Source organism: Helicobacter sp. 'house sparrow 1', assembly GCF_900199585.1.
In the GTDB taxonomy this organism is placed as follows: domain Bacteria; phylum Campylobacterota; class Campylobacteria; order Campylobacterales; family Helicobacteraceae; genus Helicobacter_H.
Window position 1 is genome coordinate 1 of record NZ_FZQY01000009.1, and the last position, 57,671, is coordinate 57,671.

The window sequence follows — 57,671 nt, forward strand, 5'->3', positions numbered from 1 at the left end:
CAATGAATTAAATAATATAAACATTTAAAATCATCAACAAATACAAGATTATAAACTTTCTTTTAATATAGAAGCTAATCCATTTAAATCAAGAAATTCCTTCCTAATTCAACTAAGTAAAAACCATCTTATTATTAAAAACTAGTTAGTTTTTAGATTAATCTGCACTAATTGGATTAAAAAAATCAATAAAATGATCTAAAAAAATAAACTTAAAGCAAATCATAAAAATAAAATAATTAGTGATTAAAAAAGATTGAATTTGAAGTCTTAAAGAAGTTTTCCCCAACCCTGCATCGACCTACATTCCCACACCTGAAAGGTGCAGTATTATCAGCGAAGAGGAGCTTAACTGCCAGGTTCGGAATGGAGCTGGGTGTTTCCTCCTCTCTATAGACACAAGGAAAAGGGAATTAAAAGTAAAATCTTTACTCTTAATTCCATCTTCCTAATGCTAGGAAAATCTCTCATTAAGCCTTTAGTAATAAAACTTCTTATACACTCAATAAGGCAGTGATAACAAATACTTAACTATTTAAAATAAGCCAAACGGTCTATTAGTATTGGTCAGCTAAATGCATTACTGCACTTACACATCCAACCTATCAAGCAAGTAGTCTTCTTGCGACCTTCAGGGATTGTTAATCTTGGAGTTGGCTTCCCGCTTAGATGCTTTCAGCGGTTATCACATCCATGCGTAGCTACCCAGCGGTGCTCTTGGCAGAACAACTGGTACACTAGTGGCATGTCCATCCCGGTCCTCTCGTACTAGGGACAGCTCTCCTCAACAATCCTACGCCCACGGCAGATAGGGACCGAACTGTCTCACGACGTTCTGAACCCAGCTCGCGTACCGCTTTAAATGGCGAACAGCCATACCCTTGGGACCTGCTCCAGCCCCAGGATGCGATGAGCCGACATCGAGGTGCCAAACCTCCCCGTCGATGTGAGCTCTTGGGGGAGATCAGCCTGTTATCCCCGGGGTACCTTTTATCCTTTGAGCGATGGCCCTTCCACACAGAACCACCGGATCACTATGACCGACTTTCGTCTCTGCTCGACTTGTTTGTCTTACAGTCAGGCTGGCTTATGCCATTACACTCAGCTTGCGATTTCCAACCGCAATGAGCCAACCTTTGCAAGCCTCCGTTACTTTTTAGGAGGCGACCGCCCCAGTCAAACTACCCACCAGGCATTGTCCTGCTAGAGGATAACTCTAGCCAGTTAGCAGACAGAAACATTAAGGGTGGTATCTCAAGGATGGCTCCATCTCCACCAGAGTGAAGACTTCAAAGCCTCCCACCTATCCTGCGCATAATGCTCCCATCGGCAGTGCCAAGCTGTAGTAAAGGTCCACGGGGTCTTTCCGTCTTGCCGCGGGTAGGAGGAATTTTCACCTCCACTACAATTTCACTGAATCCCTGGTTGAGACAGCTCCCATCTCGTTACGCCATTCATGCAGGTCGGTATTTAACCGACAAGGAATTTCGCTACCTTAGGACCGTTATAGTTACGGCCGCCGTTTACTCGGGCTTCAATTCAAAGCTTCACATTGCTGCTGACTAATCCTCTTAACCTTCGAGCACCGGGCAGGCGTCACACCTTATACTTCCTCTTACGAGTTTGCAAAGTGCTGTGTTTTTGGTAAACAGTCGGGAGGGACTCTTTGCTGAGACCTAATTGCTTAGGCACACCTTATCGCGAACTTACGGTGCTAGTTTGCAGAGTTCCTTAACCAGAGTTCTTTCACGCGCCTTAGAATACTCATCTCATCTACCTGTGTCGGTTTACGGTACGGGCAACCATTGCTAAACTTAGAGGCTTTTCTTGGCACGACGGTATCAACGATTCTCTCTTCCATCCGAAGACTTCAAAGAGCCTTTCATGTTTCAAATACAGAGGCGGATTTGCCACTCCTCCAATCTACGCACTTAGACCAACACTTCCATCAGTTGGCTCGTTTAACCCTATGCGTCCCCCCATCGCACACAATGGTTGGTATAGGAATATTAACCTATTTTCCATCGACTACCCCTTTCGGACTTGTCTTAGGACCCGACTAACCCTACGATGACGAGCATAGCGTAGGAAACCTTAGATTTACGGCGAATATGATTCTCACATATTTTATCGCTACTCATTCCTGCATGCTCACTTCGCATCGCTCCAGCACTCCTTACCGGTATACCTTCAACGCTGATACGAACGCTCTTCTACCACTGTGCAAGCACAATCTACAACTTCGGTGTCTATCTTAGCCCCGTTATATTTTCAGCGCGCAATCACTAGACCAGTGAGCTGTTACGCTTTCTTTAAAGGATGGCTGCTTCTAAGCCAACCTCCTGGTTGTCTAAGTAACTGTACATCTTTTTCCACTTAGAATAGAACTTTGGGACCTTAGTTGGTAGTCTGGGTTGTTCCCCTTTTGACGATTGATTTTATCACCCACCGCCTGACTCCCAAGATACGGTAATAGGTATTTGAAGTTTGACAGGGTTTGGTACCGCGGTGAGCAGCCCTAGCCCAATCAGAGCTCTACCCCCTATTACTATTACTTGAGGCTATACCTAAATATATTTCGAAGAGAACCAGCTATCACTGAGTTTGTTTGGCCTTTCACCCCTATCCACAGCTCATCCCAACCCGTTTCAATGGGTACGAGTTCAGTCCTCCATAAGCTATTACACTTACTTCAACTTGGCCATGGATAGATCACTCAGCTTCGGGTCTGCAGCATCTGACTAAGCGCCCTTTCAGACTCGCTTTCGCTACGGCTTCGCGTTTGCTTAACCTTGCCAGATACCACAACTCGCAGGATCATTATGCAAAAGGCAGTCCATCACCCTGATAAATCATAGGGCTCTGAATGATTGTAGGCAGATGGTTTCAGGTTCTGTTTCACTCTGCTCACTGCAGTTCTTTTCACCTTTCCCTCACGGTACTTGTTCGCTATCGGTAAGAGAGTAGTATTTAGGGTTGGAGAGTGGTCTCCCCTGCTTCAGTCTGGATTTCACGTGTCCTGACCTACTCTGGATCCTGCTACCTAGAAATAATCTTTCGCATACGGGACTATCACCCTCTATGATATATCTTTCCAGATATTTCTGCTAGATTATTTCAGTGGATGTTGCAGTCCACAACCCCGAGTGCAAGCACTCGGTTTGCCCTTTTCCCCTTTCGCTCGCCGCTACTAAGAGAATCTCTATTGATTTCTTTTCCTCCAGCTACTGAGATGTTTCACTTCGCTGGGTTCGCTCCATTTAAGGTAACTAGCTAGTGCTAGTTGGGTTGCCCCATTCGGAAATCTACGGATCAAAGCTTCTTGACAGCTCCCCGTAGCTTATCGCAGTCTAGTACGTCCTTCATCGCCTCTCTCTTCCAAGGCATCCACCAATCTGCCCTTAAAAGCTTATTTTGACATAAGATCTTACAAAAGTATCTTATTTCTTACTTTTAAAGTATAGATAAAATAGTTTAAGTATTCTAAAGTTATCACTGCCTTATTGAATGTATATTCACTAAAGCAGAATAATTGTAGTCTTATTACTATATTCATAGGCTTAACAATAATAAATTAAAAAACACTTAGGCTTAGCCTAATATAAAATCTAAAGTTTTAGATCTTATATTAAGCCAAAACTATGGTGGAGAATAGCGGGATCGAACCGCTGACCTCCTGCGTGCAAAGCAGGCGCTCTCCCAGCTGAGCTAATTCCCCTAATGGTGGGCTTAAGAGGACTTGAACCTCTGACCTCACCCTTATCAGGGGTGCGCTCTAACCACCTGAGCTATAAGCCCCTACAATGACTAACATTTTACATCTTGATGCTAATCTCTGAAAACTAAGCAAGAGTTAAAGTCTTTAATTTTTACTACTCTATCAAGATAAACAAATATCTTGATGTTTCTCTAGAAAGGAGGTGATCCAACCGCAGGTTCACCTACGGTTACCTTGTTACGACTTCACCCCAGTCGCTGCATCCGCCGTGGACGGTAGCCAGTTTAGCATCCCGGCTTAAGGCGAATACAACTCCCATGGTGTGACGGGCGGTGAGTACAAGACCCGGGAACGTATTCACCGTGACATGGCTGATTCACGATTACTAGCGATTCCAGCTTCATGTAGTCGAGTTGCAGACTACAATCCGAACTGAGAGATGTTTTTGAGATTTGCTCCACCTCGCGGTATTGCGTCTCTTTGTACACCCCATTGTAGCACGTGTGTAGCCCTAGGCGTAAGGGCCATGATGACTTGACGTCGTCCTCACCTTCCTCCTCCTTACGAAGGCAGTCTCCCTAGAGTGCTCAGCCGAACTGCTAGCAACTAAGGACGAGGGTTGCGCTCGTTGCGGGACTTAACCCAACATCTCACGACACGAGCTGACGACAGCCGTGCAGCACCTGTTTTCAAGGTCTAGTAAACTAGACACTCCCATATCTCTATAGGATTCTATCAATGTCAAGCCTAGGTAAGGTTCTTCGCGTATCTTCGAATTAAACCACATGCTCCACCGCTTGTGCGGGTCCCCGTCTATTCCTTTGAGTTTTAATCTTGCGACCGTACTCCCCAGGCGGAATGCTTAATGCGTTAGCTGCATTACTGGAGTGACAAGCACCCCAACAACTAGCATTCATCGTTTAGGGCGTGGACTACCAGGGTATCTAATCCTGTTTGCTCCCCACGCTTTCGCGCATCAGCGTCAGTAATGTTCCAGCAGGTCGCCTTCGCAATGAGTATTCCTCTTGATCTCTACGGATTTTACCCCTACACCAAGAATTCCACCTACCTCTCCCATACTCTAGAATAGCAGTTTCAAATGCAGTTCTGTAGTTAAGCTACAGGATTTCACATCTGACTTACTATCCCGCCTACGCGCTCTTTACGCCCAGTGATTCCGAGTAACGCTTGCACCCTCCGTATTACCGCGGCTGCTGGCACGGAGTTAGCCGGTGCTTATTCGTTAGATACCGTCATAATCTTCTCTAACAAAAGGAGTTTACAATCCTAAAACCTTCATCCTCCACGCGGCGTTGCTGCTTCAGGCTTTCGCCCATTGAGCAATATTCCCTACTGCTGCCTCCCGTAGGAGTCTGGACCGTGTCTCAGTTCCAGTGTGTCCGATCACCCTCTCAGGCCGGATACCCGTCATAGCCTTGGTGAGCCATTACCTCACCAACAAGCTGATAGGACATAGGCTGATCCCATAGCGAAAAACTTTCCCCCGTAGGGAGTATCTAGTATTAATCACCGTTTCCAGTGGCTATCCCAGACTATGGGGCACATAACCTATGCATTACTCACCCGTGCGCCACTAATCCACTTTTAGCAAGCTAAAAGCTTCATCGTTCGACTTGCATGTATTAGGCACGCCGCCAGCGTTCACTCTGAGCCAGGATCAAACTCTCCATAAAAAATTTATGAAAGCTTAATTCCTGAACTCTTAGCTCTCTTTATCACAAGTTTAAACTTAAAATTAAGTATAAACAGAGTTGTATAAATTAACACTAAGAGTTTAAGTCTTATCTTTTTATATATAATATAGGTTAATATTTTTAAAGTAAAAACCTAAAAAGACTTAAAACTCTTGCTTAGATTTCAAAGATCATTACCAAAATAAAATGCTAACTAATTCAATACTAAATAAATAGCTTTACTTTGAGTAAAAGAACAACCTAAAATGTTTCAAAGCAAGTTTCTAACGCCTGCCTCAATTTAGGAAGTAGAATGATACAAACTTTATACTTAAAGTAAGCTTAATAATCTAAAAAATTGCAAGAAAATTAAAAAAATAATTAGAAATGTCAAAATAGAAGAGAGCTAGGTGGTGTTTTATAAGAATATATAAGAATATATAAGAATATATAAGAATATATAAGAATATATAAGAATATATAAGAATATATAAGAATATATAAGAATATATAAGAATATATAAGAATATATAAGAATATATAAGAATATATAAGAATATATAAGAATATATAAGAATATATAAGAATATATAAGAATATATAAGAATATATAAGAATATATAAGAATATATAAGAATATATAAGAATTGGAGAAATTTAGATAATGAGTTGGGTTGGTAAGTTATGGGTGATAAAAAAAAAGGGGGGGGGGTTATTTTTTATTTAACAAGGGTTTTTTCACGATACTCTTAATGTTATCAATAAGATTATCCTGAAATATTTTACAATCTTTCTTATCCCAAGTGGATAGTTCAAAGTCAGCCTGAAGACTGCACAAAAAGCTTTTAATAAAATTATCACTTACTACAACTGGATCTTTACTATACCCTGTAAGAGTATAAAGGCCTACAAAATGATTCTTAGAATCAAAAAATGGCTTTCCAAGCTCTTTTTGAAGATCTAATTTCTGTTCTATAGTATAGGCATAAAAAATATCTTGCTTAAAATTTTCATCAAAATAAGTAACTTTCTTTGCCTTTGAGATTTTTCCTACACTAAAACTATATTGTTTTTTTATTGTTGGATAGAAAAAATCAACTGTATTAAAATACTGAATCTTCTCTACGACATAAGTGCCTACGCGATATAAAAAAGGGTTAATTGCATAAAGATCATAAATTCTCTTGTGATAAAAACTTTGTGGTCTCTCCTCACAGTAATCATCTGTATACCCTACTGTTTTTAATAAAGCTAAACCTTTTTGTTTATCAATAGCTCGAACCTGTAACTTAGCAATACAAATTAATGGCTTAGCACTATCATCCTGCATCTTTACATAAACACTCTTGGGATATTTTTCTTGATTATTGACAACTTGTGAAGCTGTAAGAAAATAACCATTTCTTAATAAGACAGCATAACCCTGTGTAATACTACCATCATCAAAATAAGATACAAGCATACCAACTGAATGTATCCAAGAGGTGCGTTTATGAGAATCTTCTAAAAAATTCTTCTTAACAAAGCCCTCTTGAGAATGTTCCACATCTTCTGAAGCTAATAAAACAACACTGCTAAAAATAATGTAGAACAAAAATTTCAAAATCTCTCTCGCTTAAAATACAAAATTAGACTAAACATCCAAATATTAGGTAGAATTCTATCATATTAACCTACCAAACAAAGGAACAAATATGTCTGAACTAAAAATTTATGATATAGATAATAAAGAACTAGAAAAGTTACAATATTCAAAAATTCATACAAATAGAGGTGTAATTACACTAAAACTATTCCCAAATGAAGCTCCTCAAACTGTTACTAACTTTGCTACTTTAGCAAATCAAGGATTTTATAACAATCTAAAATTTCATCGTGTGATTCCGGATTTTGTTGCACAGGGTGGATGCCCAAATGGTATTGGCACTGGTGGGCCTGGTTATCGCATAAAATGTGAGGTCGCAGGAAATCCACACAAACATATTAAAGGTGCATTATCCATGGCACATGCTGGTAGAGATACAGGCGGTAGTCAATTCTTTATTTGTTTTTCCAGTTTTCCACATTTAGACGGAGAACATACAGTCTTTGGTCAAATTGATTCCCAAGATCAAGAAAGTATGAATGTTTTAGATTCTATCAAGCAAAACGATGTGATAGAAAAAATTGAAATTTTTGAAAAACTCTAATGATGCAGGACTTCAAAAGCCTTATTGCTGAGATTATTGTCTTTGGAATTTTATTTCTTATACTTGTTATTTATCGCTCGAGGTTAAAAAAATGAACTATTTTTACACACTTGAGCAAATTCTCTTTGCAAATAATCCAAAAACAAAAGTCTCTAGATTTAAAAATTTTTATGATAATTTTTTATCCAGAAAAGTTATTTTTGAAGAAAATTTTGTAGCAAAAGTCCAAAATCAACCAAGCTATTATGATTTCTGTAAAATTGTTCATCCCACAAGAATCAGAAGACCAAAGCTATTAAATAGTGAAATTGCTCTTGCAAAAATAATTCATTCAATTGCCCATATTGAATACAGTGCGATAGATTTAGCACTTGATGCAAGCTATCGTTTTGCAAATCTACCATTACAATATTATAAGGATTGGTTAGAGGTTGCTAATGAGGAGATTGAGCATTTCTTATTAATGGAATCTGTACTAAATGAACTTGGATTTCAATACGGTGATTTTCCCGTGCATCAAAATTTATTTGATGCAATGCAAGCCACTAACCATTCTCTTTCACACAGAATGGGACTTGTTCATCGCGCGCTAGAGGCAAATGGTCTTGATGCCAATCCCTTTGTTTTACAAAAAATCCATCAATCTACACATTCTGCAAAAAATAAGATTATTGAAGCCTTAAATATTATCTTAAATGATGAAATTACTCATGTAGGCAAGGGAAATATATGGTGGAATTATAGCAAGCACAAGGATGAAGACTTCTTTAAGCTTCTTACTCATTATAAACATCTCCTTTCAACAAGTAAAGTCTTAAATACAGAAGCAAGAATAAAGGCAGGTTATACACTCCAAGAGCTAGAGTTTCTTAAACAAAATTATGCAAGTTGATACTTTATAATCTTATGTTTTAACACATCAATTTGCATTCCAAGCATCTGTGCGCTCTTTTCTACATCTCCATTGCAATCTCTTAGTACTTCAGCAATTAATTCGCTCTCAAGATTTGCAATTTTGTTTTCTTTCCTTTTTGCCTGCTTTGGTTCCAAAAATAAATCTTGGGCCTTTATTTCCTCACCCTCACTTAAGATTACAGCTCTTTCAACTACCGAAAGCAATTCTCTGATATTTCCATACCATTCATACGCTTCCATCGCCTTTTTTGCCTCACTAGAAAAAACTTTTTTATCAAAACCATATTGTGCTATAACCTCCTGAAGTTTCCACTCTGCTAGAGGCAAAATTTCTTCCTTTCTCTCTCTAAGTGGTGGAATTTGTATTGGAATGGTTTGGAGTCTAAAAAATAAATCTTCTCTAAACTCCTTGTCTTGTATTTTCTGATCTATATTTACATTGGTGGCAGAAATAAATCTCACATCAATTTTAATGCTTTTAGAACTTCCCAACCTTACAATTTCTTTTTCCTGTATGGCTCGTAATAATTTTGCTTGCAATCCTAATGGCATTTCTCCGATTTCATCTAAAAAAATACTCCCACCATTTGCCATTTCAAATAATCCAGCTTTTGGACTTGTAGCATCAGTAAAAGCACCCTTTTCATAGCCAAATAATTCAGATTCTAATAAATGCTCTGGAATTGCTGCCATATTGATTGCAATAAATGGTGCATGAGATCTTGGGGAATTTTTATGAATAAAATTTGCAAAGACCTCCTTCCCCACACCACTTTGTCCTAGCAATAAAACACTAGCATCTGTCTGTGCTGCTTTAAAGGCAATTTTTTTTGCGGTATCTAAGGCTTGTGAATTTGCAACAAAAAATTCTTTTTTTTCTTTAGTTTTTACATTTTTTTTAGGGCTAGTATTTGCCTCTTTTGTAGGCTGTGCTTTTTTAAACTCTAGGAGTTTTTGTGTCCTTAAAATAGCCTCCAATAAAAGCTCAGGCTCAAATGGTTTTTGAAAAAAGTCTTTTACCCCCAAGCGTATCGATTCTACTGCTTTATTTAATGTTGCATTGCCAGTAATAACAATAGCCTCATATTTTCCATCCAAGTGGCGTAAAAACTCCAAGCCATCCATTTGAGGCATATTAATATCTGTAATCACTAAATCAAAAGTATCATCAAGGACTTTAAGCGCATCCTTTGGATTTTTAAAAGTAACAATAGAAAATTCCTTTACATCGGCAAAAAATAGCTCAAGACTTTTACGCATATTAATATCATCTTCTACAATCGCTACCTTCATTTTTTCTCCTTAAAAACCTTAATAATTAAAAAACCATTCTGTAGAGAGACCCTAACCCATTTAGGTGGTAAAACTAGTAGTGTCTTACTCTGTGCCATATTTTGATTTGAAAAACCATCATCTCTTATTTTTACCCCACTTTTATAGAGGCAATCTAGCACTTCATCTTTATGGCTCCATAACAACTCTTTTAAAAGTATATCTAAAACATCAGGCACCTCAATATCATCGCTCAAGAAAATATCTACACTACATTGATAATCTAAAACCATATTTTTTTTCATGGTTCTTAGGGGTTCTGAAATATTATATTTTTCACCCTGTGGGATCTGATTATTTAAGAGAAATTTATAGGAAATAATAAAATCTTTTTCAAAAATAGGTTCGGGCTTTAAAACCAAATCAGGAACTTTAAGAGAGGTTGGATTAATTTGAGGAATCAAAGGTTCTTTTGGAGGCTCCAAAAGATATTTTTTTTGTAAGGGAGCTTCAAATAAAAACCTCGGTGGATCAAAAGGCTCAGTAGCCAATAACTCTTCTTTGCCTTGATTAATATTAAATAACAAAGAGTCGCTACTTTGAATCGTATCTAGATTCTGCGCCCCTGTGTCACTAGTAAAGAAATAAATTGTAAGAAAAAGGAAAAAAATCTTTTTCAAATTACATCAAATCCTCTTCCTCACCATTCTCTTCTTGATCTTTTGGGCAAGTACTTGCATATGCTACCTTTTCTCCTGCAACATTTACAATTTTTACTCCACTTGTATTGCGACCTGCCTCACGGATTGCTTCTGTATCAACTCGTATCATTTTACCGCTTGTTGTTAGCACCATTAAATCCATATCTTCATCTTTCACATTAATAACACTTACAAGTTTTCCTGTTTTAGCAGTAAGCTTCATTGCAATTACACCCTTACCTGCACGACTTTGTAATCGATATGCACCAACTGTTGTTTGCTTGCCTATACCCTGCTCACTCACTGTTAATAATTTATCACTTTCTGATTTTATGGTAGTTGCACCAATTACATAATCATTATTTTCTTTAAATCTAATCCCTGTTACTCCTCTTGCAACCCTTCCAATCTCTCTAACATCATTCACATCAAAGCGAATACACATTCCTTGATATGTTGCAATAAATAATTCTCTAACCTCTGATGTAATAATGCTTGCTGTTACCAATTCATCATCTTCATCAAGATTAATAGCCCTAACTCCAACACTTCTAATATTGCTATATTCTCTTAGATTTGTGCGCTTTACAATACCATTTTTTGTAAAGAATACTAAGGATTTATCCTCATTAAAGTCCCTAGTTGTAATTGTCGCCATAATCTTTTCATCACTAGATAGTTGAATGAGATTCACAACAGCTTTTCCAATAGCTGTTCTTCCAGCCTCTGGAATCTTATAAACTTTTAGCCAATAAAGCTGTCCTTTATTAGTAACAAACATAATCGTATCATGAGTATCTGCTACAAAGAATGATTGGATAAAATCATCATCATGTGTATTGCCACTTATTTTTCCCTTTCCTCCACGATTTTGCTTTTCATAGATCTTTAATGGAACACGCTTTACATAACCACGATGACTCATTGTAACCACAACTTGTTCATTTGGAATAAGATCCTCTGCTTCTATACTCTCATAATCTTCTTCAATCTCTGTTAGCCTTTGGGTAGAAAATTTCTCTTTAATTTCTAATAATTCTTCCTTAATAATTTCTTTTAATCTATCCTCACTACGCAAAATCTTATTTAATGCTTCAATTTGAGCTAAGAGCTCTAGATACTCCTGCTCTATTTTATCTCTCTCTAATCCTGTAAGACGTTGCAAGCGCATTTCTAAAATCGCTTTGCTCTGCAACTCGCTCAAAGAGAATCTTTCCATTAGTCCATTTTTTGCTTCTTCTGTATCCTTGCTTGCACGAATTAAAGCAATGACTTCATCAATATGATCTAATGCTATCTTTAATCCCTCTAATATATGTGCCCTTTCTTTGGCCTTTTCAAGCTCAAAAATAGTGCGACGAATCACTACTGTTTTTCTATGGGAGATAAAAATATTTAATAATTCTAGTAGGGTAAAAATTTTGGGTTCTTTGTTGTTAATTGCAAGCAAAATGATTCCAAAAGTTGTTTCCATTGCAGTAGATTTATATAAGTGATTTAACACAATTTCACTCATTGCCTCGCGCTTTAGTTCAATAACAACTCTAATTCCCTCTCTATCAGATTCATCCCTAACCTCTGAAATCCCCTCAATCACTTTTTCTTTTGCAAGTTCTGAGATTTGCTCAACCAATCTCGCCTTATTTACTTGATAAGGAACCTCATCTATCACAATCACATCACGCGTTTTTGTTTTTTCTATATGCACCTTTGCACGAACTTTAATTCTACCTCTACCTGTACTATAAGCATCCCTAATACCTTGTTTTCCAAAAATAATTCCACCTGTTGGAAAATCTGGTCCTTCAATAAATTGAAGCAACTCATCAACACTTGCTTCTTTATTATCAATTACATAGATTGTAGCATCAATAATTTCATCAATCCGATGAGGAGGAATTGAGGTTGCCATACCAACGGCAATACCATTTGAGCCATTAACTAAAAGATTTGGGATTCTGCTTGGTAGAACATCTGGTTCTTTTAGAGTATCATCATAATTTGGAACAAAATCAACAGTATCTTTGTCTAGATCTCTAAGAATTTCCTCACTTGCTCGAGTCATTCTTGCTTCTGTATAACGCATTGCAGCAGCATTATCCCCATCAATTGAACCAAAATTTCCTTGTCCATCTACTAGTTCTAGACGCATAGAAAAATCTTGAGCCATTCTAACAAGTGCATCATAAACTGCTGTATCACCATGTGGATGATACTTACCTATCACATCCCCCACAATTCTTGCACTCTTCTTATAAGCAACTCTAGAGGTTACTCCTAATTCATTCATTGCATACAAAATTCTACGATGCACAGGCTTTAGACCATCTTTTGCATCAGGCAATGCACGACCAATGATAACACTCATTGAATAATCAAGATAACTCTCCTTAATAGAATCATCAATATTTACATCAACCACACTAGTATTATCTAACAAATTGTCCATCTCTCTATTACTCTCCAAAAATTTAATTCTAGCTTAGAAAAAATCTAAAAATATAACTGCCCCATACAATTACAAAAAATATCAATAAAATAAATTGAATAGAACTCCCTAGATCTTTTGCCTTTTTTGCCAATGGGTGAATCTGTGTCCCTGTAAAATCCACAGCATTCTCAATAGCGGTATTAATAAGCTCACCAACAATACATAATACACTTGGCAATAACAAAAAAATCTTTTCCACCCAAGTTTGACCTAAAAAAGCACCAATGATACCAAAAATAATGCCTAAAACAAAAACCTGTCTAAAAGCTTCTTCATCCTTCCAAGCACTACAAATCCCATCTATAGAATATTTGCAAGCATTAATTAACCTTTTTAGACCTTTTTTGCCTTTTTTATGATTATATAAATCACTCATATTTCTAACTCTATTTATTGTGCAATTACATAGATATTATAACTTGCAAAAATCTGGGAGAGAATCATCTTTAACCCTTCAATATTTTTTAAATAACTTGAATTAAAATAATACTCCCCCTGCTCTCTTATTTTTAATCCAACTTCTACACTATCTTTTTGTCCTTTTAACAATTCTTTATACGCCTCAAGTGCTTTAAAAATTTCTTGTCTATCAGGTAAATTTAGTACTTCAGCATATAAGCCAACAAGCATTTGTATAGATGCAGATTCAAGGTCTATATGTTTTTGATATTCTTCTTCTTGCATATTATTTGCTTTTAGCAATGATTGATAAATATGATTTGATTTAACTTTAAAGCTCAAATTTTGAATATTTAATAAAGTATTGTCTAAGAAAGAGTTGATTGGCATCTGTAGGGCTATCTTTATCATATTCTTATTGGTAAATGCAGGATCTTTCCTATACATATCTAACTTTAAGGTAAAAAGTGCACTTTTTGTTTCTATCTCAAACCAACCATCATTTCTGACGACTCCCTCCCGCTTATCACGGACTTGATCTGTAATAAACAATTTAATTGCAATGGGTTTAAAGTCATCTGGCATATCATAATTGATTTTATCAATATCTGCTTTCACATACTCTTGCATCGAATATGTTTCAATATCTTTTAATCCAATTCTTAAATTTTTCATAGAAAGTAAAAGGGAGGCATCTGAAGCTTTTAAAATCTTAAAAGATTTACTACTACACTCATAACTCAAAAATCCTCTACACTTAAAAGGTTCATATACTAGTTCATAACCTTCTGTAGCTAGGGTTGCTAGGTTTTCATGTATCTTTTGTTCAAATTCTTTTTTAATTTTTGAACCAACATAAAGCAGTGATATACCCAATAAAACAATCAATCCAGCTCCAGCCAAAAGAGCTACTTTTGAAATTCTTCTTATTAACATAAAAACTCCAGCAGTAATTTGAAAAATAAAGAATTATACAAAAAGTCTCCCTTAAAAAAGGGAGAAGGAAGATTATTTTTTATCTACCACTTGATAGTTATAGGGGACAAGATTTTTATCAAGCTCTAGTAGATTCTTTGGTGTATTATCTTGCAATGGCTCTTCATAATAACGCTTACCATTAATTTCAACTGGTTGAGGAGCAATTTTTCTTAAATCCTCAAATCCCAAATCACTTGCTTTCATCTTAATGCCATATTTAGCGGCAATTTCTAAGACGACATTTTGTCCATCTTTTGCAAATTTCACACCTTGTTCAGCAATTCTATTTGCCTCTCTTGGATTGTGGAAACCTGAAGAGTTTTCTGCATTCATAAAATCAGCCCTAATTTGACTCTTTCTATGTAATTCTAATGCAGGTTTTACAACTGCTGTAATCATTTCCTCTTGTTTTGCCTTATCCTTAACTTTAGAAAACTCTGGCAATTTAGCAAGTTCAACCCTAAGAGTAGTGATATCTTTAATCAAGCTTGCAACTGCATATTCAGCCATTCTAATATTTGATGCTGTAGCTCTTTGTATATCGCGAACCTGACCCCTTAGATACTCTTCACTCTGACTATGGCAAGATTTACAAGAACTATTAACATCAAGTAAAGGAGAGGCTATAAAATGGTTTGTGACCTTTTTAGCACCCTTTCTTACATATGGCATATGGCAATCTGCACAACTTACTCCATTAGCAGCATGGACGCTTCCAGAGAATAACTCTGTTTCTGGGTGTTGAATCTTAATCACAGGTGTTTTTGTAGTTGCGTGAATAAAATCTTGAGGAAAAACATCCCTAATACTCTCATAATAATCATCAAACATTTCAATTCTAAAGGGTTGGCCTTTTTTCCACATCTTCCAAGGGAATGTAAGCTCAATACCATCTGCTGCTTTTTCTACAATCTTATTTCCATCTTTTAGCTCACCTACTTCTTGATAATTTGTCTCTGTCTTTACCATCACTTTATTGCCTGTTGGATGATTATAATATTCAACATGGCACTGAGCACATACAAGTGTTCTCATTTCTTGTCTTGTAGCTTTTACTCCTTGTTTTTCATCCCTTTCATATCCTCTAGAAACAAGAGCATTGATTGCAGCTGGTCTTGTAATTCGCAGACTCATATCACTTGGATGATGACAATCAGCACAGGTGCTTCCCATCTTCTTACCATGAACAGAATCTTCACCTTCCATCAACTTAATAATTGTCCAATACTTCATCGTGTTAAACTCAACCCAACCAAGCTGTCTTACTAAGTTTGGTACATTTCCAGAATGGCAGTTCATACACGCACCTGGTTGACCTCCAAATTTTGCCAGTCCATGTGAATTTAAAAAATCTTTATTGTTTCTTAAAGTTTCCATTTGATCAATTTGTGAGTAATAATGACTCCTATTTTGATTGTAATCATATTTAAATGCATATCCATCCCAAAACATTGTAAGTTGTGGGTATCGATTTAATTTACTATAAGGATAACTTCCTGCAAAATCTGTAGCTGTATGCGTAGAATCTTTCATTTGCAAATACATATCTAAATAATCAGGAAATTTTTGTCCCCAAACCGCAAAATCAACTTCATCATCATTTAACCCCATAGAAGGTGCCTTGGCTAAGCCAACTGCCTCCCCTTTCTTTGTCGCGATATCAGCATTAAGCCAAGCTATCCCAACCCCCAATATCACGCCAAACACAACAATAAAAACTAAAAACTTATTTTTCATCCATTCTCCTTTTTTGTTTTATTAAGTTAAAATCCTCTTTTGTGTCCTACATCTTGATGACAAGACACACACCTCAATGCATTATCTTGATGCAAAACCTTTAAAGTTGGATTGACTACATTTTTTACATAATCTTGATGACAAGACACACAATTTTCCTGAACCCATTTTTTTGTATTTTCATTGGCTTCAAGATGTGTAGGAATATTCTTATCAAAAGTGAAAGCAAATGAGTGGCCAAGACCACTTTGAGCTTTTGCAATCCATTTTCTTACGAAAGAATGAGGCAGATGGCAATCAGAACACTGTGCAACACTCTTATGTGAGCTTTTATTATAATCATCATAAACCTCATTCATAATATGACAATTATTACAAGCCACAGAATCATTGCTTAGATAAGACAACCCCTTAGCATCAAAAAATGTAAAACAACCAATACCAACGATAAGGCCTGCAACGAGAGTAGCAACCATTAAAAGTTTCTTTTTCTCTCCCATTTTTAGCCCTCACTATAGTATAATTTTGTCGCGTTACACTCTTTGATTCTATAATAAGGAATCTAAAAATAAACTTAATTGAACTGGGAAAAGTAAATAAATGGTAACAAATCAAAAAATATTTTTCTATTCTAGTTCTAATAGTCCTATTTTTAAACATTCTAAGATTGATTTCATAATTACTTCAAAAAATTATGGCTTTAGTACCCATGATTTTTCAAGCCTAAATTTGGGCTACCATACTGGTGATGCATATATCAATGTTTCAAAAAATCGGAACAAGATTTGCAAGCTTTTTTACCCAAAAAAGCCTCTTTTGTGGCTAAACCAAATTCATAGCGATCTTATCATCACCCATATAAAGCCTGGAACATCACTCTATCAAACAGGAGATAGCCTTATTTGCAAAAGTAAGAAAATCAAAGCAATGATAATGGTGGCAGACTGTGTTCCTGTTTGTATTTTTGACTCTAAAAATAATGTTTTTGCATTAATCCATGCCGGCAGATTGGGTCTTTTTCAAAAAATTATCTCAAAAACTATCATAGAAATGTCAAAAATTTTTTCTACCAAAAGCAAAGATTTACTTGCTTATATAGGGCCTTGTATTCATCCATGCTGCTATGAAGTGGATGCAAAAATTTTACTTCAAACAAAACAGTTATTTAAAAATGACTTTGAAAACTTTGTAATAGAGCATAATCAGAAGTTTTTTTTAAACTTACCTGCCATGGCAAAGTTTCAACTCACAGATTTTGGCATTTCTGGTTCTAATATTGAAATTTCTCCCACCTGCACATTTGAAGAGGAGAATCTTTTTTCTTACAGGAGAAATAATAAAACAGGCAGATTTGCATTAATAGCAAGTTTGAAGTGATATTTACTACCCTTATCTTATAATAGCCAAGATAAAAATTTAAAAGGTAGGTATAAGATGCGTTCTAAGATACTTGAAAACAACCCTAATCTCAGTGCAAAAAGCATCCAAATTGTAAAGAAGATTCTAAGCAAAAATGATCTTAAAGCAAATGAATTGCGCAAGAAATATCAAGATGATGGTCTTTATTGCATCAATTTTATGAGCTCTCCAGGTAGTGGTAAAACCACTTTATTAGAGAATCTAGCCGGTTTTGAAGATTTTAGGTTTGCTGTAATTGAAGGAGATTTACAGACTAATAGAGATGCAGATCGATTACAAAAAAAAGGAGTTTTTGCAGAACAAATTACAACAGGAGAAGCCTGTCATCTTGAGGCAAGTATGGTAGAAACTACTTATGATTTAATGAAGAGCAAAGGACAGCTCAAAGATATTGATTATTTAATTATTGAAAATGTTGGGAATCTTGTATGTCCCGCAAGTTATGATTTGGGTGCTGCCTTAAATATCGTATTACTTTCAGTTCCAGAGGGTGATGATAAAGTATTAAAATACCCAACAATGTTTTTGTGCGCTGATGCAGTCATTATTAGCAAAGCTGACATGATTGATTATTTTGGCTTTAGGACTTCTCAAGTTCAAGAGGATATGCAAAAGCTAAAGCCAGAAGTTCCTATATTTCTCACAAGCTCAAAAGATAAAGAAAGTTTGGAAAAACTAAAAGATTTTATAATTCAAAAGAATAAAGACAAATACTTTTCACAACATTCTTTTTAACAGTTTAAGAGCAAGGGAGATTTAATAATGTGTTTAGCAATTCCATCAAAAGTTATATCAATAAACAAAGATACCAATACTGCAATCATCGAAACACTAGGGGTTCAAAGAGAGGCTAGTTTAGATCTTATGCAAGAGGAAGTTTTTTTAAATGATTATGTACTTTTGCATATTGGTTATGTAATGAGCAAAATTGATGAAAAAGATGCATTAGAATCCATAAAACTTTATCGTGAAATGATTGAACAAATGGGGGAAGAATATATAGATGAAGAATATCAATGAAAATTTTTTAACAGATGCTTTTAGAGATAAGGATATTATTTTAGCTCTTGCAAAAAAGATACAGCAAGAAGCGCAAGATTTAAAAGAAAAGCTTTATGTAATGGAAGTTTGTGGGGGCCATACTCATACACTAATGAAGTATGGACTAACCAGCCTTTTACCTCCATCAATTCAATGTGTTCATGGTCCTGGTTGCCCTGTTTGTATAATGCCAAAGAACAGAATCAACCAAGCCTATGAAATTGCGATGCTACCTGATACAATCTTACTCACCTTAGGAGATATGTTAAAAGTTCCTGGAAGCAATGGTAGCCTTCAAAATGCAAGAAGCAAAGGTGCGCAAATTGGGTTCTTATATTCTCCCTTTCAAGCACTAGAAGTCGCAAAGAAAAATCCCTCCAAAAAAGTTGTATATTTTGCTATAGGATTTGAAACTACAACACCTATGACAGCAGCTCTACTCCAAAGAACGATTAATGAGGGTATCACTAATCTTTATTTTCATATTAATCATGTTCTTGTTCCACCTCCTCTTTATGCAATTTTAGATTCAAAAGACAATAAGATAAATGCTTTACTTGCGCCATCTCATGTTAGCGTGATTTCAGGTTCAAAAATCTATGAACCCATCTTTGAAAAATATCAAATCCCAATTGTAGTAAGTGGTTTTGAACCTGTGGATATGATGCAAAGCCTTTTAATGATTGTAAAACAAGCAAAAAATAAAACTCCTAAGCTTGAGGTGGAGTATTCTAGAGTTGTTACTAGAGATGGAAATAAAAAAGCACAAGAACTTACTAATACCTTTATGCAAACAAGGGAAAATTTTAGTTGGAGAGGACTGGGGAATATTCCCCATTCTGCACTTACCCTCAAAAAAGAATTTGAAAAATACGATGCAGAAATTATTTTTAATTCTTATTTAAGCAAGGAAGATATCAAAGATAATCGTGCCTGCAGATGTGGGGATATTCTCAAAGGAGTGGCTAAGCCTTATGATTGCAAGGTTTTTGGAAAATCTTGCACACCAAGCAATCCTCTTGGAAGCTGTATGGTAAGTAGTGAAGGTGCTTGTGCGGCTTATTATAAATATGGGGCATTAAGATAATATCTTAATGCTCTTACTTATTTCTATGGCTGATTTTGTTAAATTCTTAGAACTATTTCTAGGATCAAAAATATTAATTTGATTTTTTACTACACTCTCTTCAATTGTATCAGATCCCAATTCTTCATTTTGATTACTTATTTCTGCTTTAAAGGCATTTTCATAAAGCTCATACAATAAATCCACATCTTCCTTTTTAAGCTCAAGACCTGAAACAATACTCTTAATATATTCTCTTTCCTTATCTTCAAACTCACCATCTAAATATGCTATCATCAATAAGAAATCAACAAACCTTAATCTTTTCTTATACTCTGCATAGCTATATTGAAAAAATTCCGCTACCAATTCCTTGAGTTCTCTATTTGAAATCGTTTCATTAAAAAAATTTAAAGCCTCTTGCTTATCTTTTTCTAGGTTAGGATATACAAAAAAATACTGATTTATAAGATTCTTTATCACAATATCAAAAGCCACGCTAATCTTTTCTTTATTTGGCATTCTTTTTAAAATCTCTAGCATCACACCCAACTCTGTATTGCCAAAACCTTGTTTTACAACCTCTTTTGTTTCTTCACTCTTCACTTCAATATTTTCATAAGGATCTTGCTTGATCTCATCTTGAGGTATCTCATCTTTAATACTACCAGCTCTACCCTTTAAATACTCTTCTTGATTTAAAGGATTCTTTAAATAATCCTGTAACACATTATAAAGATAATAAACAACAATCCCTGCCAAAAGTAAAATCAAAAAATCCATAATCTCAACCCTCTAATCTCTACTTTTTGCCTCAAACTTCTCTCGATACTCTGCCAATCTTTGCTCTTCTTTTGCTTTATTAATCTTTTTCATCCTCAATAATTCCTCTTTTTGTTTTGCCTCAATCATCAATCGCCTCTCCCTCTTCTCTCGCATCTTTTGGATATACTCTTCCCTCTTTTCAGGAGATTGAAATTCTATAGGTTGCATTACTAAAACCAATAATACAAAAACAAAAAGTGTAATTGCTATTGCCATCGTGCTATCATCACCACCTACACGATACCACATTACACCAATTATAGAAGCAAAAACAAACTTTAAAAAAAGTTTCATTGGCACCTCAATAATCTATTTTGTCTCCCAATCTTATAAAAAACTAGGAATTATATATAAAAATTATGGAAAGTTGAAATACTAATTTACATACCTCTAACACTTTGCAGATTCTCCATAAAACAATAGTATAATGGTTGCCGCAATTTAAAACAACACAAAAGGAGAGTTTTATGCAAACCCAAACAAGTCGTCGTGATTTTATTAAAAGCGTGGCTGTAGTGTCTGCAGCATCAGCTGTAGGTGTTAGTGTCCCAAATCAACTTTTAGCTAAATCAAAAGAAACTCAAAAAGATTGGAAATGGGATAAAAGCGTCTGTAGATTCTGTGGAACTGGTTGTGGAATTATGGTAGCCACAAAAGATGGTTCTATAGTTGCAGTAAAAGGAGATCCTGAGGCACCTGTTAATAGAGGTATTAACTGCATTAAAGGGTATTTCTGTGCAAAAATTATGTATGGAGAGGATCGCTTAACCCAACCACTACTTAGGGTAAATTCTAAGGGAGAGTTTGATAAAAAAGGAAAGTTTGTTCCTGTAAGCTGGAAAAGAGCTTTTGATGAAATGGAAAAACAATTTAGAAAAACCTATGATGCGATGGGGCCTAGTGGAATTGCACTGATGTCAAGTGGTCAATACACAATTCCTGAGGGGTATGCAGCGGTTAAATTAATGAAAGCAGGCTTTAGATCCAATAACATTGATCCAAATGCGCGCCATTGTATGGCAAGTGCTGTTGTTGGTTTTATGCAAACTTTTGGAGTTGATGAGCCTGCAGGTTGTTATGATGATATTGAGCTTACAGAAACGGTTGTAACCTGGGGTGCCAATATGGCAGAAATGCATCCAATCCTTTGGAGTCGTGTCACAGATAGAAAACTTACAAATCCCCAAAGAGTAAAAATTATCAATCTTTCTACTTACACTAATAGAACATCTGATATTGCTGACATTGAAATTATTTTTAAACCTCATACAGATCTAGCAATCTGGAACTTTATTGCAAGAGAAATTGTTTATAACAGACCTGAAAGCATTGATCAAGACTTTGTTAAAAACTACTGTGTATTTAGTACGGGATTTGTCAATATTGGTTATGGTATGAGAAATGATCCAAACCATAAAGATTTTTCACCAAAAGAGAGAGATACTGTTGCAAAGCAAGTTAGTAAAAAGTTAAGCAATGAGGAAGGAGTAACTCTTCAATATCTTGGTTTAAAAGCTGGTGATGAACTTAAAATGGATAATGCAAATAAAGCTGATGTTCATTGGGAAATTGGCTTTGAAGATTTTAAGAAGGCTCTTGAACCCTACACTCTTGATTTTGTTGCTCAACTTGCCAAGGGTGATGAGACAGAAAGTTTAGAATCTTTTAAAGAAAAACTCCAACAACTTGCAAACTATTACATTGAAAAAGATAGAAAGGTGGTGAGCTTTTGGACGATGGGATTTAATCAACACCAAAGAGGAAGTTGGGTAAATGAACAAAGCTACATGGTGCATATGTTGCTTGGAAAACAAGCAAAACCCGGTAGTGGGGCCTTCTCTCTTACAGGACAACCAAGTGCTTGTGGAACTGCAAGAGAAGTAGGAACATTTGCACATAGACTCCCTGCTGATATGGTGGTAGCAAACCCTAAACATAGAGAGATTGCAGAAAAAATTTGGAAACTTCCAAATGGAACCCTAAATTCTAAAGTTGGTTATGCTTATCTAGACATAATGAGAGCACTTGAAGATGATAAAGTTAAGTGGCTTTGGGTTGCGGTAAATAATCCTTGGCAAAATACTGCAAATGCAAATCATTGGATCAAAGCTGCTAGAGAAAAAGATAATTTTATTGTTGTAAGTGATTGTTATCCTGGTATTACAGCAAAGATTGCAGATTTAATTCTCCCATCTTCAATGATCTATGAAAAATGGGGTGCATATGGTAATGCTGAAAGAAGAACTCAACATTGGAAGCAACAGGTAGTACCTCAAGGGGATTCAATGAGTGATTCGTGGCAGATTTTAGAGTTTTCTAAGCGTTTCACACTTAAAGATGTATGGGGTAAAAATTATCCTGATTTGGATCTAAAGAGTGTACTAGAAGAGGCTAAAAAAATGGGTTATCAAGAAAACTCAACTTTATTTGATGTTTTATTTGCAAATAAAGATGCTCAAAAATTCACTATAAAAGAGCCTTTATTAAAAGATGGTGCGCTAAACACTGAGGTATTTGGAGATTCAAGAAAGGTCAAGGGTAGTGATGATAAGGTATTTATGGGATATCAGTTCTTTATCCAAAAATATCTTTGGGAAGAATACCGCTTATTTGGTATGGGTCATGGGCATGATCTTGCAGAGTTTGATGTTTATCACAAAGTAAGAGGGCTAAGATGGCCAGTAGTTGATGGAAAAGAAACTCAATGGAGATTCAATGCAAAATATGATCCATATGCAAGAAAATATGGCAAAGGAAAAGATTTTGCATTTTATGGTCACAAAGATGCAAGCTTAATGCAAGGTGATTTATTAAAACCAAATGAGGATAAAAAGCCAATTACAAATAGAGCAAAAATATTTTTTAGACCCTATATGGACCCTTGTGAAATGCCTGACAAAGAATATCCAATGTGGCTTGCAACAGGTAGGGTTTTAGAACATTGGCATAGTGGAACAATGACAATGAGAGTGCCTGAACTTTATCGTGCGGTTCCTGAAGCACTTTGTTATATGAATGAAGATGATGCAAAGAGCAAAGATCTAAAGCAAGGTGAGACAGTCTGGATTGAATCAAGAAGAGGTAAGGTAAAAGCTCGTGTTGAAATTAATGGTAGAAATAGGCCTCCAAAAGGTCTGGTTTATGTGCCTTGGTTTGATGAAAATGTTTATATCAATAAAGTATGCCTAGATTCTACTTGTCCTTTATCTAAACAAACAGACTTTAAAAAGTGTGCGGTAAAGGTATATAAGGCTTAGATAGATGAATTTAGGGCGTAGAAAGGCTTTGCAATCCATTTTTCAAACAATGGGACTTGTAACAATAGGAGGGTTGGTTTGGAGCGCATATGTTTCTGAAGCTAAAAGCAATCCTCTTTCTCTCTATCCTCCTGGAGCTAGAGATAATTTTGCAAGTACTTGTATTAAATGTGGTCTTTGTGTTGAAGCCTGTCCTTATTACACCTTGAAATTATCTACAAAAGGCAATAAAGGATTGCCAATTTTTGAACCAAGAGATGTGCCTTGTTTTATGTGTGAGGATATACCTTGCGCAAATGCTTGCCCTACAGAAGCTTTGGACTTAAACCTCTTAACATCAGATGGGAGGCTTGATATTGCAAAATCAAGAATGGGAGTTGCTGTTGTAGATACTCATAATTGTATTGCTTACTTGGGAATTCAATGTGATGCCTGCTATAGAGCTTGTCCTCTGATAGATAAGGCTATTTATTTAGAATATAAATCCAATGAAAGAACAGGGAAGCATTCAATGATCTTACCAATGGTTGCAAATGATGTTTGTACTGGATGTGGAAAATGCGAGAAAGCCTGTGTAACAGAGGTTGCTTCTATTAAGGTTTTACCAAGAGAGTTAGTCTTAGGCAAAATGGGGACAAACTATATTAAAAACTGGGAAGAAGAAGATGAAAAAAGGCTAGAGTCTGCAATTATTAAACCAAAGATTGATTCTAAGAAACAGACTTTAGATTATTTAAATGGGGATTTTTAATGTGGTTGGCTAAAAATTATTATCTCATACTAAGAAGATTTACACAAATTTCCTTGTTATTGTTATTTGTGTTAGCTAATTGCTCATTAATTACGATCTCTAATCAACAACATTTAGTGATTCGTGGTGATATTTCTAAATTTGAAAATGGAGAAAGAAACCTTGCAATCGCAAATCCAAAAAAGGACTTGATGCCCTTTAGTATTCTTGAAGGAAATCTAAGTGGCTCAAAAGTTTTTGATCTAATTCCCCTAAGTGATCCTCTTGCCTTTATGCAAATATTTTTGGCAGGTGGAGCCATTAGCATAGATCTTTTAATCGGTTTTCTCATCATCTTACTTTTCTATGGATTTTTCTTAGGTCGTGGTTATTGTGCCTTTGTTTGTCCAATCAATCTGGTTACTGATTTTGCAAATTTTTTAAGAAGAAAGTTCCACATTGAAAATATTAGATTCTTGGCCATCTCTAGAAAAACAAAATTTGCAGTCTTATTCCTTGCACTACTCCTCTCTCTTTTATTTGGGGTTTTAGCTTGGGAGATGATTAGCCCTATCTCAATGCTACATCGAGGCATTATCTTTGGTATGGGAAGTGGTTTTTTTGGTATTTTAGTTGTATTTTTATTTGATTTATTTATGTTAAAGAATGGATTTTGTGGCCATATTTGCCCACTTGGTGCCACCTATAGTTTAATTGGTGCAAAGTCTTTTTTGAAAATTGAGCATAAAGTTGAAAACTGCACAAAGTGTATGCAATGTGTTAGAATCTGTCCTGAAAATCAAGTACTAAATATTGTTGGTAAAACAAGCGGCTTAATCACAGGGATTGCCTGTATTAAATGCGGTAGATGTATCGAAGTTTGTGATGATAATGCGCTAAGTTTTAATATCTTAAATTTTATACAAAAGGAGAAGAAATGAAAAACAAAATTTTATTAAGTTTATTAATGGCAACAGTTTTTGGAAGTAGTTTTGCGGTGTCTAATGGGGTAGAAGACACTCAAATTGGCTTAAGAAAAGCTCCATTAAATGATGAAAAAGATGTAAAGTTGCAAGACTTTAAATTTGGAACTGGAAGTGCAGGAGAAAGTCAAAAAATTGAAAGATCTTATGAAAATGCTCCTCCACTTATCCCCCATGACATAGATGGTATGTTACCCATCACCCAACAAGACAACTCCTGTATTGGTTGTCATGCTGTTGAAGTTGCAAATGATATAGGTGCTACTCCTATTCCAAAATCACACTACTATGATCTAAGAAATAAAAAGGCTCTAACTGATGGCATTTCTGATTCAAGATACAATTGTGTGCAATGCCATGTTCCTCAAGCACAAACAAAACCTCTTGTTAAAAACAACTTTAAACCTGATTTTAGAGATGAGAAAGAAAAACATCAATCTAATCTACTTGATGTTATCAATCAAGGTGTAAAGTAAATGTCTCAACAAAAAAAAGTCTCCTCAAAAGAGGAGACAAACCTCTCTCGTCGTAGGTTATTTGGACTAAAAACTCCTAAAGAAGAGGTAAGAATTATTGCAGATATCGACCCTATTTCCTGTTTAGCTTATCATAAGACTATTTGCTATTCTTGTAGAGATATTTGTAGAGAATATATTCATTTTAATGGTTTATTTTTTCCAGAGATCTCTCAAGATTGCATAGGCTGTGAAAAATGTCTTAGTGTATGTCCTAGCAATGCTATTTTCCTCAAAGAAATAAAATGTTAAGAATCTTAGTCTTTATTTTCAATCTCTTTATTTTTGGTAAAGCTCTAATACTAACTCCACAAAATATTATTGATAATCAAAGCGAAATTACTTCTATGCAAATCCATAATCATATACTTTATGTTTCATCCATCAATGGAAAACTAAATTTATATAATTTAAACTCCTTAAAATTTCAAAAAAGCATCATAATCCCTTCACACAAAGATATCTTAGATAAAATACAAGTTCCAAAAGTTACCAGTACCTCTACAAACAATTTAAATCAAACCCTTATTACTGCAACAAATCAATATGGCTCAAGCAATCTTTTTTTAAATGATAAAGATTTGTCTCTTATTTTAGAAAATTTAGAAATTATAAAAACAATTTGGATTAGTGATACCCAAGCAATTATTGCCCTTTTAAGCAACGAAATTTTGCTACTTGATATACCTACTAAAAAAATTATCTATAAGTCTCAAATCTCTCAATCAAGCCTTAGTGATATTGTATTTAGCCAAGATTTAAACCTTTTATTTAGCACAGGAGAATCTGGAATCATCTATGCAATCAATCCTCAAGATGGAACTATTTTGTATAAAATTAACAATATCCATAAAGATAAAATTTTTCAACTTGCACTTGCAAAACAAACCTTAATCAGCGGGGGAGAAGATAGAAAAGTTAGTATTTTTAATTTGCAAAATCCCACTATGCCTCATATTTTAAAATCTAGCTTTCTAGTCTATGCTGTAGGTATCAATTCAAATGCAACCCATATTGCTTACATGGAAGATGAGGTTGGTAATATCTCTTTGTTTTCACTTCAAAATCATAAAGTTATTGCCTCATTAAGAGGAATGAAAGGTATTATCAATACAATACTTTTTTATAAAGATTATATGATTGTAAGTTGTGATGAAAGTAAAATTTATTTTTTTAATCTTAAAGGAGTAATTTGATGAATATCTCAAGCATTATTATTAAAGCAACTCAAGAAAATTGGGAACAAAAAATCAGCCAAATTAATAAGATTCCATACACCCACATCGAACTAGATGATAAAGAAAAAGGTATCATGATTGGCGTGATTGAGGCACCTGATGCCCAAAAAGAGATAGAGATCCTTAAAACAATCAATTCTATGCAAGGAATTCTAGGTGCTGATATGCATCTTACTTATAATGAAAATGAATTAAAAGATTGCCAAATGAAAGCAGAAGATATTGCAGAGTTAATAGATTCAAAGCCTATTGAACAAATGAAATACAGCGGAGATGTAAATAACTACATTAAATAAGATTTTTAAAAAAGAAGAAAAAGGGGGAGGGGTCAAAGCCTCTTAATTAAGAGGCTAAAAATTATTGTACTACAGGAGTAGAACCATCCCTCAACTCAGCACCAACATCCTCTCTTTTTACGCTACCTACATCACTCCATACAATACAACCATCTGTAGGACAAGCACTTGCACAAGCTGGAGCATCATTATGTCCAACACACTCTACACATTTATCAGAGTAAACATAGTAAATCCCCTCTCCTGTTGGGTTATCACTATCATCAACAATTGCTTCAACAGGACACTCATCAATACAAGAACCACAAGCGATACAAATATCCGTAATTTTTACTGCCATTTTCTATTCCTTATGTTTTTAATTGGTTTTTGTTTCCAAAAACTGTCCATAAGTATAAACTAATTATCATAAAAATAACTTTAATGAGAATGTTTTATCCAAAAAAACTCTTGATTGCCTCAACCTTATCTATCTTCTCCCAGCCAAAATCTGGTAACTCTCTGCCAAAATGACCATAATTTGAAGTCTTTCTATAAATTGGTTTTAATAAATCCAAGCTTTCAATAATTCCTTTAGGTGTAAGTTTGAAAACTTCTCTCACACAATCTTGTATCCTCTTAGAATCAAACTTTGAAGTCCCGTGTGTATCCACAAGAATTGATACAGGCTCTACCACACCAATTGCATAAGCAATTTGCACAGTTGCTCTATCACAAATTCCACTTGCAACAAGATTTTTTGCAACATATCTTGCCATATATGCACCACTCCTATCAACCTTGCTTGGATCCTTTCCACTAAAAGCTCCTCCTCCATGTGGACAGCTTCCACCATAAGTATCTACAATAATTTTTCTTCCTGTAAGTCCTGCATCTCCTTGAGGTCCTCCAATCACAAACTTACCTGTCGGATTTATATGAAACTTGATATTATCATTCAAATATTCCTTAGGTAAAACCTTATATACGATTTCCTCAATCATTGCTTCTTTAATAGTGCTTTGCGCAACTTCTGGATGATGTTGTGTAGAAATTACAATCGTATCAATCCCAACAGGCTTACCATCCACATATCTAACTGTAACCTGAGCCTTTCCATCTGGACGCAAAAATGGTAAAACCTTATCTTTTCTCTTTTGTGCAAGACCTTGGGTAATTTGATGAGAAAGCCAAATAGGCAATGGCATCAGCACATCTGTTTCTCTACAAGCATAACCAAACATCAATCCCTGATCTCCTGCTCCTATTTCTCCATCCTCTCTATCAACTCCTTGATTAATATCAGGACTTTGCTCTCCTATTCCATTAAGCACTCCTGCACTTTTATAATCAAACCCATAGTCTGCATTATCATATCCAATATCTCTAACAACCTCTCTCACAACATCTTGAATAGGAACATAAGCTGTTGTCTTTAATTCTCCTGCTACCACACAAAACCCATTAGAAACTAATGTTTCACACGCTACCCTAGCCTTGGGATCTCTTTGAAGAATATAATCTAGCACAGCATCACTGATTTGATCTGCCATTTTATCTGGATGTCCTTCTGTTACAGATTCTGAAGTAAATAAAAAATCATTTTGCATAAACTCGCCTTGTATTTTTAAATTTCTGCAATTCTAGCACTTCTTATCAAATGTTTTTCCAAAAAACAACTAGCTTTTGTTAACTTAGTAATTAACTTTATGTAACTATAATTCCAAATGATAATTTTTATTATCTATGAACATATTTTATAGTAAGGAGAATTAAAATGTTAGTAACAAAAAAAGCACCTAACTTCGTTGCTCCAGCGGTGTTGGCAAATAATGAAATTGTAGAAAACTTTGAACTATCAAAAAATTTAGGAAAAAATGGTGCAGTATTATTTTTCTGGCCAAAGGACTTTACTTTTGTTTGCCCTTCTGAAATTTTGGCAATGGATCATAGAGTAAAAGACTTCCAAGAAAAAGGTTTTAATGTTATTGGAGTATCTATTGATTCTGAACAAGTTCATTTTGCTTGGAAAAATACACCTGTTGAAAAGGGTGGAATTGGCAATGTAAGTTTCCCAATGGTAGCAGACATTAAAAAACAAATTTCAAGAGATTATGATGTATTATTTGATGATGCTGTTGCTTTAAGAGGCTCTTTCTTAATTGATAAAAATCAAGTAGTTCGCCATGCAGTAATCAATGACTTACCATTAGGAAGAGAAATGGATGAAATGCTAAGAATGTGTGATGCTCTTCTTTTCTTTGAAGAAAATGGTGAAGTTTGTCCAGCAGGCTGGAGAAAAGGACAAAAAGGTATGAAAGCTACTGCTGAGGGCGTTGCTGAATATCTAAAAGAAAACGCTAGTAAGCTTTAATATAAAGAACTAAAAGAGGAAAATCCCTCTTTTAGTTTTAAACTTTCTTTAAAAAGCAGGTTTTTAGGACTACAACACCTTGTTTATCAACCCTTCCCTCAATCTCACCTTCCTTGTTACCAAGCTTGATATTTTTTACAATCACACCCCGCTTAATTACGCCAGAAGAACCCTTTAATTTTAAATCTTTAATAACCTGAACACTATCTCCAGCACTCAAATCCATACCATTACTATCTTTATACATTATCAACCTCTCCTATAATCTTATTTTTCCACCCTCCCATCAAGGAAGTATAGCAAAACACAAGTAGTCCTATCCCCAAGAAAAGAACTCTAAAATCTAATCAACCTTACGATAAAACTCTAATTTTTTTTTACCCAAAAAACTATTATCCGTGTATTTTGCCCAATAAATCTTAAGCGTATAAAACTCCCCATCTATAAATCTAGCAAAAGGATAGGATTGATAATAAATTTCTATTTGACTGTCCTTAGAATCCTCTATAATAGCCTTTGCCTGTATCCCCCTAATCAGAAACAACTTTTTTGTATCTACAGCAATTGTAATTGCAATTTTTGGATTTTTTTGTGCAAGTGAGATATGCTTACTCTTGGCACTACTTTTTATAATTAATGCCAACTCTTTATCATCAAAAGCATAAAAACAATTTGCAGCATAAGCTCCTTCATCATCGCAAACACAAAAATTTAAAATATGTTGTGAACATATAAAATCTCTCATTATAGAATCCATCACAACCACCCTAATTTTTATTTTTTACTTTCTAAATCAATCTAAACAAAAAATAACTACTTTTTATTAAAACTAATTTTCTTATAAAATCCAACCCTATTTTTTAAAAATAAAATACAAACTCTTATCAATTTTTATTGACTTTCTATTTGCCAAGAAGCTAGAACTAAAACTTCTACAAATCCCTTGCCAATTCCTCTTAAACAAAAAATAACCTTAAATAAATACTCTACGAAAAAATTATTTATTTAAGGTTGTTTTTGTAGTTTCAAAGCAGAATAAACTCGGCTTTGAAACATCTTTTATTAAAGCAAACCATTCCATCTGTCTGCTCAACTTCCCTAATTCCCTATTTAAAAATTTTTTTAGAATCTCTAAAAAATATACAACAATACAATCTTGTGCCTTCTAAAATCTTGGCACTCTTAATAATACTCTTTTTTATTGACAAAAATGGATAAAAATACATTTATATGTATTTTTTTTAATAAAAACATATAATTAATCAGTCTAATATACTAATTTGTCAAGATATACACATAAAATATAGAGATTTCTTGCAAAAAATCAAGCTTTTTAATTCCAATTATTTTTCACAAGAGCTTAGCTTCTCAATATAAAACCCAAAATAATATTAGGGATTTAAAAAAATATTTTTAAGGCAATAAAGATTTAAAAGCAACCTAATGGTCTTGCAAAAAAAATCCTATAGTATTTTTAAAAAATACTATCTCTAAAATCAACCTAAAAACTTGTGATACAAAATCATATAAAAGATTTTAAAAGAGATATCCAAAAACTCCAAAAATCTTATCAGTCACAGAATAAATTTTCCCATTTTGGAAAAATTTTAGCTTAAATCATTTTCTATGTAAAACTATCTTAGCCCTTTAGTAAAAAATCCAAAGAAGCATTAAGACACGGAATTATTAAAAAATAATAAATAAAAAGAATCTAAACTCAAGTATAAACCTCATGATGATTTAAATTTATTTTTGATCAGATGTTTAATTTTAGGCTAAAAAGGCTCTAAAATTATAGAATTGATATAAAAAAGGCGTTTAAGCATTGATAATCAATACTTTTAAAAAATTACAATAAACTTATCATTGTTTGAATGATTTTTTATCATCTTTTTTCACAAGAAAGATTCTTTATAAAAAGAATAAACACCAAAATTACTAAAAATAGTTTTGATAGATAAAAGTAAAATATTTTTAAAAACTTAGAGATGTTTAATAACAAGCTTTTGTTTTAGTAATATTAAAAGAGAAAAAATCTGATTAAAAATTAGTTCCAAAAAAAATATCAAGCAATGATTAAACTTAAAAAAATATCTAAAAGACAGGAGAGCCTCTAAGTCCAAAAGACACTTAGGGCTATTTAGTCATCTATTTTATGGCTTACAAACTTAGAGTAATTATCAATAATCAATCCGCCCTTTCTAAAGCCAAGACCACAAGATTCATAGGCAAAGAACACATTAGGCTGATAATAAAAACCTTGATGCGTATTTAGAGTGCAAAACTCTTGATAAATAGGTTTATGGTTTTGATAAATACCCCCATTCTTTTTTAAAATCTCCCCATTACTTTCAATAATTTCAACATTTGCACCCTCTCGACCAAATGCAGTTTTTTTTACTTGTTTTTTATTTTTTAATGGTTCAAAACTTGTTTCTAGCAACAATGGATGATTAGGAAATAAATCCCAGAGAATTTTAAGTATTCTTTTGCTTTGAAAAAGCAATGTATAAGCAGGATTTAGAAAAATCGCTTTCTTATTTTCCATAATCTCTTGCATTAATAACGCCAGCTCTGGTTCATCAATTGCAATATTCTCCCAAGGTATAAGCTTAAATAAAAATTCATAATTTTGATCTTTGTAAAAAACCCCCTCTGTAGAAGAAAAATTTACCTCATCAATAAAACCAAATTCTGTATTAAACCCAACAGATTGAGCAATCTCTTGTAAGAATCTTGTGGTTCTTTCTTCTTCTATATTGCCTCCAACACTTGAAAACAAAATCTTCCACCCTTGATATAGATTCTCAAAATTGCTTACATCTTCATTTAAAGTAATGAGTCTTTTAAAGTTTTCCCCAATACTCTCAAAAAGATTATTAAATTGTGCGGATTCATCTAAGTTATTATATTTAAGCAATGCCCACTGCACCACTGCTGTTTCATAAAGCATTGTAGGCGTATCTGCATTAAATTCTAAAAGCTTAATAGGTGCTCCATCAATGCCTCCTGCAAAATCAAAACGACCATACAGATGCCAATGCACATCTTCTTCAAAACTCTGTTTTATCATAGGGATAAGAGAATTAGGAATATCTAATTCAAAAAACAAATCATTTTTAATCACATAGTCTGCAGCCTCAATAAACATATCATAAAGTTCATTGCCCGCCTCATAAAACCTCTCTGCTTCTTCTTTAGTAATCACCACTAGTTCATCTTCAATGTAGGGGGTATTGTCTAAATCACTATGCCAATTTAAACCAATTTCTTCTAGAACTTCTTTGCTTAAAGGATTAATTTTTTGGATTTGCATTTTCAGCTCCCTAAACTTTGAGATGAGTTATTTTTAAAAAATCCACTTTTAGCATTACTAGATGGGGTTTTTGTAGCACCTGCACCTGAACTTTTAAAGCTATTTTTACTGCGCTCATAAGCTTGGGGGGACTTGTAACCTCTTTGTTGATTTTGTTGATAATTTGGGTTATTAAAAAGCTTATTACCAATATAACTCCCTAAAATTGCCCCAGCAGCACTAGCAAGTAATGCCCCACCTAAACCTAATCCTTGGGAGCTCCCTGATGTCAATTCACTAGTATTATTATCAATTTTTCTTTCTTCCTCTTTTATTAGTGCATCAACCTCGCTTTGACTCAAAACCCTTTCATTGCCATCTTTATCTCTAACTACGACATGTGTCGTGTTACTTGGATATTCCTCTAAGATTCTATAGCTTCCATCATTTTGCTCTTCTAACAATACAAATGCACCTTTTTTGATACTTTGAGATTGATATACGTCTTGGTTATTATTATCACATCCCTGTAAAGCAAATACCACCATTGCGCTTAACCCACCAATTACTGCAAAATCTTTAATCTTTCTTAGATGTCTCATAGTTTTTATATCCTCTTTATATCTTAATACTCTTGCAATTCATTATAAAGACTATCCCTTTCAATAGCCCTAAAACCTGCATTTTTTATTTGAGAGATCAATTCCTCTTTTTTCACACCATTTTTACTTTCCGCACCACCTGCTGATTGGATTGATTCATTTTCAATTGTGCCATCCATATCATCTGCGCCAAATTCTTGCGCAACTAGGGCAAGATTTAAAGATAAACTTGCCCAATAAGCTTTAATATGTGGGATGTTATCCAATAGGATTCTTGCTATGCTAATTGTCTTTAAAATTTCTTGACCGCTTAGAGGATTTTTAATTTTCAAAAAATTATTCTGATTTTGATAAACAAGTGGGATAAATGCATTAAAACCACCTCTTTTTGACTCTACAATATTTTTATCTTGTTGCAAATCTCTTAAACGCAATATATGGTCAATGCGATTTTCCCTACTCTCAACATGTCCAAACAACATCGTACAATTACTCATATATCCCATTTGATGCCAATATTGATGGATTTCAAGCCAACGAGCTGACTTAACTTTTCCCTTGCAGATATATTCCCTAACCTTTTCATCAAAAATCTCTGCTCCTCCTCCAGGCATAGAATCCACTCCAACCTTTGCCATATCCTCTAGCACCTTTTGATAGCCTTTTTTAAACTTTCTATCAAGATAATCTACTTCTGCTGCAGTCATTGCTTTAAGATGAATTTGTGGTAAGGCTTTCTTGATTGCACTAAACATATCAAGATACCACTCATAAGAATAATTAGGGCTATGTGCAGATACAATATGCACTTCCTTTGCTCCCCTTTCATAAGCATTCATCACTTGTAAAACTATTTCATCAATACTCATTTCATAAGAATTAGGATTCTTTCTGCTTGCTGAAAAAGCACAAAACTTACAAACATCTGCACAAATATTTGTAGGATTAATATGTCTATTGATATTAAAAAATACCTTATTGCCATATTTTTTTCTTCGTATTTCATCTGCTACTTGAGCCAATGTAAAAATATCATAATCATAAAGCTTGCTTAGCTCTTGAATACTTAAGTTTTCCTTTTTTAAAACCCTATCTAATAAACTCATTCTAGCCACCTGTATAATAAAAAGCTCGTGCGGACACTTTATCTGCATCCATTGTGTTATCCCACTGATTTTTTTCTGGCTTATTATATACTGCTTGTTCTAATACCGCCTTAAGCTTTTGTGGATTTTTAGAAAGTAATGCTTCTTTTGCATCCACACTATCTTGATAATACAAACAAGGACAAATCACTCCATCTGCTGTTAGTCTTATCCGATTGCAAGATTGACAAAAATCATCATTATGAGGTGCAATAATTCCAAATTGGTAGCCATCCTCGCAAGCATAAAGCTTTGCAGGCCCCATAGCTTTTTCTTCTAAAGCCTTAAAGGAGTATTTTGTTTTTATAATTTCTAAAATATCTTTTTCTTTTAGACCTATGAGCTGATGATTTGCATGAGTATTCTCCATAAACTCAATAAATCTAATCATAATACTTCGCTTTTTGGCAAAGTCAAATAAATCCAATATTTCATCATCATTAATATTTTTCATCACAACCGTATTAATCTTAAGCCCAAAATTACACTTTAATGCTTCCTCAATCCCACCTAAAATATTATTTAAGGCATCTTTTTTTGAAATTTTCATAATCTTATGTGCTTGCAAGGAATCTAATGAGAGATTGATGCGATTTAACCCCGCTTCTTTGAGGATTTTTGCACTCTTTTGTAGTAAAAAACCATTTGTGGTTAATACAATTTGCACTTCTTTGGAATACTGTCTTAAAGCACTAATAAAATCTGGAAGATCTTTTCTTAAAAGAGGCTCTCCTCCTGTAATGCGTATTTTTTTTATTCCATTATCAATAGCAACCTGCAAAAATTTTAAAACATTATCTAAAGGTATATACTCATCATTGTCAAAGGCATCAAAAGGAGTGTTTGGCATACAATATTGACACCTAAAATTACATTGTCTTGTTACAGACACCCGAATATAGTCTATAGTTCTTCCAAAAGTATCCTTAAGCATTTCTCTACCTCTAAATATATAAAAATATATAACGGTTTTTTTCTAAATTGCCGATAAAATCCTATAATCATACAATTATTTTTTTAATCAAAAAGGGTGTGGAATGCAAATTCCTTGTGTTATTTTATGCGGAGGAAAAAGTTCTAGAATGGGAAGAAATAAAGCCTTATTAGCTTTTAAAAACCAAACACTTTTGCAATATCAATTTTCTAAAATGTCTTCTTTATTTCAAGATGTCTTTATCTCCTCTAAAGTTCCTTATTTTAATCTTCCAGCCCTAATTGAAGAGGATAAAACTTTTTCTCCACTTATTGGAATTTTGAATGCATTTCAACAACTAAAAGCCAAAAAGATTTTCTTTATCTGTGTAGATACTCCTTTTATAACAAAATCTAATATTTTAAGTCTAATCAATTCTTTACCATCTCTATCAGATATACACTTTGCAAAAACCCCAAACAAAGAGCATTTTTTAACTTCAATTTGGGATATCAATACAATGCCATTAATCCAACAAGCACTAGTTCATCAAGAATATAAAATTTCAAAAATATTTCAAAAATGCATCACAAGTTTTTTTACATATAATGAGGAAAAAAATTTTTACAATCTCAACACACAAGAAGATTATCTCAGTGTTTTAAAAGGAAGTTAATAGATGGCTGATGAGCAAGAAAAGCAAGAAGCCCCCTCTGCCAGAAAGATACAAAAAGCTAGAGAAGAAGGAAATGTTGCAAAAAGCCCTGAAGTAGTAGCTTTCTTAAGCTTTATTACAGGCTGTTTTGCCATCTTTGCATTCTTCCCTTTTTGGCTTGATAAACTAAAAAAAATCTATATTAACTGTTTGGAATTTTTTTTAAGTGATTTTAGTCTAAATAATATATTTAACCTTTCTTTAAGCATTCTGTGGAATCTGGGCCTTATTCTTTTACCTATTTTTCTTATCCTAATGCTTGCAGGAATTATAGGAAATATTGCACAATTTGGTTTTCTACTTACACCAAAAGTCATTGCCCCAAAGCTTAATAAAATAAATCCTATAAAGGGTTTTAAAAATCTTTTTTCCCTAAAAAAAGTATTAGATGGTTTATTAATCACACTAAAAGTTTTGATTGCCTTTATCCTCGGAGGGTTTTTAATCCTTTCTTTCTTACAGCAAATACCAAATACTGCAATGCTAAATATTTTTTCACAAATGGTTTGGATTAAAAATAAAGCATTAATACTGATTGCTGTTTTATTGGTTTTGTTTCTTGTAATGGCAATATCAGATTTTTTAATTAAAAGGTATCAATACATAAAATCCCTACGTATGAGCAAACAAGAGGTCAAGGATGAATATAAGCAACAAGAAGGAAACCCTGAAATCAAGGCTAAAATCCGCCAAATTATGATGAAAAATACAATGGGTAAAATGATGAAAGCCATACCATCAGCTGATGTAGTCATCACCAATCCAACACACTATGCAGTTGCCCTAAGGTTTTCAGAAAAAGACCCTGCCCCTGTTGTCGTGGCTAAAGGGATCGATCATCTTGCTATTAAGATCAAAGGTATTGCAAGGGAACATAACATAGAGATTGTAGAAAATCCAAAGCTAGCCCGAGCCCTTTATAGCCAGGTTGATCTAGAAGAGCCAATCCCTGTAAGCCTATTTGAAGCTGTAGCCATTATTTTTGCACAAGTTGATTCCATACGAAAAAAATATAATCAATCAACCCAAAATTAAAGCACCCACCAATCCAAAAACTAAAAGTGGAATATTAAAGGCAATAAATGTTGGAACACAGGTATCCCAAATATGGTGATGTTTTCCATCAGCATTTAAACCCATTGTGGGACCAATTGTTGTATCAGCAGCAGGAGAACCTGCATCCCCCAAGGCTCCAGCAATCCCTAAAAGTAAAATTGTAGCAGGCACTCCAAAACCAAGTTCAATACACAAAGGACAATAAAAGGTGGCAATGATAGGCAATGTTCCAAATGAAGTTCCAATACCCATTGTAACAAGTAGCCCAACAAGAAGCATCAAAAGGGCACCACCAAACTTGCCTCCTACCATTGTTGCAATTGATTCTATTAGCTCTTTCACCCCACCTGTGGAATCTAAAACTGCTCCAAATCCGGAGGCAACAAGCATTATAAATGCAATAAATGCCATTGAAGTTACCCCATCCTCTACAATCTTATCCATACTTTCCCATTTTATAACTTTAAACAAGATCATAGATACCACTCCAACAAAGGATCCAAGTGGCAATGAAGAAGTAAAAACTTGCACAAAAAATGCAATACCTGCACTCAATAATGCTAAATAATCTTTTTTTTCTAGTTTTACATCTTTTAAAATCTCAAATTTCTCTTCTACCTGCTTTGAATCATACTCTCGTGGTCTAGAATACAAAATCACAATTGCAATCACTAGTCCTACAAACATTGCTAAACCACCTATCCACATCACACTTGCAATATCTAGGATACTAACCTCAATACCTCTTTTTAGCATCTGCTCCTTAATGATTGTATGATAAATCAATCCAAAACCAACAGGAATACAAACATAAGGTGCTTCTAATCCAAAGGCTAAAGCACAGGCAACAGCTCTTCTATCAAGCTTCATCAGATTCATTACTCCCAAAAGAGGAGGGATAAGAATAGGGATAAAAGCAATATGGATTGGGATAAGATTTTGGGAAAAACACGCAATAAAAGCAATCAAAAAACAAAATAGCGTTGTTTTTTTATTAATCCACAAAGAGATTTTATAGATCAAGACTTTGGTTAAGTTCCCCTTGCTAATAGCAATTGCTAAAATCCCTAGAAATACATAGCTTAAGGCAGTTTCAAGATTTCCACTCATTCCTTGAATCATTACTTTCATTGTATCCACAATCAAATCTTGAAGGGTTTTTAAATTTGCACCCAATGCATCCAAACTCCAATTTTGTAGTTTTTGAATTTGCGAAACAACACCAGCAACAAGAGAAGCCACGACTATAGACAAAAAAACATTAAAACGTAATAAACAAAGCAATATCATCACAAAAATGGACAACACTGCTGAATTAGTCAAAAATAACATATCTAATCACAATACCTCTTTAAAATCTCACCATAGTTATCAATACGCCTATCTCTTAAAAATGGCCATATTCTCCTAACTCTTTCACTTTGCTCTTTGTCAATCTCAACATAAAGCACTTCTTCCTTATCCACAGTAGCCTGTGCTAAGAGTTCTCCTTGAGCTCCAAAAGCAAATGATGAACCCCAAAATAAAATTCCTCCACCTGCTTTATCTGCTTCAAAACCTACACGGTTGATACTTAAAACAGGAATACCATTGGCAACAGCATGGCCTCTTTGAACAGCAATCCAAGCATCTCTTTGCCTAGTTTTTTCTTCAAGACTATCAGATTCAAACCATCCAATTGCTGTGGGATAAATTAAAACTTCAGCACCTTTTAAAGCCATAATACGTGCTGCTTCGGGATACCATTGATCCCAACATACCAAAACCCCTAACTTTCCCACACTTGTCTTAATGGGTTCAAAACCCAAATCACCTGGTGTAAAGTAAAACTTTTCATAAAAGTTTGGATCATCTGGTATGTGCATCTTTCGATATTTGCCTGCAAGAGTGCCATCTTTTTCAAAAACCACTGCGGTATTATGATAAAGACCGGCACTGCGCTTTTCAAATAAGGAAGCAACCAATACAACTTGGTGTTTTTTTGCCAAATCAGAGTAAAAAGCAAGATCTTCTTGGAAATATCCCCCCAAGTCAAAGGTTTCCACCTCTTCTTCTTGACAAAAATACTGCGTATTGTGCAACTCTTGTAAAAGCACTAAAACTGCACCATTTGATGCACTCTCCTCAATCTTTGAGGCAATAAACTCCATCGTATCTTTTCTAGTATTCTTAAAAGAATGTTGTATCAGGGCAACTTTCATCAATCACTCATCTTCATAATCAGAATCTGGATTTTGATAATCATCATCATCATATCCATTATAATACCTATCCTCACTGGCATCATCATTGCTATAATCTTCTTCATCTTCATCAAATATATCGTCTTCAAACAAAAAGACTTTTAATTTCTGCAAATCCTCATAAAAACCTTCTAAAAAATTTCTCTTTAAAAAATTTTCTTGCAAAATCATAGTATCTACCTCTCCCTATTTTTTTCTAAAATATCTTTAATAACTTCACTGCCTATTTGCAAACCAAAACTAGCAGTAACTGCACTAAAACTACCCAAAACTTTACATTTTGGCTCTTCTGGACTAAAAACTGCTTTAAATTTTCCCTTAAAATTATTTTTTTTAAGAATCTCTTTTAATTTTCTTCCAAATCTATCACCATATATGTTCCAAATTTGATCTACCTTTATATTTAAAGGATCAATTTTTTTTGCACTCCCTGTTGAACTGATATAGCTTCCATAAGGGAATTGCATACAACGCTTTGCTAATAAAACCTTTGCTGGAATATCATCAATTGCATCAATCACATAATCATAGGCTTCAAAATCAAAATCTTGTATAAAATCATTATCCACAAGAGCTTGTATTGGGGTAATCCCTTGATACATATCTGCCAAGACCTCAACCTTTGCTTCTCCAACTCTGTGAGACCCTAACTGACGATTTTGATTTGTAACATCAAAAATATCTTTATCCACAATTGTAATTTTTCCAATTCCAACGCGATAAAGACAATCCAGGGCAAAGCCCCCTACTCCACCTACACCAAAAATTACTACACTTTTTTTTCTAAATACCTCAAGATTTTCACCAAATAAGAATCTTGTTCGAGTAAATCTATCCTCCAAAATCTAACCTACCCAAAAAAAGTTCATTGTGAGGAAATGGTATTAGCAACCTCTTCAGAACTTGCTCTAATTTTATCCATAAACTCTTTTGCATCATTTGCAAGTTTCACGCTATCCTCAACTTCACTAATAGACACCTTAATAGATTCCACAACCTGAGAAGTCACATCTCTAATAGAATTAATAGTAGCAGTGATCTCAGTGATAGATCTTCCTGTTCTCTCTGCCAATTTTCTTACCTCATCAGCAACCACGGCAAAACCTCTTCCATGCTCTCCTGCTCTTGCAGCTTCAATTGCTGCATTAAGAGCCAATAAGTTTGTTTGATCTGCAATGTCCTTAATTGTTTGAATTACCGATTTGATTTCATCAGATTGTGCATTTAATGAGACAACTAAATCAGAACTTGCTTGCATTTTTTGTGCAATATTTCTTACATTTTGCGCAGTTCTTTCAATTACTTCTTTACCATCAAAAGTAAGCTTATCATTTCTTTGTGCAAGCTCAGAAGCAAGCTTATTTTTTTGTTCATCTCTCTCTACTTGTTGTGTAACATCAGAGGCAAACTTCACAACTTTATAAATCTTTCCATCAATATTATAGATTGGATTATAACTTGCCTCAAGATAGACCAACTTGCCTCCCTTGGCTATACGAGTAAATAATCCAGACTGGTATAAACCTGCTCTTAAATCCTCCCAAAACTTGGAGTATTCTTTTGATTTTACAAATTCTGGATTGCAAAACATACTGTGATGCTTGCCAACAATTTCACTCAAATCATATCCCATTGTCTTTAAAAAATTCTCATTTGCATCTAAAATCTTGCCATTTGGATCAAACTCAATGCCTGCCATAGATCTATTAACAGCATTAATAGTACCTTTTAAAACTAGTTGTTCATTCCTTCTTTGTGTTATTTCTGAGGCAAAGATTACAATCTTTATAACTTTGTGATCTGGTGTGCGGATAGGTAAAAAGCTGGCTTCAAACCAAAGTTCTGTATTAGCCCTGCTTAGACAACGGATGACTTGTATTTTACTTTTACCACTCTGCACATCTCTCCAAGTCTGAATATACTCTAAGGATTTTAGAAAGTTTGGGTGTAAAAAATCCTCAAACTTTTTGCCCTTTAAATTATCCTCACTTACATCAAGCATATCTGCAAAGTTTTTATTTACATCAAGTACTACACCATCTGGTTGCAATACAATACCAGCCATACACTCTCTAATTGCTAAAATCACACTTTCTAAATAATCACTTCTAGCTTTTAGTTTTAAAAATTCTTCTTTTAATTTGTTTGCAAAAAACATAACAACTCCTCGAAAAACACGCTGAGATAATTTGATATTGTATCAAAAAAGATCAAAAATTGATTCTTTTTTCCTCAAGCTCAAAATAACGCGCCAACTTTGTTTCTAGGATATTTTTTACCGCCTCCAACTCTTTTGCAATTAACCCAATATCTTTGTTTTTATAATTATCTAGATCAGATAGTTCTTTCTCAAAATTCTTTATCTTATTTTCTAAACCCTCAATTTCATTAGGAAGCAAATCCAACTCTCTTTGTTCCATATAACTTAACTTATTTTGTGTCTTTTTTACTTTTTTTTGCTCTTCTTTTTGTAAATCTTTTTCTAAAAAGTCTTTCTGCAACTTCTCATACTCTTTCAACTCTTTTTGTAAGTCTAAAAATTCACTATAACTTAGATAGCTCTCTTGTACCACTCCATTTCCTTCAAAAACAAGCAATTTATCTGCAAGCTTATCTACAAAATAACGATCATGACTCACAAAGATAATACTTCCTTGAAAACTTCTAAGATATTCTTCTAAAATATTAATTGTTTGGATATCTAAATCATTTGTTGGTTCATCAAGAATCAAACAATCATATTTCTTTGTAAAAAGTAGGGCAAGTCCAATCCGGTTCTTCTCTCCACCACTTAAACTACCTATCTTTTGACTTAAAAACTCTTTGGGAAATAAAAAGTTTTTTAAATAGCCAAAAACATGCATATTTTTACCATACACCTCTATATGATCTCCACCATTTGGACAAAATGTTTCTAGCAAAGTTTTATCATCATCTAAAAAACTCTTTTGTTGATCAAAATATCCAATACTAATATCCCCCACTTTTAACTTTCCAGAATCAAAAGATGCCTCTTTGAGTAAAACTTTCAATAAACTTGACTTACCACTCCCATTTTTTCCTACAATTGCAATACGATCTTTTTGCAGTATCCTGAGATTTAAGGATCTAAAAAGAGATTTTTCTCCTATACTTTTACTTAGATTCTCTAATTCAAAAAGCACTTTTTTATTATTCTTTGGTTGGTTATCCTTGCTGTGATTTTGCTCTCTTTGTAATTCTAATTGCATTGTCCTAATAATAGAAGGATTGCTTTTAGCCTTTTCCCGAAGTTCTAAAATTCTAGCCTTTCTTCCCTCATTTCTTTTACGTCTAGCTTGCACCCCTCTACTTAACCATTCTTCTTCTATTTTTAAAAATTTCAAGAGATTCTCATGCTCTTTAGAAAGATTAATAAGCATTTGTTCTTTAGCTTTAAGATACTTTTGATATCCCCCTTGAAAAGCCTGTATTTTTCCTCTATCTAACTCCAAGATTCTGTGTGCTAACCTATCAATAAAATAACGATCATGACTAATAAAAACAACACTTGCATTTAAAGCCAAAATCTGCTCTTCCAAGAACTCTACACTCTCTACATCAAGATGATTTGTAGGCTCATCTAAAATAAACAAATCAGCCTTTTTCATCAATACAGTAGTAAGAGATAGCTTTTTTTGTTCACCACCACTTAAAGTGCTTACACTTTGATTTCTAAGGTCATATAAAGAAAATCTTTTTAAAATTTCTTCAACTTTTTCTTCTAGATTCCAGGCATTATGTTGAGTAATAAAATCAATACACTGAAATTGTTCTTGCAACAACTGTTGATTCTGCCTTGTTTTTAATTCTTCTTCAATTTGCTTCAATCTATTATGAGCAATTTTTAAATCTCCTAAAGCCTCCTCGCAAACTTCATAGACACTCTTTGTAGATAAAAATTCCATATTTTGATTAAGACGAATCATTTTAAGATTATTTTTAAAGACGCTTTTTCCCTCATCTGCCTCTAGATCATTGGAAATAATTTTAATAAGAGTAGATTTTCCACTACCATTCTTACCAATAATTGCAACTTTTTCATTTTCTTGTATGGTTAAATTAATTTGATTTAAAATTACTTTATGCTCAAATTGTTTGCTCACCTCAATTAGACTCAATAATGCCATTTAAACCCTCTTTAAAACCTAAAGTTTAGTTTTTTTATCGTAAAATGCTAACAAAAATTACAGGATTTCTGATGCGTTTTGGACAGATCAATTATATCAATCTAGCACCTTTTGATGTCTTTATAAAATCCTATCCTATGCCCTCAAATTTTAAAAAATTCCTACATCTACATAAGTCATATCCTGCAAAATTAAATCAAGATTTCTTATTTCAAAGAATTGATGCTGGTTTTATCTCCTCAATCGCGGGATATTCTGCTCATCAAAGAAAACACGCAACACAAAGTGGAATTATTGCAAAAGGTGAGGTTTGGAGCGTTCTTCTTCTACCTAATGATTCAAAAAAAGATTATCAATCAGCTACATCTAATGCGCTCTGTGAGGTTTTAGGCTTAAAAGGTGAGGTTTTAATTGGTGATAGGGCTCTTTATCATCGCTATCTTAATCAAGAATGTCAAGATATGGGATTTCTTTGGTTTCAAAAACATAGATTGCCTTTTGTTTTTGGAAGATTATGTTTTAATAAACATCAAAAAATTTATTCTAAAATTTCTGAAAAGTTCAATCAAAAAAGAATAAAAATACCCTATTACATCCTTGAGAAGTATGCTAAAAATAGCTCTATAGATAAAGAGTTTATCCTAAAATACCTCAAACATATTTATTATAAAATTGAGAAAAAAGAAACATTAGGGCTAAAAAGATTCTATCGTGAGCTTTTATTTTTAGGTATCAAAAAGCCTTCACGCTTTCAATCTTTACGAAGCAAATCTTCAAACATCCATTCGCAACACCAAAATAAAAACACCAGCAGAGAAAAGCAATAGCGCATATTGTAATACTCTGCCCTTACCAATACACTAGAACATAACAAAATTATAAAAATAACCAACATAAGAAATAATAAATTAGCATATTCATAAAATCCAAATAAATATTTTTTCTTTATAAAAAGCACTAATAAAAAAATTAGTGAAACTAAAAATAAAAATAAATCAATATAAAAATAAAAATTTAATTTGTCATAATAAGGTTGCATTGCATTGACAATAATAAACAAAATACAGATATTAAGAGAAGGAAAAAATTTATACCCAAAAGAATGCAAGGGTTTTTGTAAATTAAAACAGAGATTAAAGAGCAAAAACCCTAGTGGAAAAAATGTAAAAAAGAAATAAAAAAAGATGGAAACTATAATTTCAAATCCCTTTGCTTCAAAAAGTGAAAAGAAATCAAGATATACAATATCATAAGGTTTAAAATGCAAGGTATCAATAAAACTCTTATCTGCAGAAGTAATGCTAAAAATCCCTATAAATAGAAAAATAATGGAAATAAGACTGGCAAAAAATAATTTTTGCAAATTTGTATTTCCACGCAAATTTGAGTAAATCAGATAAACTATTCCAGATATCGCAATAAGAAAGTATAAAGTTTTTATCAAAAAATCATAAGCAAGACCATCTTTGCAAAGTAGAAAAAATAATTGCGAAAAAGTGTGACTTGTTTCTGACACCATGATACCAAGCATTGCAAAAACAAGAAAAAAGAAAAAAATATAAGATGAAATAACCTTAATCATACCAAACTCTAAAAATTCTTAGCAATAAAGCTATCAATCCCATTTGCAATTCCCACAGCCAAATCTTTTTGATACTCTTTATTGCTAATTCTTCTGGATTCAATTTCATTGGAGTTATAACCTATCTCAATTAATACCGATGGCATCAAAGCCCCTGCCAAAACCCAAAAAGGTCCCTCTCTCACTCCGCCATCTACCACATTATCATATTTGCTTTTTAATTCTCTTAAAATGCCAATTTGCACATCAATTGCAAGCTTATTAGATGCTATGAGGCGGTGGGAATTTAAAGTATTTAAAAAAGATAATTTAGAAAAATAATTCATTGTTTCTACATCACCTTTATTCTCCTGCTCTGCTACACCCCTAGCCCTTTCACTTCTTGCTGTAGATAGAAAATAGGTTTCAACCCCTTGTGAGTTGGAATTTGAAGTTTTTGGAATCGAATTTGCGTGAATAGAAATAAAGAGATCGGTGTTTTTAGCATTTGCCATCTCTGTACGCTTTTTTAAATCCACATACACATCCTTATTGCGTGTCATAAATACCGTATATCCTCTCTTTTTTAATTCCTGTTCTAAAAATTTCCCAACGCTCAAAACAATTGTTTTTTCACAAATCTTAGTAACCCCAATGGCACCGCAATCCTTACCACCATGTCCAGGATCTATCATTATCCGATAAGTTTTTTTTGATTCTAACTGCTTGGATGCAAGAATAGATGGGTTTTCTTTTTTAATTTGCTTATTTTTATCTTGTTTTTCTTTTAAGAGAGGAATTTCATCCACAAAGCTAATATAAAGAGATTTACCCACTATTTTAGTTTGATATGAAGCATTGCTATTGCCAACAATCACTATGCGCACTACTTTTGGAGTATTTTGAGCAATAACAATTTGTAATTGATTAGGAAAGTTATATTTCTTCTTTGCAAATGGAATTAAGACAGCATCCACCTCTAAGTAGCTTCTAAAATTTCCAATTTTTTTTGATCTTAAGTCTGCCTGCTTAATTTCATGATTAAAAACAATTTTAATACTACTTGTTCCAAATGGAGCAACTTGCATAATCTTTAAATTTGATGCAAATAAAAAAACACCAAATAAAAAAAAATAGACAAGGAAGCGCATTTTACCCCTTGACAAGCTCTCCAATCAAATCCTTAACATGCATAATTTCTTTAATTTTATAACCATTAGCCCCACTAAAATAAAGCCCCTCCTCTAAGTTTTCTAAATATCCCCTACCTAAACTATCTGCTATACAATATCCCACAATCTTGGCTTCCTTTCCTCTTTGGCAAGGAGACACACAGTTGCTGATACATCGTATTTTTGGCGCATTACCCTCTCTTAATCTTTCTAATACACCAATATTTAGCGCTCTTGCTGGATAACCAACTGGTGATTTCACCAAAACAATATCTTCTTTTTTTATAGAAGGTAAAATCTTTGCATACATTTTTGCATCACACTCGTAAGTTCCCAAGAATCTTGTAGCCATTTGAACTCCACTGGCTCCCAAACTAAGCATTCTATCAATATCTTGTCTATCCCAGATTCCACCTGCAGCAATTACAGGAATACCTCCCCATCTCTCTGCCTCCTCAACCACAGAGGGAACAATATTTTCAAGTTGATATTCTTCCTTAAAACAATCCTCATATTTAAAGCCTTGATGCCCACCACTCAATGGCCCCTCAACAATCACAGCATCAGGTATCTTATTGTAGCGTTCTTTCCATCTTTTACATAAAATCTTTAGTGCCTTAGCCGAAGAAACAATTGGAATGAGAGCAACATCTGGAAAATTTTTTGTAAATTCTGGCATATTTGTAGGTAACCCTGCACCCGTTATAATAAAATTTGCTCCAGCCTCACAAGCATCCCTTACTACGCGACCATATTCATTAATCGCATATAAAATATTTGCCCCTAAAGGATTATTGCCACAAATCTTTCTAGCATTTTTAAAAATTTCATTTAAGGCACTTTTGGAATAAAAATTTATTGCCTCAAATGGTTTGGAAGAGATAATTTTTTCTACAAACTGCATTTTCTTATAATATCCCGTCCCAACTGCACTAATAATTCCCAAAGCACCATTCTTAGAGACATTTCCAGCTAGCTCATCCCAGCTAATTCCAACGCCCATGCCTCCTTGGAATATAGGATATTTAATTGTATATTTTCCAATTTTTAATGGCTTTAGTGTCGTTAGCATTTGCTTCCTTTATTTTAAGTTCATTTAATTTTTATGCGTAAAAAATTTCTTTTTCCCATTTGCAAAATAAATTCGCCCTGAAAAAATTTATAATTTTCATCACTGATTTTTTCTTGATTAACTCTTACAGCACCAGCTCTTATTTCCCTTCTAGCTTGAGAAGTAGATGAAGAGATGCCCGATTCTACTAAAATTTTACAAATCCACTCACCAGAGTTAAAAGTCATTTCCTTCATTTCTTCGGGTAAGGAATTTTTTGAAAAAACTCTATCAAAGTTGTCCTTAGCTTTATGCGCTAAATCCACAGAATGATACTTTGAGGTGATTTCAAAAGCCAATGCCTCTTTTACATTCTTTGGATGCAGTTTTTGTCCTTTAATATCTTCTTTTAATTGCTCAATTTCCCTCAATGTCTTTGAGCTTAACAATTCATAGTATCTCCACATTAAAGTATCAGAGATGCTCATAATTTTGGCATACATTGTTTGAGAATCTTCTGTAACACCTATATAATTTTTTAGGCTCTTACTCATCTTATTGACACCATCTAATCCTTCTAATAAAGGGACAGTCAAGATGGATTGCTCTTTTTTTAAGCCATAAGCCCTCTGCATACTACGTCCCATTAAAAGATTAAACTTTTGATCATTACCTCCAAGTTCAATATCACAATTTAAAGCCACAGAATCATAACCCTGCAGTAATGGATATATAAACTCAATAATACTAATTGGCGTATTTGACTTATAGCGCTTTTCAAAGTCATCTCTCTCTAGCATTCTTGCAACTGAAAAATTTGAAGTTAGTTGCAAAATCCCATCTACTCCAAGGTCATTTATCCAAGATGAGTTAAAACAAACCTCTGTATATTTAGGGTCCAATATCTTAAACACCTGCTCTTGATATGTTTTGGCATTTTGGATTACTTCTTCTTGACTTAGAGGTTTTCTTGTCTCACTCTTCCCTGTTGGATCCCCTATTCTTGCAGTAAAGTCACCAATCAAAAACTTTACATTTCCCCCAAAATTCTGGAGAGTAGCAAGCTTTTGAATTAAAACTGTATGCCCTAAATGTAAATCAGGAGCAGTAGGGTCAAAACCAGCCTTTACAATAAAGCGTTCTTGTGTCTCAAAGTATCTCCTCACTAAAGTGGAAATATACTCCTCCCCAATAAAATCAACACTACCACGCTTAATCTCTAACATAGCTTCTTGAATCTTTAATTCTATGTCTTCCACCACATTCTCCTTAACTCTGATAAGCATCTTGTATATTTTTAAAGTCGATTATTCTACAATGCTTTGATAAAATCTCTTTAATATTCTTAGCTTGATTCTTATCCACTTCAAAAATAATCTCACAATGAACTAGAAATTGATTCTTATAAGCAGCATAATTTAAACCCGTAATATTACAATGATTTTGAGAAAGAATTGCTAAAATTTTTACAATGCCTCCTTTTTGATCCTCTAAAGCTACAACCATTCTAAAAGAGGGCAGTTTATCTTGTATCCATTCAACTAAAACCATAGGGGTTTCTTGAGTGATTTCATCAAATAATCTTTCACAAAGTTTATGATGCACAATAACTTTTTGTGCTCTATAAACCCCTAAAATCTCATCCCCATATTTTGGATAACAACAACAATCAAACAAAACTTCATCAACATTCTTGGAGGAATAAACAATAAATTTTTCAAGATAAAATGTCTTCATCTTGATCATACTAGATCGAATCTTTGCAAAAATTCCCTTGCTTTCAAAAATCTTTTTTCTAATAGTCTCAATCATATCAAAGAGTAGTTTTTTGTCATAAAGAATCTTCCATAGATTCTCAACTTCTATGCCTTTGATCGCCAAAAATCTTTCAAAAACCCTAGGACGCTTATCAAAAACTCCTGCAAGCATATTAACACTACTTTTTTTCTCAATATCTCTAATGCGATTTTGTCTTTGAGTTCTCAAACAACTCTTTGCGCGAGAGGTTTTTACCTCATCAATCCAAGTATATTTAGGCAACACATTTTCACCCGTAATAATACGCACAATATCTCCGCTTTTTAGTATCTGAAGCAAAGAGGCTTTTTGATTATTTACATATGCTTCAAAAGCCTGATTACCCACTTCTGTATGAACTGCATAAGCAAAGTCTAAAACAACGGCTCCTACAGGTAAGTTATAGGTATCTCCCGCTGGTGAAAACACTACAATATCTTCTTGATAAAGGTCATTCTTTACTAACTCATAAAATTCCTCAATTGAAGAATTTTGATACTCAAAATTATGAAGCCAATCCATATTTGGTGCCAATCCACCACTCTTATATTTCCAGTGTGCGGCAACTCCATATTGCGCACTTTGATGCATACCAAATGTTCGAATTTGCACTTCATAAATCCAGGAGTGATCAAAAAGTGTGGTATGAATTGTTTGGTATCCATTCTCCTTAGGCAAAGCAACATAATCTTTAAATCTAGACATAATGGGCTTAAATTGACTATGGATTAAACCAAGAACCTTATAACAATCCAATTCTTCTTTTACAACAATCCTCACCGCTAATAAGTCTAATATTTCATCAATACTCACACCCTTTCTTTGCATCTTGAGATAAATGGAGTAGGGTCTTTTTACACGGTTTTCAATCTTAAAGTTATCCTCTAAAAAACCATTTTTAAGCAACAAGCTCTTGATCTTTTCTGTAAAATCATAAAGTCTTGATAAAAAGGGTTGGTGATTTTGCTCTAAAAATTCTTGAATTTTTTGATAATCCTGAGGAAATAAATAATAAAACCCCTTATCTTCTAACTCATTTTTTATCGATGAGATGCCAAGACGATGAGCAATAGGCGCATAAACCACTAATGTCTCTTCTGCGATACTTTTTTGTTTTTTTTCAGGAAGAGCTCCAAGAGTGAGCATATTATGGAGTCTATCACTGATTTTTATCACCAGTGCTCTAGGGTCTTTTACCGCAGCAATCAGCATTTTTCTAAAGCTTAAAGCTGTTGTAATAATCTTTGGAGAGGTCTTAGCACTCAATTCTTCTTTGCGTACCTCAGAAATTTTTGTGAGGGCATCCACCAAATTGGCAACATCCAATCCAAAATACTGTTGTACCATCTCTATTTTATAATCTGTATCTTCCACAACATCATGCAATAAAGCCGCACAAACCATTGCTTCATCTCCACCATAAAAGGCCACAACACAAGCAACACAAATAGGATGAACCACATAAGGCTCCCCACTCTTACGCTTCTGTCCTTTATGATGCCGCACTGCAACATCTAAAGCATCTTGGATTCTTGGGGTGATTTCTATAATACCAGAGAGCGTGGAAACAGCTACTCTGATAGTTTTGATTTTCTTTAAGGTATCAAATAAATCCAATAAAACCTTATCCTATCTTTTCTAAAGTGATCTTTCCTTCAGCAATTTCCATCATAGCAATATCTGAAAGCTTATCAATCTTTAAGTTTGTATCTACTAAAGGCTTAGCACCATTTTCTAATTGCTTTACGCGAGCAAAAACCATATTTGCTAGCACATATCTATCATTTGAAGTTTGTTCCAACGCCTTTGCAATCACTTCTTCTGTTCTCATCTTCTACTCCTTGGTGTTTAATTTTTTATTTTACAACAGAACAAATACCTGAATTATTACAGATAATTTCTAATAAATTTCGCTCTCTAAACATATTACATACAACTATTGGTAAATTATTATCTTTAGCAAGTGCAATTGCTGTATCATCCATCACTTTTATATGATCTTGCATCGCTCTATCATAGCTTAAAGTATCTAATTTTATAGCATCTTCAAATTTATTTGGATCTTTAGTATAAACTCCATCAACTTTTGTCGCCTTAATAATCATATCAGCACCAATTTCAATAGCTCTTAGTGTAGCAGCTGTATCTGTAGTAAAAAAAGGATTCCCTGTGCCAGCACCAAAGATTACAATTCTTCCTTTTTCTAAATGTCTAATTGCTTTGCGATAAATATAACTCTCACAAATTTCTTTAATCTCTAAAGCACTTTGCACACGCACATCAAGCCCTATATGCTCTAATGCCTCTTGCATAGCCACCGCGTTAATAACTGTTGCAAGCATTCCCATATAATCACCACTTGTGCGTCTAATAATACCACCTGCAGAAGCTGTTACACCTCTTATGATATTACCACCACCAATAACAATCCCAACTTCAACCTGATTTTCAACCAATAACTTTATCTCACCAGCAATGTAGCGCAAAATCTCTGAATCAATCCCAAATCCATTTGCCCCCGCCATAGCCTCACCAGAAAACTTTACTAATACACGCCTATTCTTTTCATCTCTCATAAAAAACTAACCTCAAAAATACAAAAAAATATCTCATGCAAAAGACCGCCTAGGATTATACAAAAAAAACACTTAAGCATACTTTAAGAAATTAAGTTTAGTCTCAAGATATCCTTAGAAAATTAATGACTTGACAACACTCTTTAAGTTTATAGCAATAAAATCTAAATTTTCTAAATTCTATTGGCACAATATTAGTTTTTCCTGCCAAAAAGTTTCCAACCACAACTCAAAACATTAAAAAGCCTTGAAATACCACCTATTTTTAAATCTCAAGTTTTAATCCTAGGATACTTCATAAGACCAACAAAAATTAAAATCTATTTTTCTTTCAAAAATAATGTAGTTCTTTAATTTACACACTAAAAAATCTACAAATTATAGTATTTAAACTAATAGTAAGTTTCATTGTTAATGTTTAATGGGTTTAACTAATTTAGGTATCACTAATTCTCACACCATTTTCTTAAGAACTACTTGAAAAAAACAGGCGGTTTTGTTAAGATTCTATGCTTTAATTTTAAGATAAATTCTTGCCTTTAAAAAGTTTAGAAAAGAGCCCAATACCTTTTGATAAACCTAAGGTATTAGAGATTTTAATCATAAAAGACTCTAGGCTTTAAAATTCCCAAATCATTGATGTTTCTATGACTTGGGGTTTTATTAGGATTAAAGGCTAAGACTTGGTAAAATATTTTAAACAAACACAAGATTTGTCAATTTCAATGTTAAGGAACTAAAAACCTATGCTAGAGTGGATGCAACGACATAAAAAATACTTGGTGATTACTATCTGGATCAGCGTTATTGCACTTGTTTCAGCTGGAATGGTGGGCTGGAATCCTAGTGGTTTTTCTTTAACAGGAGACAATATAGCCAAAGTTGGGGATATTAAAATTTCTCAACAAGATTTCCAAAATATGTATCAGAGAGTATTTAACGAATACAATCAAATGCTAGGTGGCAATCTTGATTTTGAGCAAGCCAAAACTTTTGGACTTAATAAAATTGCTCTAAATCAGTTAATTCAAGCAGCACAATTGCAAAGTTTTGCCAAAGACATAGGATTACGGGTAAATGATGAGGAGGTAGTGAAAGCAATCACTCAAGATAAAATTTTTATGAAAAATGATGTTTTTGATGAAAAGCTTTATCGTCAAATTCTTAGAGAAAACAACCTTTCTGTAAAGTTTTTTGAGCAGTCTGTAAGAAATTCTCTTTTGATTCAAAAATTACTCACTTTATTCCCTATTGCAACTACTCCTTTAGAACAAAAAACAATTGGCTCTACAATGCAAATCACAGATACCATAGAATATAAGATTTTAGAGCTTATGCCATTAAAACAAAAAATTACTCAACAACAAATTCAGGATTTTTGGGAAAAAAATAAAGAACAATACAAAAAAGAAGCAAAAGCGACTATTGAAGCAATATTGGTGGATATCACAAAACAACCCTTTACTCAGGAAGATTTAAAAAATTTATATGATGAGGATAAGAGTCTCTATCTTGGAGAAAATGGAGAACTAGAACCATTTGAAAAAGTAAAAGATAAAATACAATATACTTTCCAAGAACAAGAGGCAAAAAAACAAGCTATCAAATTGTTTCAAAAACTAAAAGAGGGTGATCAAAATACCCAAACTATCACAATAACTCTTGATGCACCAGAAGTCAGTCAGGAACTATCTGAACAATTAAATAACGCGAGTGAAGGAATGTTTATAAAACCAGCTCCTTATAATGGCAGTTATTATATTATAGGGAAGGTTACCCACTTCCAACCACAAAGCATTAAAACATTACAAGAAGCAAGAAAAGAGGTGCTTGGTTTTCTTACAAAGGAACTACAATTTGAGGAACTAAAAAAAGAAGCTGCAAAACAATTAGATTCTTTTAGTGGAAAAATAGCCAAGATTGATGTATTAAATCAAACTCATTTTGATAGCCTTGATGCAAATCAATCACAAATAATAATCCGAAACATTTTTGGATCAAGTCAGGATAAAGGTGTAATAACTCTAGAATCCAGTGCCTTTGTCTATAAGATTCATAAACAAGTATTACCTCAAGATGTTCCAAACAACCTACTTGAATTGGTTCGCAACACAAAATCACAATTCATCGACAAAACACTAATGGAATATCTCGAAGCGAAATATCCAAAAAAAGTTTATAATAAACAAATTTTTCAATAGGAGTGAGAATTGGATAATAAGATTTTAGCAATTGATATTGGTTCAAGTAAGATATGCGCTGCTATTGCAGAAGTCAGGAATGATGAACCAAGAATCATAGGCTTTGGAGCTCAAAAATCTCAAGGAATTAAAAAGGGAACAATTGTTAATATTGAGCTTGCAAGTCAAGCAATTAGAAATGCTCTTATTGATGCAAAAAGAATGGCAGATGCAGAAAATATCAATCAAGCAATTGTATCAATCTCTAGTTCTTACACAAAAAGTTTTAATAGCTCAGGTGTTGTAAGTATTGCAAATGGAGGAGAAATCACCATCAAAGAGATTGGTAGAGCACTTGAAACGGCTTTGTATAACTCTACAGTTCCTGTAGAATGTGAAGTCATTCATATTCTGCCTTATAAATTTAAACTTGATGATCAAGATTTTATTGAAGATCCTGATGGAATGACTGGATCAAGACTTGAAGTTTTTACACACATTGTAGCTGCCAAAAAATCAAGTTTAGAGAATATAAAAAAGGTCGTAAAACTTGCTGGTGTTGAGGTAGAAAATATTGTATTATCTTCTTATGCCTCTTCTATTGCAACATTGCTTGAGGATGAAAAAGAATTAGGTGCTGCTTGTATTGATATGGGTGGCAGCACTTGTGAAGCGATGATCTATCTAGGCAACTCTATGCGTTATAATTATTTTCTTGGTGTAGGATCACAGCATATTACAAGCGATATCGCAGAAGCTATTCATACCTCTATCTCCGCAGCCGAAGAGATAAAAATTAAATATGCTGATCCTGATAAATTTGAAGATACAGCAGAATTTAGTGATCAAAGCTTGGAAGTTCCATCTATTGGCACAATGAAAAAGCATCATGTATCACTTGATACAGTGCAAAAAGTAGTCCATTTAAGGATTGTAGAAACTTTTAATATTTTATCTCAAGCTATTAAGAGAAGTGGTCTAGAAGATCAGATCGGAACACTTGTTCTTACAGGCGGTATGGCAAAAATGGTAAATATCATCAAGATTGCTGAGGTGTTTTTTAGAATCCCCATCCGTATCGCAAAACCTATAGCAATAGATGGGGTTTTAACAGAAGAATTACAAGATGAAAGCAATGCAACAATTATTGGTCTAATCCTTTATGGTATGGGAAAACACACAAACTACGAACGAGATTCTCAAAAACATATTCGCTATAAGAAACAAAGAGATTCTCAAAAACACTTTATTCAAAAGGGTAATGAGATCAATCATACAGACTTGAGAAATCTTGATCGTAATTTTGAAAAAGATGAAAAAAGTATAGAAAAACCTGCTATAATCTCTCAACAAAACCAAAAAAAAGAGAGTAAGTTTTGGCTTGCGGTGAAAAATTTTGCTAGTAAGATTTTTTAATATTTTAAGAATAGTTTAAGAGGGATGCCTATGTATCAAGAACAAATGCAGTTTAATTTGACGGAAATTTCAAATGTAGCTGGAGCTAAGATTATTGCAGTTGGCGTTGGAGGTGGGGGTTCTAATATGATTGCACATCTCATCAATACAGGAACCCATAGTGCCATTACTCTCATTGCAGCTAATACTGATATACAACATCTTAATAGCTCACCTGCGAAGCATAAGATAAAACTGGGTGAAAAACTCACAAAGGGCTTAGGCGCAGGAATGCTTCCTGAGATTGGAAAAGAATCTGCCCAAGAGAGCTATGAAAACATTGTCGAAGCTCTTAAGGGAGCAGATATTGTATTTGTTTCTGCCGGACTTGGAGGAGGAACTGGTACAGGTGCAGCGCCTGTTATCGCACAGGCAGCACAAGAAGTGGGTGCTCTCACAATTGCTGTTGTAACTAAGCCATTTTTGATGGAGGGCAATAAGAGGAGCAAAATTGCTGAAGAAGGACTCAAAGAACTTAGAAAATATAGCGATGGGGTTGTTGTGATCCCTAATGACAAACTTCTTACAATTATTAATCGTAACACTGGGATTAAGGATAGCTTCAAGGAAGTAGATGCTGTCTTAGCTCGTGCAGTTAATGGCATAGCAAATATTGTTTTGACTTATGGTAAGGATGATATCAATACAGATTTTGCAGATCTAAAAACAGTAATGAGTCACAAGGGATTGGCTCTAATGGGTGTAGGAGAATCTCAAGGTGAAGATGCTGCTTCAGAAGCTGTTAAAAAAGCTATAGAATCTCCTCTTTTTGATAATTTATCTATTAATGGGGCAAAAGGTGTGCTTCTTTATTTTGAAAGCCACCCGGATTATCCATTGCTTGAGATTAATCAAGCTCTAAGTTTAGTGAGAGAAGCTGCTAGTGATGATGCTGATATCATATTTGGAACTCAAACAATTGAGGATATGCCTAAAGATTTCTTGAAAGTTACTATTGTTGCAACAGGTTTTGAAAAAGAAGTCATTAATAACACTACGCAACCTACACAAAAAATACAAGAATCTCCTCTATTCTCACAACCTATTGATACAAATACAATTGTGAGAATAAGTGGTGGCGAAGACTTTGATACTGAAGATCTTGATAAGCCTACTTGGATGAGAAAAAGACAAGACTAATTGTCTCTTTTCTCTCTAAGAATTAGATTCCTTCCTATAAACTATAAGCTTAAAATTACCCCTTTAGAACATAAATAACTCTTTATTTTTTAAAAAGCATTAAGGGATTTTTATGCCTCATACAAGGCATAAAAATTATTCCTCAATATAATTTCTTAGCTTGCGACCTACCTTAGGATGCTTTAACTTTTTAATTGCACTAGATTCTATCTGCCTTACTCTTTCTCTTGTTACATTAAGTTCTCTTCCAATTTCCTCAAGAGTTCTATCACTTTCATCATCTAAAAGGCCAAAACGCATTCGAATTACTGCCTGCTCTCTTTCATTTAATTGGTCCAAAACCTCAAAAATTTGGGCTCTTAAATCCTCTTTCATGATTTGATCCATAGCATTTGTAGAATTTTTATCTTCAACAAAATCCCCAAACTTACCATCTTCATCACTTCCAATAGGAGCTTCCAAACTTACAGGTTCTTTTGTGATTTTAATCACATGTTTTACCTTATCAACACTCAAACCAACTTCCTGTGCAATTGTATCCACATCAGGCTCTTTTCCGGTTTCTTGAACATGCTTTCTCATAATCTTATGAATTCTATTGATGGTTTCAATCATATGAATAGGTATTCTAATGGTTCTTGCCTGATCTGCAATTGCCCTTGAAATTGCCTGTCTAATCCACCAAGTTGCATAAGTTGAAAACTTATAATTTCTCTTATAATCAAACTTATCAACTGCTTTCATAAGACCTATGTTGCCCTCTTGAATCAAGTCTAAAAAAGGTAATCCTCTATTAGTATAACGC

52 protein-coding genes, 2 tRNA genes, 3 rRNA genes and 1 pseudogene (1 of these 58 running past the window's edge) are annotated in these 57,671 nt (G+C 33.9%); 20 read left to right on the forward strand and 38 right to left on the reverse strand.

What is annotated here, in order from left to right; translation table 11 throughout:
* Positions 1–288: 288 nt before the first annotated feature.
* The 6 genes from rrf to C6H31_RS05400 form a co-directional block, all read right to left on the reverse strand.
* Positions 289–404: ribosomal RNA gene (gene rrf / locus C6H31_RS05375) — 5S ribosomal RNA — on the reverse strand.
* Positions 405–536: 132 nt separating this feature from the next.
* Positions 537–3,415, reverse strand: a 23S ribosomal RNA gene (locus tag C6H31_RS05380).
* A gap of 227 nt (positions 3,416–3,642) precedes the next feature.
* Positions 3,643–3,718, reverse strand: a tRNA-Ala gene (locus tag C6H31_RS05385).
* Between the two features lie 3 nt (positions 3,719–3,721).
* Positions 3,722–3,798 (reverse strand) — tRNA-Ile (locus C6H31_RS05390).
* Between the two features lie 115 nt (positions 3,799–3,913).
* Positions 3,914–5,412 (reverse strand): 16S ribosomal RNA (locus C6H31_RS05395).
* The 16S, 23S and 5S rRNA genes sit together here with 2 tRNA genes alongside, the layout of an rRNA operon.
* A 712-nt stretch (positions 5,413–6,124) precedes the next feature.
* On the reverse strand, positions 6,125–7,015 hold the full coding sequence (locus C6H31_RS05400) for a hypothetical protein (protein WP_104697796.1): 891 nt from the start codon (positions 7,013–7,015) through the stop codon (positions 6,125–6,127).
* 91 nt (positions 7,016–7,106) lie between these two features.
* Between C6H31_RS05400 and C6H31_RS05405 the strand changes: the two genes are divergently transcribed.
* Both C6H31_RS05405 and C6H31_RS05410 read left to right on the forward strand, forming a co-directional pair.
* Positions 7,107–7,601 carry a peptidylprolyl isomerase gene (locus C6H31_RS05405; RefSeq protein WP_104697797.1) on the forward strand — a complete coding sequence of 165 codons (495 nt, stop codon included), beginning with the start codon at positions 7,107–7,109 and terminating at the stop codon, positions 7,599–7,601.
* Between the two features lie 91 nt (positions 7,602–7,692).
* Positions 7,693–8,493 (forward strand): ferritin-like domain-containing protein, encoded by an 801-nt coding sequence (locus C6H31_RS05410; protein ID WP_104697798.1) that lies wholly within the window; start codon positions 7,693–7,695, stop codon positions 8,491–8,493.
* On the opposite strand, the gene C6H31_RS05415 is transcribed toward C6H31_RS05410, so the two are convergent.
* The 7 genes from C6H31_RS05415 to nrfH all read right to left on the reverse strand — a co-directional run bounded on the left by C6H31_RS05415 (position 8,481) and on the right by nrfH (position 16,594).
* Positions 8,481–9,809, reverse strand: a complete 1,329-nt coding sequence (locus C6H31_RS05415; protein ID WP_104697799.1) for a sigma-54-dependent transcriptional regulator — start codon at positions 9,807–9,809, stop codon at positions 8,481–8,483. The two genes, C6H31_RS05410 and C6H31_RS05415, sit on opposite strands and share 13 nt — an antisense overlap.
* Positions 9,806–10,468 carry a hypothetical protein gene (locus C6H31_RS05420; RefSeq protein ID WP_104697800.1) on the reverse strand — a complete coding sequence of 221 codons (663 nt, stop codon included), beginning with the start codon at positions 10,466–10,468 and terminating at the stop codon, positions 9,806–9,808. The genes C6H31_RS05415 and C6H31_RS05420 overlap by 4 nt, the downstream gene beginning before the upstream one ends.
* Before the next feature lies 1 nt (position 10,469).
* Entirely contained in the window at positions 10,470–12,938 is a 2,469-nt protein-coding gene (gene gyrA / locus C6H31_RS05425) for a DNA topoisomerase (ATP-hydrolyzing) subunit A (protein ID WP_104697801.1), read from the reverse strand.
* Between the two features lie 28 nt (positions 12,939–12,966).
* Complete coding sequence (locus tag C6H31_RS05430; RefSeq protein WP_104697802.1) at positions 12,967–13,356, reverse strand: diacylglycerol kinase; 390 nt, start codon at positions 13,354–13,356, stop codon at positions 12,967–12,969.
* Between the two features lie 14 nt (positions 13,357–13,370).
* On the reverse strand, positions 13,371–14,315 hold the full coding sequence (locus C6H31_RS05435) for a hypothetical protein (RefSeq protein WP_104697803.1): 945 nt from the start codon (positions 14,313–14,315) through the stop codon (positions 13,371–13,373).
* Positions 14,316–14,387: 72 nt separating this feature from the next.
* Positions 14,388–16,094, reverse strand: coding sequence for an ammonia-forming cytochrome c nitrite reductase subunit c552 (locus C6H31_RS05440; RefSeq protein ID WP_104697804.1), 1,707 nt, complete (start codon positions 16,092–16,094; stop codon positions 14,388–14,390).
* A 26-nt stretch (positions 16,095–16,120) separates the two neighbouring features.
* Complete coding sequence (nrfH, locus tag C6H31_RS05445; RefSeq protein ID WP_104697805.1) at positions 16,121–16,594, reverse strand: cytochrome c nitrite reductase small subunit; 474 nt, start codon at positions 16,592–16,594, stop codon at positions 16,121–16,123.
* A gap of 100 nt (positions 16,595–16,694) precedes the next feature.
* On the opposite strand from nrfH, the gene pgeF reads away from it, so the two are divergent.
* From pgeF to hypD, 4 genes are read left to right on the forward strand one after another with little or no spacing between them, the layout of a single operon-like run.
* A complete protein-coding gene (gene pgeF, locus C6H31_RS05450) occupies positions 16,695–17,471 on the forward strand; it encodes a peptidoglycan editing factor PgeF (RefSeq protein WP_104697806.1) in 777 nt (258 codons plus the stop codon).
* 57 nt (positions 17,472–17,528) lie between these two features.
* The gene (gene hypB / locus C6H31_RS05455) at positions 17,529–18,248 is read left to right on the forward strand and encodes a hydrogenase nickel incorporation protein HypB (protein WP_104697807.1); all 720 of its coding nucleotides are present in this window, start codon (positions 17,529–17,531) and stop codon (positions 18,246–18,248) included.
* Between the two features lie 27 nt (positions 18,249–18,275).
* Entirely contained in the window at positions 18,276–18,533 is a 258-nt protein-coding gene (locus tag C6H31_RS05460; RefSeq protein ID WP_104697808.1) for a HypC/HybG/HupF family hydrogenase formation chaperone, read from the forward strand.
* Positions 18,526–19,641: a hydrogenase formation protein HypD gene (hypD, locus tag C6H31_RS05465; protein ID WP_442778074.1), complete on the forward strand. Its 1,116-nt coding sequence runs from the start codon at positions 18,526–18,528 to the stop codon at positions 19,639–19,641. Before C6H31_RS05460 ends, hypD begins: the two co-directional genes overlap by 8 nt.
* Here the strand turns inward: hypD and C6H31_RS05470 are convergent.
* On the reverse strand, positions 19,633–20,403 hold the full coding sequence (locus tag C6H31_RS05470) for a TerB family tellurite resistance protein (RefSeq protein ID WP_104697810.1): 771 nt from the start codon (positions 20,401–20,403) through the stop codon (positions 19,633–19,635). The two genes, hypD and C6H31_RS05470, sit on opposite strands and share 9 nt — an antisense overlap.
* Positions 20,404–20,415: 12 nt before the next feature.
* A complete protein-coding gene (locus C6H31_RS05475) occupies positions 20,416–20,739 on the reverse strand; it encodes a hypothetical protein (protein ID WP_104697811.1) in 324 nt (107 codons plus the stop codon).
* A 173-nt stretch (positions 20,740–20,912) separates the two neighbouring features.
* On the opposite strand from C6H31_RS05475, the gene napA reads away from it, so the two are divergent.
* Genes napA through C6H31_RS05510 form a run of 7 tightly spaced genes read left to right on the forward strand, consistent with a single transcriptional unit; the run spans position 20,913 to position 27,464 of the window.
* Positions 20,913–23,702 carry a nitrate reductase catalytic subunit NapA gene (gene napA / locus C6H31_RS05480; protein ID WP_104697812.1) on the forward strand — a complete coding sequence of 930 codons (2,790 nt, stop codon included), beginning with the start codon at positions 20,913–20,915 and terminating at the stop codon, positions 23,700–23,702.
* A 4-nt stretch (positions 23,703–23,706) separates the two neighbouring features.
* On the forward strand, positions 23,707–24,453 hold the full coding sequence (gene napG / locus C6H31_RS05485; protein WP_104697813.1) for a ferredoxin-type protein NapG: 747 nt from the start codon (positions 23,707–23,709) through the stop codon (positions 24,451–24,453).
* Positions 24,453–25,373: a quinol dehydrogenase ferredoxin subunit NapH gene (gene napH / locus C6H31_RS05490; RefSeq protein ID WP_104697814.1), complete on the forward strand. Its 921-nt coding sequence runs from the start codon at positions 24,453–24,455 to the stop codon at positions 25,371–25,373. The genes napG and napH overlap by 1 nt, the downstream gene beginning before the upstream one ends.
* Positions 25,370–25,891 (forward strand): nitrate reductase cytochrome c-type subunit, encoded by a 522-nt coding sequence (locus tag C6H31_RS05495; protein ID WP_104697815.1) that lies wholly within the window; start codon positions 25,370–25,372, stop codon positions 25,889–25,891. Before napH ends, C6H31_RS05495 begins: the two co-directional genes overlap by 4 nt.
* On the forward strand, positions 25,892–26,182 hold the full coding sequence (locus C6H31_RS05500; protein WP_104697816.1) for a 4Fe-4S binding protein: 291 nt from the start codon (positions 25,892–25,894) through the stop codon (positions 26,180–26,182).
* Positions 26,176–27,126 (forward strand): WD40 repeat domain-containing protein, encoded by a 951-nt coding sequence (locus C6H31_RS05505; protein WP_104697817.1) that lies wholly within the window; start codon positions 26,176–26,178, stop codon positions 27,124–27,126. Before C6H31_RS05500 ends, C6H31_RS05505 begins: the two co-directional genes overlap by 7 nt.
* On the forward strand, positions 27,126–27,464 hold the full coding sequence (locus tag C6H31_RS05510) for a chaperone NapD (protein WP_104697818.1): 339 nt from the start codon (positions 27,126–27,128) through the stop codon (positions 27,462–27,464). Before C6H31_RS05505 ends, C6H31_RS05510 begins: the two co-directional genes overlap by 1 nt.
* Before the next feature lie 61 nt (positions 27,465–27,525).
* Here the strand turns inward: C6H31_RS05510 and C6H31_RS05515 are convergent, their stop codons facing one another.
* Together C6H31_RS05515 and metK are read right to left on the reverse strand one after the other, a co-directional pair.
* On the reverse strand, positions 27,526–27,804 hold the full coding sequence (locus C6H31_RS05515; protein WP_104697819.1) for a DUF362 domain-containing protein: 279 nt from the start codon (positions 27,802–27,804) through the stop codon (positions 27,526–27,528).
* 94 nt (positions 27,805–27,898) lie between these two features.
* Complete coding sequence (metK, locus tag C6H31_RS05520; protein WP_104697820.1) at positions 27,899–29,053, reverse strand: methionine adenosyltransferase; 1,155 nt, start codon at positions 29,051–29,053, stop codon at positions 27,899–27,901.
* 167 nt (positions 29,054–29,220) lie between these two features.
* On the opposite strand from metK, the gene C6H31_RS05525 reads away from it, so the two are divergent.
* Positions 29,221–29,817, forward strand: coding sequence for a peroxiredoxin (locus C6H31_RS05525; RefSeq protein ID WP_104697821.1), 597 nt, complete (start codon positions 29,221–29,223; stop codon positions 29,815–29,817).
* Positions 29,818–29,854: 37 nt separating this feature from the next.
* Here the strand turns inward: C6H31_RS05525 and C6H31_RS05530 are convergent, their stop codons facing one another.
* The 6 genes from C6H31_RS05530 to moaA form a co-directional block, all read right to left on the reverse strand.
* Positions 29,855–30,064 (reverse strand): alkylphosphonate utilization protein, encoded by a 210-nt coding sequence (locus tag C6H31_RS05530; RefSeq protein WP_104697822.1) that lies wholly within the window; start codon positions 30,062–30,064, stop codon positions 29,855–29,857.
* Positions 30,065–30,160: 96 nt separating this feature from the next.
* On the reverse strand, positions 30,161–30,562 hold the full coding sequence (locus tag C6H31_RS05535; RefSeq protein ID WP_233709970.1) for a hypothetical protein: 402 nt from the start codon (positions 30,560–30,562) through the stop codon (positions 30,161–30,163).
* 1,395 nt (positions 30,563–31,957) lie between these two features.
* On the reverse strand, positions 31,958–33,133 hold the full coding sequence (locus C6H31_RS05540; protein ID WP_104697824.1) for a glutathionylspermidine synthase family protein: 1,176 nt from the start codon (positions 33,131–33,133) through the stop codon (positions 31,958–31,960).
* Between the two features lie 2 nt (positions 33,134–33,135).
* On the reverse strand, positions 33,136–33,714 hold the full coding sequence (locus C6H31_RS05545; RefSeq protein ID WP_104697825.1) for a UPF0323 family lipoprotein: 579 nt from the start codon (positions 33,712–33,714) through the stop codon (positions 33,136–33,138).
* A 23-nt stretch (positions 33,715–33,737) separates the two neighbouring features.
* Positions 33,738–34,820 carry an aminofutalosine synthase MqnE gene (gene mqnE / locus C6H31_RS05550; protein ID WP_104697826.1) on the reverse strand — a complete coding sequence of 361 codons (1,083 nt, stop codon included), beginning with the start codon at positions 34,818–34,820 and terminating at the stop codon, positions 33,738–33,740.
* A gap of 1 nt (position 34,821) precedes the next feature.
* Complete coding sequence (gene moaA, locus C6H31_RS05555; RefSeq protein ID WP_104697827.1) at positions 34,822–35,793, reverse strand: GTP 3',8-cyclase MoaA; 972 nt, start codon at positions 35,791–35,793, stop codon at positions 34,822–34,824.
* 103 nt (positions 35,794–35,896) lie between these two features.
* On the opposite strand from moaA, the gene mobA reads away from it, so the two are divergent.
* Together mobA and flhB are read left to right on the forward strand one after the other, a co-directional pair.
* A complete protein-coding gene (mobA, locus tag C6H31_RS05560; protein WP_104697828.1) occupies positions 35,897–36,448 on the forward strand; it encodes a molybdenum cofactor guanylyltransferase MobA in 552 nt (183 codons plus the stop codon).
* Between the two features lie 3 nt (positions 36,449–36,451).
* A complete protein-coding gene (flhB, locus tag C6H31_RS05565; RefSeq protein WP_104697829.1) occupies positions 36,452–37,522 on the forward strand; it encodes a flagellar biosynthesis protein FlhB in 1,071 nt (356 codons plus the stop codon).
* Here flhB and C6H31_RS05570 read toward each other — a convergent pair.
* The 7 genes and pseudogenes from C6H31_RS05570 to abc-f all read right to left on the reverse strand — a co-directional run bounded on the left by C6H31_RS05570 (position 37,508) and on the right by abc-f (position 43,934).
* Positions 37,508–38,875, reverse strand: coding sequence for a Na+/H+ antiporter family protein (locus C6H31_RS05570; RefSeq protein ID WP_104697830.1), 1,368 nt, complete (start codon positions 38,873–38,875; stop codon positions 37,508–37,510). The two genes, flhB and C6H31_RS05570, sit on opposite strands and share 15 nt — an antisense overlap.
* 2 nt (positions 38,876–38,877) lie before the next feature.
* Complete coding sequence (locus tag C6H31_RS05575) at positions 38,878–39,744, reverse strand: carbon-nitrogen hydrolase (RefSeq protein ID WP_104697831.1); 867 nt, start codon at positions 39,742–39,744, stop codon at positions 38,878–38,880.
* A 3-nt stretch (positions 39,745–39,747) separates the two neighbouring features.
* Positions 39,748–39,957 carry a hypothetical protein gene (locus C6H31_RS05580; protein WP_104697832.1) on the reverse strand — a complete coding sequence of 70 codons (210 nt, stop codon included), beginning with the start codon at positions 39,955–39,957 and terminating at the stop codon, positions 39,748–39,750.
* A 5-nt stretch (positions 39,958–39,962) separates the two neighbouring features.
* A complete protein-coding gene (locus C6H31_RS05585) occupies positions 39,963–40,628 on the reverse strand; it encodes a ThiF family adenylyltransferase (RefSeq protein ID WP_233709972.1) in 666 nt (221 codons plus the stop codon).
* 23 nt (positions 40,629–40,651) lie between these two features.
* Positions 40,652–41,086: a methyl-accepting chemotaxis protein gene (locus C6H31_RS07180; RefSeq protein ID WP_442778075.1), complete on the reverse strand. Its 435-nt coding sequence runs from the start codon at positions 41,084–41,086 to the stop codon at positions 40,652–40,654.
* Positions 41,087–41,167: 81 nt separating this feature from the next.
* Positions 41,168–41,944, reverse strand: a pseudogene (locus C6H31_RS07185) (PAS domain-containing protein); the annotation flags it as partial.
* 52 nt (positions 41,945–41,996) lie between these two features.
* A complete protein-coding gene (gene abc-f / locus C6H31_RS05595; RefSeq protein WP_104697835.1) occupies positions 41,997–43,934 on the reverse strand; it encodes a ribosomal protection-like ABC-F family protein in 1,938 nt (645 codons plus the stop codon).
* 71 nt (positions 43,935–44,005) lie between these two features.
* On the opposite strand from abc-f, the gene C6H31_RS05600 reads away from it, so the two are divergent.
* On the forward strand, positions 44,006–44,761 hold the full coding sequence (locus tag C6H31_RS05600) for an MqnA/MqnD/SBP family protein (protein WP_104697836.1): 756 nt from the start codon (positions 44,006–44,008) through the stop codon (positions 44,759–44,761).
* Here the strand turns inward: C6H31_RS05600 and C6H31_RS05605 are convergent.
* Genes C6H31_RS05605 through pyrH form a run of 7 tightly spaced genes read right to left on the reverse strand, consistent with a single transcriptional unit; the run spans position 44,686 to position 52,091 of the window.
* Positions 44,686–45,516: a hypothetical protein gene (locus C6H31_RS05605; RefSeq protein WP_104697837.1), complete on the reverse strand. Its 831-nt coding sequence runs from the start codon at positions 45,514–45,516 to the stop codon at positions 44,686–44,688. The two genes, C6H31_RS05600 and C6H31_RS05605, sit on opposite strands and share 76 nt — an antisense overlap.
* Before the next feature lie 8 nt (positions 45,517–45,524).
* Positions 45,525–46,646 (reverse strand): N-acetylmuramoyl-L-alanine amidase family protein, encoded by a 1,122-nt coding sequence (locus C6H31_RS05610; protein WP_104697838.1) that lies wholly within the window; start codon positions 46,644–46,646, stop codon positions 45,525–45,527.
* A gap of 1 nt (position 46,647) precedes the next feature.
* Positions 46,648–47,739 (reverse strand): nitronate monooxygenase, encoded by a 1,092-nt coding sequence (locus C6H31_RS05615; RefSeq protein ID WP_104697839.1) that lies wholly within the window; start codon positions 47,737–47,739, stop codon positions 46,648–46,650.
* 20 nt (positions 47,740–47,759) lie between these two features.
* The gene (gene tyrS, locus C6H31_RS05620) at positions 47,760–48,968 is read right to left on the reverse strand and encodes a tyrosine--tRNA ligase (RefSeq protein WP_199768134.1); all 1,209 of its coding nucleotides are present in this window, start codon (positions 48,966–48,968) and stop codon (positions 47,760–47,762) included.
* 19 nt (positions 48,969–48,987) lie between these two features.
* Complete coding sequence (locus C6H31_RS05625) at positions 48,988–51,132, reverse strand: RelA/SpoT family protein (RefSeq protein WP_104697841.1); 2,145 nt, start codon at positions 51,130–51,132, stop codon at positions 48,988–48,990.
* A 7-nt stretch (positions 51,133–51,139) separates the two neighbouring features.
* Positions 51,140–51,346: a DNA-directed RNA polymerase subunit omega gene (locus C6H31_RS05630; protein WP_104697842.1), complete on the reverse strand. Its 207-nt coding sequence runs from the start codon at positions 51,344–51,346 to the stop codon at positions 51,140–51,142.
* Positions 51,347–51,371: 25 nt separating this feature from the next.
* Positions 51,372–52,091: a UMP kinase gene (gene pyrH, locus C6H31_RS05635; RefSeq protein ID WP_104697843.1), complete on the reverse strand. Its 720-nt coding sequence runs from the start codon at positions 52,089–52,091 to the stop codon at positions 51,372–51,374.
* A 746-nt stretch (positions 52,092–52,837) separates the two neighbouring features.
* On the opposite strand from pyrH, the gene C6H31_RS05640 reads away from it, so the two are divergent.
* The 3 genes from C6H31_RS05640 to ftsZ are packed head-to-tail and all read left to right on the forward strand — an operon-like array spanning position 52,838 to position 56,866.
* Entirely contained in the window at positions 52,838–54,292 is a 1,455-nt protein-coding gene (locus tag C6H31_RS05640; RefSeq protein WP_104697844.1) for a peptidylprolyl isomerase, read from the forward strand.
* Between the two features lie 9 nt (positions 54,293–54,301).
* Complete coding sequence (gene ftsA / locus C6H31_RS05645; protein WP_104697845.1) at positions 54,302–55,687, forward strand: cell division protein FtsA; 1,386 nt, start codon at positions 54,302–54,304, stop codon at positions 55,685–55,687.
* 30 nt (positions 55,688–55,717) lie between these two features.
* Positions 55,718–56,866 (forward strand): cell division protein FtsZ, encoded by a 1,149-nt coding sequence (ftsZ, locus tag C6H31_RS05650; RefSeq protein ID WP_104697846.1) that lies wholly within the window; start codon positions 55,718–55,720, stop codon positions 56,864–56,866.
* A gap of 135 nt (positions 56,867–57,001) precedes the next feature.
* On the opposite strand, the gene rpoD is transcribed toward ftsZ, so the two are convergent.
* Positions 57,002–57,671, reverse strand: the 3' portion of a protein-coding gene (gene rpoD / locus C6H31_RS05655) for an RNA polymerase sigma factor RpoD (RefSeq protein ID WP_104697847.1). 1,184 nt of this gene lie beyond the right edge of the window; the window shows 670 of its 1,854 coding nt (coding positions 1,185–1,854); its start codon lies beyond the right edge, outside the window; it ends in the stop codon at positions 57,002–57,004.

Bases quoted from the DNA above. Each gene is read 5' to 3' on its own strand.
- pyrH (WP_104697843.1), bottom strand. From the start codon at position 52,091: ATGAGAGATGAAAAGAATAGGCGTGTATTAGTAAAGTTTTCTGGTGAG.
- C6H31_RS05460 (WP_104697808.1), top strand. From the start codon at position 18,276: ATGTGTTTAGCAATTCCATCAAAAGTTATATCAATAAACAAAGATACC.
- C6H31_RS05405 (WP_104697797.1), top strand. From the start codon at position 7,107: ATGTCTGAACTAAAAATTTATGATATAGATAATAAAGAACTAGAAAAG.
- C6H31_RS05525 (WP_104697821.1), top strand. From the start codon at position 29,221: ATGTTAGTAACAAAAAAAGCACCTAACTTCGTTGCTCCAGCGGTGTTG.
- C6H31_RS05630 (WP_104697842.1), bottom strand. From the start codon at position 51,346: ATGAGAACAGAAGAAGTGATTGCAAAGGCGTTGGAACAAACTTCAAAT.
- C6H31_RS05575 (WP_104697831.1), bottom strand. From the start codon at position 39,744: ATGAAAGTTGCCCTGATACAACATTCTTTTAAGAATACTAGAAAAGAT.
- C6H31_RS05535 (WP_233709970.1), bottom strand. From the start codon at position 30,562: ATGAGAGATTTTATATGTTCACAACATATTTTAAATTTTTGTGTTTGC.
- C6H31_RS05530 (WP_104697822.1), bottom strand. From the start codon at position 30,064: ATGTATAAAGATAGTAATGGTATGGATTTGAGTGCTGGAGATAGTGTT.
- C6H31_RS05470 (WP_104697810.1), bottom strand. From the start codon at position 20,403: ATGGATTTTTTGATTTTACTTTTGGCAGGGATTGTTGTTTATTATCTT.
- hypB (WP_104697807.1), top strand. From the start codon at position 17,529: ATGCGTTCTAAGATACTTGAAAACAACCCTAATCTCAGTGCAAAAAGC.
- C6H31_RS05430 (WP_104697802.1), bottom strand. From the start codon at position 13,356: ATGAGTGATTTATATAATCATAAAAAAGGCAAAAAAGGTCTAAAAAGG.
- metK (WP_104697820.1), bottom strand. From the start codon at position 29,053: ATGCAAAATGATTTTTTATTTACTTCAGAATCTGTAACAGAAGGACAT.
- C6H31_RS05515 (WP_104697819.1), bottom strand. From the start codon at position 27,804: ATGGCAGTAAAAATTACGGATATTTGTATCGCTTGTGGTTCTTGTATT.
- napH (WP_104697814.1), top strand. From the start codon at position 24,453: ATGTGGTTGGCTAAAAATTATTATCTCATACTAAGAAGATTTACACAA.
- C6H31_RS05510 (WP_104697818.1), top strand. From the start codon at position 27,126: ATGAATATCTCAAGCATTATTATTAAAGCAACTCAAGAAAATTGGGAA.
- C6H31_RS05410 (WP_104697798.1), top strand. From the start codon at position 7,693: ATGAACTATTTTTACACACTTGAGCAAATTCTCTTTGCAAATAATCCA.
- C6H31_RS05580 (WP_104697832.1), bottom strand. From the start codon at position 39,957: ATGATTTTGCAAGAAAATTTTTTAAAGAGAAATTTTTTAGAAGGTTTT.
- flhB (WP_104697829.1), top strand. From the start codon at position 36,452: ATGGCTGATGAGCAAGAAAAGCAAGAAGCCCCCTCTGCCAGAAAGATA.
- C6H31_RS05500 (WP_104697816.1), top strand. From the start codon at position 25,892: ATGTCTCAACAAAAAAAAGTCTCCTCAAAAGAGGAGACAAACCTCTCT.
- C6H31_RS05610 (WP_104697838.1), bottom strand. From the start codon at position 46,646: ATGCGCTTCCTTGTCTATTTTTTTTTATTTGGTGTTTTTTTATTTGCA.
- C6H31_RS05615 (WP_104697839.1), bottom strand. From the start codon at position 47,739: ATGCTAACGACACTAAAGCCATTAAAAATTGGAAAATATACAATTAAA.
- C6H31_RS05415 (WP_104697799.1), bottom strand. From the start codon at position 9,809: ATGAAGGTAGCGATTGTAGAAGATGATATTAATATGCGTAAAAGTCTT.
- C6H31_RS05600 (WP_104697836.1), top strand. From the start codon at position 44,006: ATGCGTTTTGGACAGATCAATTATATCAATCTAGCACCTTTTGATGTC.
- moaA (WP_104697827.1), bottom strand. From the start codon at position 35,793: ATGCTTAAGGATACTTTTGGAAGAACTATAGACTATATTCGGGTGTCT.
- C6H31_RS05605 (WP_104697837.1), bottom strand. From the start codon at position 45,516: ATGATTAAGGTTATTTCATCTTATATTTTTTTCTTTTTTCTTGTTTTT.
- abc-f (WP_104697835.1), bottom strand. From the start codon at position 43,934: ATGGCATTATTGAGTCTAATTGAGGTGAGCAAACAATTTGAGCATAAA.
- C6H31_RS05505 (WP_104697817.1), top strand. From the start codon at position 26,176: ATGTTAAGAATCTTAGTCTTTATTTTCAATCTCTTTATTTTTGGTAAA.
- C6H31_RS05435 (WP_104697803.1), bottom strand. From the start codon at position 14,315: ATGTTAATAAGAAGAATTTCAAAAGTAGCTCTTTTGGCTGGAGCTGGA.
- C6H31_RS05545 (WP_104697825.1), bottom strand. From the start codon at position 33,714: ATGAGACATCTAAGAAAGATTAAAGATTTTGCAGTAATTGGTGGGTTA.
- C6H31_RS05495 (WP_104697815.1), top strand. From the start codon at position 25,370: ATGAAAAACAAAATTTTATTAAGTTTATTAATGGCAACAGTTTTTGGA.
- C6H31_RS05570 (WP_104697830.1), bottom strand. From the start codon at position 38,875: ATGTTATTTTTGACTAATTCAGCAGTGTTGTCCATTTTTGTGATGATA.
- C6H31_RS05475 (WP_104697811.1), bottom strand. From the start codon at position 20,739: ATGAAACTTTTTTTAAAGTTTGTTTTTGCTTCTATAATTGGTGTAATG.
- mqnE (WP_104697826.1), bottom strand. From the start codon at position 34,820: ATGAGTTTATTAGATAGGGTTTTAAAAAAGGAAAACTTAAGTATTCAA.
- nrfH (WP_104697805.1), bottom strand. From the start codon at position 16,594: ATGGGAGAGAAAAAGAAACTTTTAATGGTTGCTACTCTCGTTGCAGGC.
- napA (WP_104697812.1), top strand. From the start codon at position 20,913: ATGCAAACCCAAACAAGTCGTCGTGATTTTATTAAAAGCGTGGCTGTA.
- napG (WP_104697813.1), top strand. From the start codon at position 23,707: ATGAATTTAGGGCGTAGAAAGGCTTTGCAATCCATTTTTCAAACAATG.
- mobA (WP_104697828.1), top strand. From the start codon at position 35,897: ATGCAAATTCCTTGTGTTATTTTATGCGGAGGAAAAAGTTCTAGAATG.
- C6H31_RS05440 (WP_104697804.1), bottom strand. From the start codon at position 16,094: ATGAAAAATAAGTTTTTAGTTTTTATTGTTGTGTTTGGCGTGATATTG.
- pgeF (WP_104697806.1), top strand. From the start codon at position 16,695: ATGGTAACAAATCAAAAAATATTTTTCTATTCTAGTTCTAATAGTCCT.
- ftsZ (WP_104697846.1), top strand. From the start codon at position 55,718: ATGTATCAAGAACAAATGCAGTTTAATTTGACGGAAATTTCAAATGTA.
- C6H31_RS05640 (WP_104697844.1), top strand. From the start codon at position 52,838: ATGCTAGAGTGGATGCAACGACATAAAAAATACTTGGTGATTACTATC.
- C6H31_RS05540 (WP_104697824.1), bottom strand. From the start codon at position 33,133: ATGCAAATCCAAAAAATTAATCCTTTAAGCAAAGAAGTTCTAGAAGAA.
- gyrA (WP_104697801.1), bottom strand. From the start codon at position 12,938: ATGGACAATTTGTTAGATAATACTAGTGTGGTTGATGTAAATATTGAT.